Genomic DNA, 55,345 nt, shown 5'->3' with positions numbered 1-55,345 from the left:
CTGGTGGCGATGGCGAGAAGGTCACACCCGTTCCCATACCGAACACGGAAGTTAAGCTTCTCAGCGCCGATGGTAGTTGGAGGATTCCTCCTGTGAGAGTAGGACGTCGCCAGGCAAACGAAGAACAACCCATATGTGGTTGTTCTTTTTTACATATAAAAGGTTGTTAGCTAAAAAGGATGAGTAATCAAGTAATAAATCTATGTTAGACATACACCTAACTCGTAATCCCATCATACAATAGTAATCAATCAAACTTGCGACGAGAATTTTCCGAAAATTAAGCATACAAAGGACGCTTATTGGGCAGAATAATCGTATGGAGGTGGAGTCATTGGGTTCGCTATTAACAGAAAATCAGATAGGGGAAGCATGTGTGATTTGTGAACAAATGAAATTAAAGGGAATACATTTGTATACTTCATTCATTTGCTGCGAATGTGAACAGGACTTAATTCATACAGACACAGATCATCCGAAATATAAGTTTTTTTTAAAACAGTTAAAAAAAGTAAATACACCAGAAATTTTCTCATAAAAGTCCAATATGGGCTTTTTTTATTTTTTGAGAAGGGACCATACTATTCGAACTAATGAATTTTAGCTTTGTATTTGTTAAAATGAATGAGACTATTAAAAGGATGTAATAAATATGGACCAACATAGGACACCTCTATTTGATACTTTAATTCAACATGACAAACAACAACCACTTTCTTTTCATGTACCAGGACATAAGAATGGCGTGCTATTTCCTTCCAAGGCTAATCCATACTATTCTTCTATCTTATCTATAGATGTAACAGAGCTTACGGGGTTAGATGATTTACATGCTCCTGAAGGCGCAATTAGAGAGGCTGAGGAGTTATTAGCGAATATATACAGGACAAGGCATAGCTTTTTTTTAATAAATGGTTCAACCGTTGGAAATTTAACGATGATCCTTTCAACGTTCGAAGAAGGTGACATTGTTTTTGTACAAAGGAATTGCCATAAATCTATTTTAAATGGGTTAAAATTAGCAAAATTGAAGCCAATATTTATTGAACCTGATTTTAATGAGAATTGGAAAGTTGCAACGAGCATTTCCAAAGATTCATTACAAGCCGCTCATCAAGCTTATCCAAAAGGAAAAGGAGTTATCCTCACTTATCCTAATTATTATGGATTCGCCTCTGATATTAAAGAAATCATTGATTATTGTCATTTATATGGTATGGTCGTACTTGTAGATGAAGCTCATGGTGCTCATTTTATTGCAGGAGAACCATTCCCCCCTTCCGCTTTACAGTTAGGGGCAGATATGGTTGTTCAATCGGCACACAAGACGTTACCAGCCATGACGATGGCTGCTTACCTACATATAAATAGTGAAAGGATACCTTTTGATACTGTAAAATCATATTTACAGGTTTTACAGTCAAGTAGCCCCTCCTATCCACTCATGGCTTCCTTGGATATAGCCCGGAGCTATATTGCGACATACGATGAAGAGGATAAAAAATATTTAGAAGAACAGTTGGCTATATTTATTAAAAAATTAAAAGAGATTCCTGTGATAAAGGTTTTACATCATCAATCAAAAGGCGACCCTTTGAAAATTGTTCTACAATCGAATCAAGGTAATAGTGGCTTTGATCTGCAAAGAAGGTTAGAATCAGTAGGAGTTTATTCAGAGTTGGCTGATTCGCATAATGTCCTTCTTGTATTTCCGTTATTAAAAAAGGGGGTAAGTTATCCCGTTTTGGAGGTATCAAGAAGGATTCAGGATGTGCTTAAAGGGGAAATAGGAAATGCCACTTTAAGAAGTGTTCAAATTAAGAGAAGTGAACAAATCTTTTCTAGCTTAGAGATTGAGTATAAAGAGCAGCTGCAATTGCGGCAAATGGTCATCCCTCTTGTAGAATCAATGGGAGAAAATTCAGCAGAAATGATTATTCCTTATCCTCCTGGTATTCCACTATTCATGGAGGGAGAGAAGATTACCTCTGAAAAGCTAGAAATATTACGTCAACTTATTCAACTTGGAGCAAGATTTCATGGTGGAGAATTTTTAGGAGATCAGAAAATAAAAATATATAAGAGATAGATATGAGTTTTTTGGAGGATAATGTATGAATATGGGTGTTTTTATCACCATAGAAGGGCCAGAAGGTGCTGGTAAAACAACAGTTATCTCAATGGTAGCTAAAACTTTAGAAGCACAAGGTTATAAAGTATTATTAACACGTGAACCAGGAGGTATAGAAATAGCAGAAAAAATTAGAAGTGTCATTTTAGATAAAAGTCATACCTCTATGGATCCAAGAACAGAGGCACTACTTTATGCAGCTGCACGACGTCAACATTTGATGGAAAAAGTGGAGCCTGCCTTGCAAAACGGTATGATTGTCCTTTGTGACCGATTTGTTGATAGTTCACTAGCCTATCAAGGTTATGCACGTGGATTAGGAATGGATGAGGTATTTTCCATTAACCAATTTGCGATTGGTGAAAGGATGCCCAATTTGACTATTTACTTTGATATTGATCCAGAAATAGGCTTAGAGAGAATTTCCCAACATCAAAATCGGGAAATTAATCGATTAGATTTAGAGAATTTGGAGTTTCATGAAAAAGTACGTGAAGGGTACCAATTGCTATTGGATAAATTTCCCGAACGCATCAAGAAAGTGGATGCATCTCAATCAGTGGAATCCGTTTATCTTAAGGTAAAGGAATTAATTCTCTCTGAATTAAATTAAAATTTAAAATTTTCAAACTAATTTAACGCTGTATGGACGAAGAGAAACTGTTATAATAAAAGAAAAAAGAAGCGGATATCCATATAGAAGGGGATTGGTTGGATTGAAATTAATTCTAGCAGTCGTACAGGATCAGGATAGCAATAAATTATCAAGTGCCCTTGTTAAAAATAATTTCCGAGCAACGAAGCTTGCTAGTACAGGTGGCTTCTTAAAATCAGGAAACACCACATTCATGATTGGAACAGAAGATATAAGGGTAGATAGATGTTTACAAATTATAAAAGAAAATTGCCAATCTAGAGATCAACTTGTTGCTCCCGTTTCACCAATGGGAGGAAACGCAGATTCATATGTTCCTTACCCAGTTGAAGTGGCAGTTGGAGGAGCAACTGTATTTGTCTTACCAATTGAGCAATTTCATCATTTTTAAAACCAGAAATATGTAAGTGAGTGATAGATTTGGCTAAAAATTGGGACCAATTAGAGGAATTACAACCAATTGTTTTAAAAATGCTTAAAAATAGTTTGCAAAAAGGGCGAGTGGCCCATGCTTATTTGTTTGAGGGGGCTAGAGGGACAGGAAAAAAGGAAGGTGCTCTTCTTTTAACAAAGTCCTTATTTTGCTTATCTCCAATAAAGCAATATAAACCTTGTGAAGAATGCTTAAACTGCAGAAGGATTAATCATGGAAACCATCCAGATGTTCATATAGTAGAACCGGATGGTTTGTCCATTAAAAAAGGACAAATCAAGACCTTGCAAGAAGAGTTTTCTAAAGCTGGCGTTGAATCGAAGCAGAAGGTATATATAATATCCCACGCGGACCGAATGACGGTGAATGCAGCTAACAGCTTGTTGAAATTCCTAGAAGAACCTAATTCTGAAACAATGGCGATACTTTTAACAGAGCAGGTCCAACAAATTATTCCAACTATTTTATCAAGATGCCAAACGCTATCTTTTCAACCACTTTCGAATAAAAATATGATAGATAAGCTTGTCGAACTAAACATTAATGAAGAAAAAGCCCCCATCCTTGCCTCCATGACCAACAATATAGATGAAGCAATTGCCTTATTTGGCGACGATTGGTTTGCACAAGCACAAAAGATAGTGGTAAAATTATATGAGGTGCATAGAAGGAATCCACTTGAAGCTTTATTAGTTTTACAAGAGGAGTGGTTTATGCACTTTAAAGAAAAAGAGCAAATCGATCGTGGGTTAGATTTACTACTTTTGATCTTTAAGGATTTATTATATATACAGGTCGGAAAAAATGAACAAGTTGTCTTTGTTGATGAGCGGACTAGATTAGAACAATTTGCTTTACAGTACTCTTCTTTGGATCTGACGAAGCAAATGTCTGCTATATTAGAAGCAAAGAGAAAACTGCAAGTAAATATGAATCCCCAACTCTTAATGGAGCAACTTGTGTTAAATTTGCAGGAGGGATCTTATTTTGTATGATGTTGTAGGTGTACGCTTTAAAAAAGCAGGTAAGATATACTACTTTGATCCCGGCGAAATTTCTATCCAAAAGGACGAATTTGTTATCGTTGAAACGGTCCGAGGAGTAGAATTCGGTAAAGTTGTCATTGCTCCGAAGCAAGTAGGCGAAAACGATGTAGTTCTACCTTTAAAAAAGGTCTTGAGAATTGCCGATCAAAAGGACCGAATGATTGTAGACGAAAATAAACTTGCTGCCGAGGAAGCTTATCAAGTGTGTAATGATAAAGTCAATGAACATGATCTTGATATGAAGCTAGTGGATGTAGAATATACCTTTGACCGAAATAAAGTCATTTTTTATTTCACTGCAGATGGACGAGTTGATTTCCGTGAACTCGTAAAGGATTTAGCCGCTATATTTAGAACTCGTATTGAGTTGCGCCAAATTGGTGTAAGAGATGAAGCAAAAATGCTAGGTGGTATTGGACCATGTGGCAGGATGCTTTGTTGTTCCACGTTCTTAGGTGATTTTGACCCCGTCTCTATTAAAATGGCAAAAGACCAAAACCTGTCATTAAACCCTACCAAAATTTCAGGTTTATGTGGCCGGTTAATGTGCTGTTTAAAATATGAAAATGATGAATATGAATCAGCGAAAGAACAACTTCCTGATCTAGGTGAAATGATTGAAACGCCTCAAGGCAGAGGTAGAGTGGTAGGTTTAAATATTTTAGAAAGAATTCTACAAGTAGAATTGAAAGACCATGATCGTGTTTTAGAATATACCATCGATGAAATTATTAAAGAGGGCGCTGTTTCATTACAATCCACAGATTAATGAGGTGGAATAAGTGGATAAAAAAGAGATCTTTGACTCTGTAAGTAATATGGAGGCACAAATTGGCCATTTGTACAGTCAGCTTGGTGAGTTGAAACAGCATTTAGCAGAAATACTAGAAGAAAACAACTCTTTAAAGCTGGAGAATGAACATTTAAGACGTCGACTAGATCAAACCGTAGTCCAAGAAGAAAATAGGACTCCTAAAGGACAAAAAAGTCCTTCCCATCAAATGGATTTGGAAGATAAATCAATGGATATTGGAGAAGGATATGATAATCTAGCGAGACTTTACCAAGAGGGATTTCATATTTGTAATCTCCACTTTGGAAGCCCACGAAAAGAAGGCGACTGTCTTTTTTGTTTATCTTTTTTGAATAAAAAATAATGGGAGCTGTTTCATAAGTACCGAGCTTATGAGTCAGCTTTTTTTCTTATAATCCGGAGGAGTAAAAATGGTGATTTTAAAGGATGATGAACGATTGGATTATTTGTTGGCAGAAGAATTACGAATTATCCAGAGTCCATCTGTTTTTGCCTTTTCATTAGATGCTGTATTATTATCTAAATTTGTATATGTACCCATTCAAAAGGGGAAATTAATTGATTTATGTAGTGGGAATGGGGTTATTCCCCTTTTCTTAAGTACCAGAACGAAAGGGAATATTACAGGGGTTGAAATTCAGGAGAGATTATATGATATGGCTTGTAGAAGTATTCATTATAATCAGCTTGAGTCGAGAATTCAGATGATTCATGGGGATATTAAGAATATTTCAAGTCAGCTAGGATTTGGTAAATATGATGTAGTGACATGTAATCCTCCTTACTTTCCTACCCCTTCTCAAGAGGAAATGAATGAAAATGAACATCTAGCGATTGCTAGACATGAAATTTTATGTACATTAGAAGATGCTGTTAAGTCAGCCAGTCAATTAGTACGTACCGGCGGAAAGGTTGCTTTTGTCCATCGTCCAGGGAGATTAATGGATATGGTTTCTTTAATGAGAGCCTATAAGTTAGAGCCCAAAAGAATACAGTTCGTTTATCCGAAGCTTGGAAAAGAAGCCAATACGTTATTAATTGAAGCAACGAAGGATGGTAATCCAGACTTAAAAATCTTACCGCCGCTTTTTGTATATAATGAAGAAAATGAATATACGGATGAGGTAAAAAAGATCTTATATGGAGAATAAAGAACATTTTTTTTATGTTTTAGAATGTAGTGATGGCAGTTATTACGCAGGATATACGAATAATCTAGTCAAACGAATAAAGCTTCATAATGAAGGAAAAGGGGCAAAATATACAAAAGGTAGAGGGCCAGTAAGACTTCTTTATTCAAAACATTTTAATAATAAAAGTGAAGCACTTAAAGCAGAATATCAGTTCAAACAATGGACAAGAAAGAAAAAAGAAATGTTTTTAGTGCAAGAAATGGGTGAATTGTATGTGGCAGCAGAAAAGCTTTGAGCGGGAGCAGGAGAAAGGCATACTATACTTAGTCCCTACACCAATCGGTAATTTAGAAGATATGAGTTTTCGAGCAATCCGAATGTTAAAAGAGGCAGACTGGATTGCAGCAGAAGATACTCGAAATACAAAAAAATTATGTCATTATTTTGAAATAGAAACGCCTATCATCAGTTACCATGAGCATAATAAGCAAGTAAGCGGACAAAAAATTATTGAAAAGTTAAAAGATGGAGCAAAAATTGCCTTAGTTAGTGATGCGGGAATGCCGACCATTTCTGACCCTGGTTATGAATTAGTTGTATCAGCTACGGAAAGTAAATTAACAGTCGTACCGCTCCCCGGAGCGAATGCTGCACTTACAGCTTTAATTGCCTCGGGACTCCCATCACATCCTTTTTACTTTTATGGTTTTTTAGATCGACAAAAGAAAACAAAGCGTAAAGAGCTAGAAGGATTAGTGAATCTTTCCTCCACCCTCATTTTTTATGAATCACCACATCGTTTGAAGGACACGTTGGAGTTAATAGGTGAAGTATTGGGGGAGCGAAGAATAGTTCTTTGCCGAGAACTGACGAAAAAGTTTGAAGAGTTTATTAGAGGAAGCATCTCAGATATTCAAAAGTGGGCATCAGAAGAGGAAATCCGTGGGGAGTTTTGCTTAATAATTGAAGGTTCCCACAGTGAAATAAAAGAGGAAGTCACTTCTTGGTGGCAAGAATTAACCGTGGAAGAGCAAGTGGAACATTATGTGTCGGTAAAAGGCTTGTCCTCTAAAGAAGCGATTAAATTAACAGCTAAAGACAGGGGATTACAAAAAAGAGATGTTTATCAAGCTTATCATATAGAGTAATAAAAATAGCCTCTCGATGGGAGAGGCTATTTTTATTATTTTGCTACAGAAAAAGCGTTTTGGATTTCGCTTAATAGCTGTTCTGCACCATCACGGCTTAAAATTAATTTTCCGCCTGCAAGTGCGATATTATCATCGGAAACTTCACCAGTTACTTGGCAAGTCATGTTTGGTTTATATTTTTTTAAAATGATGCGATCATCATCAACATAAATTTCTAAAGCGTCTTTCTCTGCAATACCAAGAGTACGTCTTAATTCAATCGGAATAACCACACGACCAAGCTCATCGACTTTACGAACAATACCTGTAGATTTCATTTTTAATTATCTCCTCTCAATGTATAACTATCTCTATTTTATTCTTTCGTCATTATTCGACAAATTTTGTGCTGATTTAATAATACCAGCGATTCCCATAAACGTCAATTACCTTGTTTAAAAAAACAGTATAAAAGTTACAAAAATAATATAAATCCAATCATACCAATACTTTCCGGCAATGAATCGATTGTTTTATACCTTAAAATGGGAATAAAAATGGAAATTGAATAATATTATTAGAAAATCTACAAGTGATAATTCGACAAAATTCTACATATTGCTTAAATGAATTCGACAATTATATATACGTTATTGTGATTGATTTTATGGGGGACTTTTGGATACTGACCAATTGTTGCACAATTTAAGAATTTTAGGTATATTTTGTTGATATAAGAGGTAAAGCTGACGTATATTCAATCATGTTTTTATTTAGGAGGAAGCCAAGTGGAGGAAAGTTTGAAAACATTTTATATCACGACTCCCATTTATTATCCAAGCGGAAATTTACATATCGGTCATGCCTATACAACCGTTGCGGGCGATGCCATGGCGCGTTACAAGCGCTTACGCGGATACGATGTCATGTATTTAACAGGCACAGATGAACATGGGCAAAAAATTCAACGAAACGCAGCTGAAAAGGGGGTTACCCCGCAACAATATGTTGATGAAATTGTAGAAGGTATTAAGGAGTTATGGAATAAACTTGATATTTCTTATGATGATTTCATTCGAACGACGGAAGATCGACATAAAAAAATTGTCGAACAGATTTTTGCTCGATTAATGGAACAAGGGGACATTTATTTTGACCACTATGAAGGTTGGTATTGTACACCATGCGAATCTTATTATACAGACCGCCAATTAGTAGATGGGAATTGCCCAGACTGTAATCGCCCTGTTGAAAAGGTGAAGGAAGAATCGTACTTTTTTAGAATGAGTAATTATGCCGAACGATTACTTCAGTTCTATGAAGAAAATCCTGGGTTCATTCAACCTGAGTCCCGTAAAAACGAGATGATCAATAATTTTATTAAGCCGGGTTTAGAAGATTTAGCCGTTTCCCGGACCACTTTTGATTGGGGTGTTAAAGTTCCTGGTGATCCAAAGCATGTCATTTATGTCTGGATTGACGCTTTATCCAATTATATTACTGCTTTAGGATACGGAACGGAAAATGATTCGAAGTATTTAAATTACTGGCCTGCAGATGTACATCTAGTTGGAAAAGAAATTGTTCGTTTTCATACGATTTACTGGCCAATTATGCTAATGGCACTTGATATTCCACTTCCTAAAAAAGTTTTTGCCCATGGTTGGTTATTGATGAAGGAAGGTAAGATGTCAAAATCAAAGGGGAATGTTGTTGACCCTGTTATGCTAATCGACCGTTACGGATTAGATGCCCTTCGTTATTATTTATTACGAGAAGTTCCCTTTGGTTCTGACGGTGTTTTCACGCCAGAAGGGTTTGTGGAGCGAATTAATTTTGATTTAGCTAACGATCTTGGAAATCTATTAAACCGAACGGTTGCCATGATTGATAAGTATTTTAATGGAGAAATTCCTGTTTATAAAGGATCAGTTACGGAGTTTGATGACTTGCTACTTCAAGTTAATAAGGAAACAGTAGAAAAATACGAAGAAGCAATGGAAAAAATGGAGTTCTCCGTGGCTTTATCTAACGTGTGGCAGCTAATTAGTCGTACAAACAAGTATATTGATGAAACACAGCCGTGGGCTTTAGCAAAGGATGAATCGAATCGTGAGCATTTAAGTAGTGTAATGGCTCACTTGGCTGAGTCATTAAGACGGACAGCTGTGTTATTAAAACCGTTTTTAACACGTACTCCTGAAAAAATCTTTTGCCAATTGAATGTAACGGATGAAAAATATCAAACTTGGGATAGTCTTGAAGAATTCGGAATGATTCTTGAAGGTACGAAAGTTGAAAAAGGAGATCCGATTTTCCCAAGATTAGAGTTACAGGAAGAGGTTGAATATATTAAAGGGCAGATGCAAGGTCCCGCTGTAGTAAAAGAAACAGTGGAGGAAAAACCTGAATCCGAAGAAATTACGATTGATGATTTTATGAAAGTTGACTTACGCGTAGCACAGGTTATTCATGCGGAACCCGTGAAAAAGGCAAACAAGCTATTAAAATTACAACTCGATTTAGGTTATGAAAAAAGACAGGTTATTTCAGGAATTGCTGAATTTTATAAGCCAGAGGATTTGATTGGACGAAAAGTCATCTGTGTCACAAACTTAAAGCCTGTGACACTTAGGGGAGAACTTTCTGAAGGAATGATTTTAGCAGGTTCAAAGGACGGCAGTTTATCCCTTGCAACCATTGCTGAATCCCTGCCTTTGGGAGCAAAAGTAAAATAAAGTGAAACTCAATCAGTGGGGGTTTTATCATCCCCACTGATTGTTAGTCCCGTTCTAGTGTCGCTAATTACATCGCTAACTTATTGATAAAGCGACACTATGAACCCGATTGGTTCAACTAAACCTCTGCTGCCGCATCGGTAAGTTTCACTGTATCTCACTAATCGGGCTTTTACGGGCAGTTATCACCCACCTAGGATATCTCATTTACACTCATAAACCTCGAGGTGGGGATCTACTGCCCGTTAATGCGGGATAAATTGTCAAAATGTCTCACAAATTGTTCCACATGAAACATTTTGTGAGACATTTTTTTGTTCATTTAAATGTCCAGTTCCAGCGCCTAGCCCCGACGTACAGGATGTACTAGTGTCGACAATGCGACAGGACGTCGCGCTTTTGTCGACCTCGAGGTCAAATGTTCGACACCAAAAAGTCAAAAGGCGACTTTCCGGGTGTCGAAGCATTTGCTTATCGGGGCTGAACAAGGCGCTTCCACATTTCATAAAAATTAGTCATATTACGGATATATAAGTTTAAAATAAATCGTAAAATATAAATTGAGGGAGACATTTTATGTTATTCGACACACACGCACATCTTAATGCGGATCAATATAATGAGGATTTAACAGAGGTAATAGAAAGGGCACGTGAAGCGGGAGTGTCCAATATTGTGGTTGTTGGATTTGATCAAATAACGATTAAACGAGCTATTGAACTTGCGGAAGAACATGATTTTATTTACGCATGTGTAGGTTGGCATCCTGTAGATGCGATTGATATGACAGAAAATGATTTAAAATGGATTGAAGAGTTAGCAAGTCATCCAAAAGTAGTAGCTCTTGGTGAAATGGGCTTAGACTATCATTGGGATAAATCGCCGCATGATATTCAAAAGGAAGTCTTCCGAAAGCAAATAAGACTTGCAAAAAAGGTCAAACTGCCTATTGTCATTCATAACCGTGATGCCACATCTGATATTGTTGAGATTTTAAGTGAAGAGGGAGCGGCAGAAGTAGGGGGAATCATGCATTGCTTTAGTGGAAGCGTGGAGATTGCAAAGAAATGCCTAGATATGAATTTTTATATTTCCTTAGGTGGGCCTGTAACCTTTAAGAATGCAAAAAAACCGAAGGAAGTTGCTCTTGAGGTTCCACTAGATAAACTACTAATTGAAACAGATTGCCCATATTTAACCCCACATCCTTATCGTGGACAAAGAAATGAACCAAGTTATGTCAAACTTGTTGCCGAACAAATTGCAGAAATTAAAGGTTTAACATTAGAAGAAATTGCCCAAGCAACTTCCGACAATGCGAAAAGATTATTCGGCATAAAATGACAAGGGAATTTGTCGGAATAAAAGGTAGTTTGTCCCAATTTTTTCTGATTCTAAAAAGTTCTACATGTCTCCTTTTCCTCATAGGATAAACGTGTCGATAAGTTTCCCTTCACATTTATGCCACCTATATGCATAATAGGAAATACCTTCTTAAAATGTGTAAGGGTTGACAATGGGCAGCAGAGTTCTATATAATCACTCCGAGAAAAGGAGGCGTTTTTCATCGTCATTCAAAACATGAAAAACCTGTTTTCTAAGTCTTTGGGAAAGAAGAAGTGGGCAGTTATTTCTGCTAGTTTGGTAGTTTTTGCATCTACTTTTGGGGTTCTTATGTATCAGGGAACGAAAGAAACCGTTGCATTAACGCTTGATGGAGAAAAGAAAGTCATTAAAACACATGCAGATACCATCCAAGAAGTATTTGATGATCTAAATATCTCAATTCGCTCAGAAGACTATGTGTTTCCCTCGGGTAACACAAAGGTGAAAGACAATTTAAGGGTTGTTTGGAAACCTGCTAAACAGGTTCAAATGGTAGTAGACAACGAGAAGAAAACGATTTGGACAACAGCTAATACAGTTGAGGAAGTTTTAAAGGAGCAGGGAATTGCTTTAAAAGAAAATGATGAAGTTGATCCTAAACCGGAAAAATCAATCAAGAGCAACATGAACATTACCATTCAGAAAGCTTTCCAGCTAACGCTTAACGATGGTGGCAAAATAGAAAAGGTTTGGACTACTTCGACTACGGTCGCTGACTTTTTAGCAGGGCAGGGTATTACTCTAGGGCAGTTTGATAAGGTTGAACCTAAATCAGACACGTCTGTCAAAGAAAATACAGTCATAAATGTTGTACGTATTGAAAAAGTCACCGATGTAGTGGAAGAACCGATTAGTTATGCTGTTGTAACCAAAAAGGATGCAAAATTACCAAAGGGAAAAGAGAAAATCGTTTCTAATGGACAAAGAGGGTTAGTATCTAAAGAATTTGAAGTAATCCTAAAAAACGGTAAGGTTGTATCAAGAATATTAAAAAGTGAAAAGAAGGTTAGGGATAAAAAAGATAAAGTTGTTGCCGTAGGAACAAAAGTAATGGCTAAACAAGTTTCTCGTGGGGTTGAATCAGGTTTAGAATTCTATGTGAATTCAACTGCTTACACGGCTAATTGTAATGGATGTTCTGGCCATACTGCAACAGGAATTAATCTCCATAATAACCCTAATATTAAAGTGGTTGCTGTTGATCCTAGAGTCATTCCACTTGGCACAAAATTGTATGTAGAAGGGTATGGTTACGCAGTTGCTGCTGATACAGGCTCAGCTGTAAAAGGCCATAAAATTGATGTGTTTTTCTCATCAGTATCTGAAGCATATCGCTGGGGAAGACGTACAGTGAAAATCAAAATTTTAAAGTAGAACAGGATGCAGGGGACTCGTTCCTCTGCATTTTTAATTTCCTTTTAAAATCTCTTTTTGATATATTATATCTATTTAGACGTTTAACATCACCAATAAGTTTCAATTTTTATAAAAAAAGAGAACTTATTTTACTGTTTTTCTATTCGGAGGATTTATGAAAATAAAAGAAATTATTGTTGTCGAAGGAAAAGATGATACAGTTGCTATTAAAAGGGCTTTAGATGCAGATACAATTGAGACAAATGGCTCGGCTATTAATGAACAAACGATTTCAAAAATTAAACTAGCCCAAGAGACGAGAGGGGTCATCGTGTTTACCGACCCTGATTACCCGGGGGAGAAAATTAGACAAACCATATCACAGCGTGTTCCAGGCTGTAAACATGCTTTTTTACCTAAAGGGGAAGCCATTCATAAGTATGGTAAAGGAGTCGGCGTCGAGCATGCTTCATCAGAATCTATAAGGAAAGCTTTACAAGATGCTCAATTAATGCAACATGAAATTCCTGAACAAATAACCAAAGATGAACTTGTTACCGCAGGTTTAATCGGTGGAGCCGGGTCTAAGGAAAAAAGAGAGCGGATAGGGGAAATACTAAAAATAGGTTATACGAATGGGAAGCAATTACATAAACGTTTAATGATGTTTCAAATTAGCAAACAAGATTTCCATCATGCACTATGGATGATCCGTCAGGAGGAGCAAAATGAATAAAGATATCGCCACCCCATTACGTACGAAGGCTATTTTAGAAAAGTATGGGTTTTCATTTAAGAAGAGTCTAGGTCAAAACTTTTTAATTGATACGAATATTTTAAATAGAATTGTTGACCATGCTGAACTATCAAGTGATTCAGGGGCAATTGAAATTGGCCCTGGAATTGGAGCTCTCACCGAACAATTAGCGAAGAGAAGTAAAAAGGTAGTAGCTTTTGAAATTGACCAACGATTATTGCCAATATTAAAAGATACATTATCTCCATATCCAAATGTAAAGGTTATACATCAGGATATTCTAAAAGCGGATGTTAGGTCTGTAATGGAAGAAGAATTTTCTGAAATGAAAGATGTAATGGTCGTTGCTAATTTACCTTATTATGTGACCACACCTATTATCATGAAACTTCTTGAGGACCAATTGCCAATTAGGGGAATTGTGTGTATGCTCCAAAAGGAAGTAGCGGATCGGATTTCTGCCAAACCAGGAACGAAGGAGTACGGTTCATTATCGATTGCTATTCAGTATTATACGGAAGCGGAAACAGTGATGATTGTACCTAAAACCGTATTTGTACCACAACCTAATGTAGACTCAGCCGTGATTCGTTTAACAAAAAGAATGACGCCTGTTGTAGAAGTGAAAGACGAAAATTTCTTTTTTCAAGTAACAAGAGCTAGTTTTGCTCAAAGAAGGAAAACATTATTAAATAACTTAGTAAGCCAGCTTCCGAACGGAAAAGAAAAAAAGGAAACAATTCTCTCTGTCTTGGAAGAGGTTCAAATTGAGCCGACAAGAAGAGGAGAAACACTTTCGATTGAAGAATTTGGACGGCTTAGTGATGGATTATTTGAGTATTTTAAGTAAAGAGAACGGCCTATCAACTTCGTTGGTAGGTCTTTTTTTTGCGTAACAATCTCACAACTTTCTGCATAGGTTATGAAAGAAACGGTATTAATTAGGCTATTCTTGTGTTTAGCTCGTTTGGAGCGTGATCATAAAATGGATATTGTCGGAAGGCTTTCATATCAATGTGATATTATGTTTCGAATTATTGACACTAAGGTGGAAAATGGTGAAAAAATAGCCATCCTTTACGGAGAAGATTTCCGTATCATTGCAGATGCCCCCTTTGATGACTTAGTAATAATTGATCCACAAGAAAGGAAGAAACGGTCAAAGGAATTTCGATCGTTAGAGGAACAGTCACTTCAATTATTCCGTCAGGATGTGACGTTAATAAAAGAGAGACAAGAATATGAAGTGACAAGAGGGTATAGTAAAGAATTAAATTATTTTCAAATACCTGGAAAGGTTCTTCATTTGGATGGAGATCCTACTTATTTGAAGAAGTGCACAGATGTGTATGAAAAAATAGGGATTCCTGTTTTCGGTGTTCATTGCAATGAAAAGGAAATGGCGAGTAAAGTGGGGCAATTAATTGATTATTATCGGCCTGATATTCTTGTTATAACAGGACATGATGCCTATTCTAAGTCAAAAGGTACGATTTCAGATATTAATGCCTATCGCCATTCAAAGGATTTTGTACAGACGGTTAGAGAGGCTAGGAGAAAAGTTCCGCATTTAGACCAATTAGTTATTTTTGCAGGTGCCTGTCAATCCCATTTTGAGTCATTAATCCATGCGGGGGCAAACTTTGCAAGTTCCCCTTCAAGAATAAATATTCACGCACTTGATCCGGTATACATTGTTGCAAAAATAAGTTTTACTCCGTTTATGGAAAGAATCAATGTATGGGATGTATTACGTAATACTTTAACTGGTGAAAAGGGTCTTGGTGGTATAGATACAAGAGGGGTCCTTCGAACAGGTATGCCCTTTAAGATAGAAATATCAGAAACGGAATAATTTAAGGAGTGACACAATTGTGTGCTCCTTTTTTGTGTGCGAATTTTCTATAATTAGCGCTCAAGTATTTGCAATAGTCCTACTTTTTAAAACAGTACATAATTGCTTAATTTAAGGGATACGATAAAATTGTTGAAAAAAGGCAGGAAAAGTAGAAGAAAAACCGTTGACAATTATTTTGTTTGACTGATATAATTTATAGTTTTTATTTGACTAAAATATGTCAACGTGATATACTTAACACAGTGAGGTGGACCGAATGCCAAAAACTTTAGCCGATATCAAAAAGGCTTTGGATTCAAATTTAGGGAAAAAACTTTTGCTTAAGGCGAACGGTGGACGCAGAAAGACAATTGAGCGTTATGGTGTTTTAGCTGAAACATACCCATCTGTATTTGTAATTGAATTAAATCAGGATGAAAATGCATTTGAACGTGTCTCTTATAGCTATGCAGATGTGCTAACAGAAACAGTTCAAATTACCTTCTATGATGATACAACAGAAAATATTGGATTAATTTAATACGATTTATAAGAAAACAGTGGCCATCTTATGTCGCTGTTTTTTTATATTCCATATTTATAATCGAATGATATATGGAATATTATTTCATGTTTAGGCGTTTATGATTTGTGCTTAAACTTCACATACTATACATACCGTGAGTGACGAAAAGGGGGGTTTCGTTTGGGAAGACGAAGAGGGATGATGTCAGAGCATTTTAAAGAAGAGCTTGCTAAGGAACTAGGGTTTTATGATGTCGTCCAAAAAGACGGTTGGGGCGGTATCCGAGCCCGTGATGCTGGGAATATGGTTAAACGTGCTGTAGAACTTGCTCAGCAACAGCTTCTTAAATCAAGACAATAACTCTTTATCTAACGAAAGCTTTATAATTAGTACCCACGGTAAGGATCAAGGGCTCACCCTTGGTCCTTTTTGTATCTAGAGTAAGCGTCCTAGTTCTGATGTAAAGGATGTACTAGTGCGACAATGCGACAGGACGCCTACGCTCTTTTATGACAAAATTTCTAATATGTAAAGAATGAACGTCTTAGTTTGCTCATTTTGTGGTAAAATAGGACAAAATGTGCAGACCGCTCCAAAATCAGTAAAGAGGTGGACGTAGTGAAGCTTTTAGTAAAAGCTCCGGCAAAGATTAACTTATCACTTGATGTATTAAATAAACGACCGGACGGGTATCACGAGGTAGAAATGATCATGACAACGATTGATTTAGCGGATCGAATAGAGTTAACTCTGCTAGAAAAGGATCAGATTGTTATCCATTCGCATAATCGTTTTGTCCCTGACGACCAAAGAAATCTAGCCTTTCAAGCTGCCAGTCTTTTAAAAGATAGATTTCAAATCAAAAAAGGTGTTGCCATAACCATAGATAAAACGATTCCTGTTGCAGCTGGTCTTGCTGGAGGGAGCAGTGATGCAGCAGCTACACTAAGAGGGTTAAACCAATTATGGGAACTTGGATTATCTTTGGATGAACTGGCAACGATCGGAGCAGAAATAGGTTCGGATGTTTCGTTTTGTGTTTATGGGGGAACGGCATTAGCAAGAGGTCGAGGAGAGGAAATTACTGAACTTCCTGCACCACCGACGTGTTGGGTCATTTTGGCAAAGCCGTTTATTGGTGTTTCCACTGCTGATGTTTATCGTAGATTAGACGTTAATAATATTAACCATCCAAACACAAAAGAAATGATTAATAGTATTTATAATGGCGAATATCAAAAGGTTTGTCAAAATATGGGTAATGTATTAGAAAGTGTTACTTTAAATCTTCATCCAGAAGTTGCTCAAATTAAAGAACAGATGAAACGCTTTGGCGCGGATGCTGTTTTAATGAGTGGAAGTGGTCCAACTGTCTTTGGTCTAGTTCGACATGATTCTCGAATGAATCGAATTTATAATGGTTTAAGAGGGTTTTGTGATCAAGTATTTGCTGTCCGATTAATCGGAGAACGACATACTATTGATTAATTGCGTACATTGGTGATATATTTACCTCAAAACATTCGTGTTTAGGGAGGGAACGTTAATGAAGTTTCGTCGAAGTGAACGATTAATCGATATGACTAACTATTTGTTAGATCATCCTCGTCAACTCGTACCACTTACTTATTTTGCGGAAAAGTATAGCTCAGCTAAATCGTCTATTAGTGAGGACCTTGCTATTATTAAAGAAACCTTTGAAAATAGAGGGATTGGTACCTTGCAAACGATAGCTGGTGCAGCCGGAGGGGTAAAGTACTCTGTTAAAATAAGTGAAGAGGAAGCAAGACCATTTGTAACGGAGCTCTGCCAAATGATTGCCAAGCCAGATCGATTACTGCCAGGCGGTTATTTGTATATGACCGACATCCTTGGTGACCCGTCTATCGTTCAAAGAGCTGGAAAAATCATTGCCTCTGCTTATGCCGAAACAAATATCGATGTCGTTATGACGGTTGCAACAAAGGGAATTCCATTAGCTTATGCCGTTGCTAGTCAATTAAATGTCCCAGTAGTCATTGTCCGTAGGGATAATAAAGTGACAGAAGGGTCAACGGTCAGTATTAATTACGTTTCAGGTTCAACAAAAAGAATCCAGACGATGGTTCTATCGAAAAGAAGTCTTTCAGAAGGTTCAAGAGTTTTAATTGTTGATGATTTTATGAAAGCAGGAGGAACAATCAATGGCATGATTAGTATGCTTGAGGAATTTCAAGCCATTGTGACCGGGATTGCTGTGTTGGTGGAATCAGAAGAGATTGAAGAACGTCTCGTTGATAATTACCTCTCATTAGTCCAATTAGCTAATGTGGATGAGAGGGAACGGACAATTAATGTAAAAGAGGGAAATTTTTTTAAGGGAAAATAAAGGGAGGGTACATAATGAAAATTATTCAAACACAAGAAGCACCAGCAGCAATTGGACCATACTCACAAGGAATTGTTGTCAATAATGTCTTCTATAGTTCTGGGCAAATTCCATTAACCCGAGAAGGACAAATGGTCAATGGTGATATTAAAGAACAGACACACCAAGTATTTAAAAATCTTAAGGCTGTTTTAGAAAGTGCGGGAGCATCTTTAGAAACAGTAGTAAAAACAACTGTTTTTATTAAAAATATGGACCAATTTGGAGATGTAAATGAAGTTTACGGACAATACTTCTCTATTCATAAACCAGCACGTTCCACTGTTGAAGTAGCAAGACTTCCAAAGGATGCTCTCATTGAAATTGAGGTTATTGCACTGGTAAAGTAAAATAAAAAGAGGATATTTTCCTGTTTTTATAAAGGTAAGTATAAAATGTTCACTTATTTGCCCTATTCTTCAAAAAAATTTACAATTCAGGCAGGAATATTGGAATTTTTGTAGAATTTAGATAACTAGGTTTTAACTTCGAAGAAAAGGGTGTGAACAAGATGGAAGTAACTGACGTTAGATTACGCCGTGTAAACACAGAAGGCCGTATGAGAGCAATCGCATCAATTACACTAGACAACGAGTTTGTTGTTCATGATATTCGTGTTATTGATGGGAATAACGGTTTATTCGTGGCAATGCCGAGCAAAAGAACTCCTGATGGGGAATTCCGCGATATCGCTCATCCTATTAATTCTGGTACACGTGGCAAAATCCAAGAAGCTGTTTTGGCAGAATACCACCGACTAGGGGAATTAGAAGTGGAATTTGAAGAAGCCGGAGCTTCCTAAGATCATACAGCAAGGGCCTACTTCATAAGTATGGCTCTTTTATTTTTGACTAACCATCCTCTGATTCATTTAGTTTCTCCAATACACCTCAAGTTTTTTATGCCTCTATGAATTAATCATGACATATATTCTAACTTCCTTGAAATAAACCCTTTTTTAGGATATATTTTTATATGGATAAAAAGGTGAATTGGAGGACGATTATGTCTAAACGATATGCCATTATTTTAGCAGCAGGACAGGGGACGAGAATGAAGTCCAAACTATATAAAGTACTTCACCCTGTATGTGGTAAACCAATGGTTCAACATGTAGTAGATCAAATTTCCCATCTTCAAATAGAGCAAATGGTTACCGTTATTGGACACGGTGCTGAAAAGGTAAAGTCGCAATTGGGTATGAATAGTTCCTACGCATTACAAGCGGAGCAATTAGGAACTGCTCATGCGGTCATCCAAGCGAAAGATGCCTTAGAAGATAAAGAAGGAACTACCATTGTCGTTTGTGGAGATACACCTTTAATTAAAGCAGAAACGATGGAAAGCCTGTTCCAACAACATTTACAGCATGGCGCAAAGGCATCAGTTTTAACAGCGAAAGCAGAAGTCCCTACAGGCTATGGTAGGATTATAAGAAATGAATCAGGCCATGTAGAGAAAATTGTGGAACATAAAGATGCTACTGATGATGAACGTCTCATCAATGAAATAAATACAGGAACGTATTGTTTTGATAACCAAGCATTATTTAGCGCTTTAAAAAGTGTTTCAAATGATAATGTGCAAGGTGAGTATTATTTACCTGATGTGATTGAAATATTGAAAAGGCAAGGAGAAAAGGTCATTGCCTTCCAAACAAATGACTTTAATGAAACATTGGGCGTAAACGATCGAATTGCCCTAGCTGAAGCTGAATCCATTATGCGAAAACGCATTAATGAAAGTCACATGCGAAATGGTGTAACGATCATTGATCCACTTCAGACGTATATTGATTCGGATGTTGAAATTGGTCGTGATACGATTATCTATCCTGGGACTACTATTAAGGGACAGACGGTTATTGGTGAAGATTGTCATCTTGGGCCGAATACGGAAATCTATAATTGCCAAATTGGAAATGAAACAGTTATCCGTCAATCGGTTGCACATAGTAGTTTAATTGGTTCGCAAGTAAATATTGGTCCATTTGCTCATATTCGTCCTGAATCCACCATTGCAGATGATGTAAAAATCGGAAACTTTGTTGAAGTGAAGAAATCGCAAATGGGCAAAAGCAGCAAAGCATCTCATCTAAGTTATATTGGGGATGCTGAAGTAGGATCTAATGTGAATTTAGGTTGTGGTTCCATCACTGTAAATTATGATGGCAAAAATAAATTTTTAACAAAAATTGAAGATGACGTTTTCGTCGGTTGTAATTCGAATCTAGTCGCTCCTGTAACAATAGGAAAAGGTGCTTACATTGCTGCCGGTTCCACCATTACAGAAGATGTACCAGGAGAAGCATTATCTATTGCTAGAGCACGACAAGTAAATAAAGAAAACTATGTTCAAAAGTTAAACCTAAAGAAATAAACTTGGAGGTTTCAAATGTCTAACAAGTACTTAGATCCGAAAATGAAACTATTTAGTATGAATTCCAACCGTGCCTTAGCAGAAGAAATTGCAAAGGTGATTGGGGTAGAGCTTGGTAAAAATACGGTTACTCGATTCAGTGATGGAGAAATTCAAATTAATATTGAAGAGAGTATTCGTGGTTGTGATGTTTTCGTCATTCAGTCAACAAGTGGGCCTGTTAATGAGCATTTAATGGAATTGTTAATTATGATTGATGCTCTTAAAAGGGCGTCTGCGAAAACAATCAATATTGTTATGCCTTACTATGGTTATGCACGTCAGGATCGTAAAGCTCGAGCTCGTGAACCAATTACCGCTAAATTGGTTGCGAATCTGCTTGAAACGGCTGGGGCTACCCGGGTCATTACTCTAGATCTGCATGCACCACAAATTCAAGGATTTTTCGATATTCCTATCGATCACTTAATGGGTGTTCCCATTTTATCTGAGTACTTTAAGACAAAAGAATTTAATAAAGACATCGTAATTGTTTCTCCAGACCACGGGGGCGTAACACGTGCTCGTAAAATGGCAGAAAGATTAAAGGCACCAATTGCGATTATTGATAAACGCCGTCCAAAGCCAAATGTGGCTGAAGTGATGAATATTGTCGGTAATATTGACGGGAAAGTGGCAATTCTTATTGATGATATCATTGATACAGCTGGTACCATTACTTTAGCAGCGAATGCTTTAGTTGAAAATGGAGCGGCTGAAGTATATGCATGTTGTACGCATCCAGTTTTATCAGGTCCAGCAATTAGTAGAATTGAAAACTCTAATATTAAAGAACTGGTTGTAACCAATTCGATTGCTCTTTCAGAAGAAAAGAAAATTGGAAAAATTCGTGAGCTATCTGTAGCTCCACTAATCGGGGAAGCGATTATTCGTGTCCACGAAGAACAATCAGTAAGTACATTATTTGACTAAAAATATGATTGATGGCTTGCTTTTACAGCAAGCCTTTCTTCACTTCTTCACTTTTTGACTTTTCTAAATAAAATCTTTTGTGTTTAGACCTTCTTGTTTTGGGGCATTTTTTTATATAGATAAGAAAACTATTATGGACTTCGAAAGTTGTCCAGCTCCAGGCGCCATCGGCTCGAGGTCAAATGTTCTCCACCCAAAAAGTCAAAGAACGACTTTCTGGGTGGAGAAGCATTTGCTTGTCGCCGATAGGCAGGCGCCTTGCGCTTTTCTTAAATATAGGCACTTCAAAATAAGGAAGGGGTTAAAATCATGAGTAGTGTACTTCAAGCAACTGAAAGAAATGAATTCCGTAATTCAGCACTTCGGAAACTAAGATTAGAAGGAAATATTCCAGCCATTGTTTATGGATCGAAGGTCGAAAGTAAACCAGTATATGTAAATGGTTTGGAATTAATAAAAACAATTAAAACAGTCGGCCGTAATGGTGTCATTTCATTAGATATTGGTGGGAATAAACAAGATGTTATTTTGACCGAATACCAGCAGGATTATATTAAAAATGATATTGTTCATGCGGATTTCCTTGCGATCGATAAGTCTTCCAAACTTTCAGTGGAGGTTCGCGTCGTATTAACTGGTGAAGCGGCAGGGGTTAAGGATGGTGGAGTATTGCAGCAATCATTCCACGAGCTATCAATCACATCAACTCCAGACAATATTCCGCAAGCAATCGAGTTAGATATAACCAATCTACAAGTAGGTGAAACAGTTTCGGTGGCCGATATCTTTACACAAGGAAAGTATGAAATTAATCATGAAGATGACCTAGTTATCGCCTCCATCCTTCCTCCTAAGCAAGAAGAAGAGATAAGCACAGGAGAACAACAGGAACCTGGAATTCCAGATAATCAAGAAGGAAGAGAGACAGCGGCTGAAGAATAAGTATATTAAGTAAAATATAAGCCTTATCACAACCCAAGTTGGTAAGGCTTTTTAAGTTAGTTAGATTTGGGGGAGATTTGCATGAAGTTAATCGTAGGGTTGGGGAATCCAGGAAAGCAATATGATCACACAAGACATAATGTTGGGTTTGACGTCATAGACGAGTTGTCCAAGCAACTAAATATTGGGTTAGATCAATTGAAATTTAAAGGTGTTTTTGGAATGGGCTATGTGGGGACGGAAAAAGTCCTTTTACTTAAACCATTAACTTATATGAACCTATCTGGAGAATCGATCAGAGCAGTGATGGACTACTTTGACATTGATACAGAGGATTTGCTTGTTATATATGACGATTTAGACATTCCAGTGGGGAAAATGCGTTTACGCCAAAAGGGTAGCGCAGGTGGACATAATGGAATAAAGTCAACAATCGCACATATAGGAACGCAAGAATTTAATCGCATTCGCATTGGTGTAGATCGTCCCAGGAATGGGATGAGTGTGTCAAATTATGTATTAGGAAGATTTACTTCTGAAGAACAACCGATTATAGAAGAAGTAGTAAAGAGAAGTGCTGATGCATGTAAAAGCTGGATGAATCAGCCATTTCTCCAAGTAATGAATGCGTTCAATTAGACTATACATAGTAGAAGAGCTATATACATACAATATTAGAAATGAATAAGATCCTCCTTTTCAGTAAATAATAGCAATATTGGGATACGAACAGGAGGGACGAAATTGGCTATTCATTATCATTGTCGTCATTGTGGTCAGAAACTAGGGTCATTAAATGATTTATCGATTCATTCCGAACAGCTCGGATTACACAAATTGAATCCAGAGGAACGAAATGATATGATCCAATATCATTCATCGGGTGATATCCATATTCAGGCTATCTGTGAAGATTGCCAAGAGTCATTAGAACGTAATCCTGACTTTCATCAATACGATTATTTGATACATTAACGGCTTTGGAGGAATCCAAAGCATTTTTCCATTTTCATAATAAAGAGTTTGACTTTTTTAGTCCAGCTTCAGCGCCTAGCACCGATGTACAGGACGTACAAGTGTCGACAATGCGACGGGACGTCCGAGTTTTTGTCGACCAAGAGGTCAAAAGCCAATCTGTCATGAAGGTAAAAGACAACCTTCCTGCCAGTTTGTCTTTTGCTTGTCGGGGCTTACAAGAGCGCTTACGCATTATGTTTTTGAGAGGAGGAGCTATTAGATGAGAGGACTAACCACTTTATTTCGGCAACAGGAAGATGTAAAGACGATTATTAATGGAATGCGTGAAGGGTTAAAGGAGCAATTAGTAGCTGGTCTATCTGGTTCAGCACGGACATTGTTTTTAGCATCCATTTACGAAGAAACCAAAAAATCCATTTTAGTAGTCACTCATAACCTACTTCAAGCTCAAAAATTATATGATGATTTAGTCAGTATGATGGGAGAGAAAGAAGTATATTTGTACCCCGCAAATGAATTAATTGCGGCAGAAATGAGCATTGCTAGCCCAGAGTTAAAAGCTCAAAGAATCGAAGCTTTAAATCATTGGAGTTTTAACGAGAATGGTATAGTTATTGCACCGATGGCAGGTTTAAGAAAAATCCTCCCTTCGAAAGCTCAATGGTCAAAATATCAAATCCACCTAAAAATGGGTGAAGATATCGATGTCGAGGCTTTGCTGATCCAATTGGTTAAGATGGGTTACGTCAGAACAGGGATGGTATCAACTCCTGGTGAATTCTGTGTTCGTGGAGGAATTCTAGATATCTACCCCCTAACAGAAGTAAACCCTGTACGTATTGAATTATTTGATACGGAAATTGACTCCATTCGTTTCTTTTCGTTAGAGGACCAACGTTCAATAAATAAAGTAAATGAAATGATTATTGGGCCAGCAACCGAGTTACCTTTAGAGGAAGAGCAGTTTCATTCTATTATTCAAAAAGTAGAAATGGGACTCGCTTCAAGCGTTACAAAAGTGAAAGAAGCTAAATTAAAGAATCTATTAAGTCAAAATATAGGCTATGAATTAGAACAATTAAGAAATAATCAAAAACCAGAACAATTATTTAAATATCTATCGTTTGCATACGAAAAACAAAATAGTTTAGTAGATTATTTGCCGAAAAATGGACTTATTTTTATAGATGAAATTAGTAGAGTTCAGGAAATGAATGATTCTTTGGAAAAAGAAGAGGCGGAGTGGTATACATCTTTACTTAGTGAAGGAATGATGATTCAGGATGTGAAAATATCCCACCAGTTAACAGGGGTGATACAAAAACAAAGCCATCCAATTGTCTACCTATCTTTATTTTTAAGACATGTTCCAAATACGAACCCTCAAAATATTTTAAATGTTTCCTGTAAACAAATGCAAAGCTTTCACGGACAGATGAATGTATTAAAAACAGAAATTGAGCGGTGGAAAAAGGGGAAGTTTTCCATCTTGCTTCTAGGTTCTGATGACGAAAGAGTTAACAAGCTACAAAGAGTAATGGAAGACTATGATATTCAGGCAGCGACAGTGGATGAGGATAAAAAACTTGTTGCTGGAGTTGTCCAAATTGCTAAAGGTGGATTACAAACGGGGTTTGAGTTGCCACTTCAAAAAGTAGTTGTCATTACTGAGGAAGAGCTTTTTAATAAAAAAATTAAAAAGTCCACACGCAGACAAAAGCTTTCGAATGCGGAAAGAATTAAAAGCTATTCGGAACTAAAAGTTGGAGACCATGTAGTTCACGTCAACCATGGAATTGGTAAGTATTTAGGAATTGAAACGTTAACTATTAACGGGATTCATAAAGATTATTTGCACATCCGTTACCAAGGTTCGGATAAGTTGTATGTGCCTGTTGATCAAATTGATTTAGTTCAGAAATATGTGGGCTCAGAAGGAAAAGAACCGAAGATTTATAAATTAGGCGGGAATGACTGGAAACGAGTTAAGAAAAAGGTTCAATCTTCTGTTCAAGATATTGCAGAAGATTTAATCAAGCTATATGCGGAACGGGAAGCGGCTGTGGGTTATGCCTTTTTACCAGATGGTGACATGCAAAGGGAATTTGAGACAGCCTTCCCATATCAAGAAACAGAGGATCAGTTGCGATCGATTCATGAAATTAAGAAAGATATGGAACGAGCACGCCCGATGGACCGCTTATTATGTGGGGATGTAGGATATGGGAAAACGGAAGTAGCTATACGTGCTGCATTTAAAGCAATTGCAGATGGGAAACAAGTGGCTTTATTAGTCCCAACAACCATCCTTGCGCAACAACATTTTGAAACGATGCGCGAAAGATTTCAGGATTATCCAATTAATATTGGCCTATTAAGCAGGTTCCGAACGAAAAAGCAGCAAACGGAGACAATAAAAGGCTTAAAAGAAGGAACAGTCGATGTGGTGATAGGTACTCATCGTTTGTTATCAAAAGATGTTATTTATCGCGATATTGGATTGCTTATTATTGATGAAGAACAACGCTTTGGTGTTACTCACAAGGAAAAAATTAAGCAATTAAAGACGAATATTGATGTGTTAACATTGACCGCAACGCCTATCCCAAGAACCTTACATATGTCAATGTTAGGAGTAAGAGACTTATCGGTCATTGAGACTCCACCAGAAAATCGTTTCCCTGTCCAAACCTATGTGATGGAGTATAATGGAGCGCTTGTCAGAGAGGCAATCGAGCGGGAGTTGGCAAGGGATGGACAAGTTTATTTTCTTTATAATCGCGTCGAGGATATCGAGCGAAAAGCCGAAGAGATTCGGATGCTTGTTCCAGATGCGCGGGTAGCCTATGCACATGGAAAAATGACAGAAAATGAGCTAGAATCGACGATGCTATCCTTTCTATCAGGTGAGTTTGATGTTCTAGTGTCTACAACTATCATCGAAACAGGCGTTGATATTCCGAATGTAAATACATTGATCGTTTTTGATGCAGACCGAATGGGGTTATCCCAGCTGTATCAGCTCCGAGGCCGTGTTGGACGTTCCAACCGTGTGGCCTATTCCTACTTCACTTATCGAAAAGATAAGGTGTTGACTGAAGTAGCTGAAAAGCGACTACAAGCAATTAAGGAATTTACAGAGCTAGGTTCAGGTTTTAAAATTGCGATGCGTGATTTGTCCATTCGAGGTGCAGGAAACTTGTTGGGTGCCCAACAACATGGCTTTATTGATTCGGTTGGATTTGACCTTTATTCGCAAATGCTAAAAGAAGCAATTGATGAGCGAAAAGGTGATATCAATCTAAAGGCCAAAACGAATGTGGAAATTGATTTAGAGATAGATGCTTATATTCCTGACACTTATATTTCAGATGGACATCAAAAGATCGAAATGTATAAACGCTTTAGAGCTATCTCGACATTGGAGGATGTAGAGGAGCTTCAAGATGAGATGGTTGATCGTTTTGGTGAATATCCAGAAGAAGTGGCTTATTTATTCCAAATCGCTGAAATGAAGGTATATGCCATTCTTTCGGGTGTTGAACTTATTAAACAATCGAAGGATGAAGTCATGATTTTAACCTCTGAAAAAGGAAGTGCCGATATTGATGGCGGTCCTATTTTTCAAAAAAGCAATCAGTATCCTAGAGTGGTTGGCCTAGGAATGGACGGGAAAAAGTTAAAAATTACATTGAAAACAAAAGGAATTGAACCTGCTAAATGGCTGCAAATCGCTTTTGAGATGCTAAAAGTTCAATTTGAATCAAAGCTTGAGCATAATAAAAGTGTTTCATAAAAAAAGCATTAGCACCTTGATCATCAGCCAATCACTTCATCTAATCCAAGTATTCTTAATTGGGGAATTTTGCACAATTACGAAAAATTATTTGTATGTGTATAGAACTTTCCATATGAAAGATACTAAGTTCAAACCTGGTGATGATTTCAAAAACAAAAAAGTTTTGAGATCATTTCCAATATCCATCATCAGATGAAAGTGAGGCAACGTTGGATGAAAGCAACTGGAATAGTTCGTCGAATTGATGATTTAGGTCGTGTCGTAATACCGAAGGAGATACGCAGAACTTTGCGTATCCGAGAAGGGGATCCACTAGAAATTTTCGTTGATCGTGATGGAGAAGTCATATTAAAGAAATATTCACCTATCAGTGAATTAAGTGATTTTGCCAAAGAATACGCTGAAGCATTATATGACAGTTTAGGTAACCCAGTATTAATATGTGATCGGGATACCTATATTGCAGTAGCAGGTAGCTCGAAAAAAGATTATTTAAATAAAAATATTGGTGAACTAGTTGAGAAAGCAATGGATGATCGAAACTCTGTATTAATAACTGCGCAAGGAGATATTTCTATTATTGATGGAAATGTAGAATCCGTTTCTTCCTATACAATAGGGCCTATCATCGCCAATGGTGATCCAATCGGTGCAGTAGTCATTTTTGCTAAAGAAGGGGCTCTTGGTGAAGTAGAACAAAAGGCAGTGGAAACAGCTGCTGGTTTTCTAGCAAGACAAATGGAGAATTAAAACATTCTTATATCTTAAAAAAAGGTAGCTTAATTTGCTGCCTTTTTTCTATGCCTGATTAAATGTTATGCTATAATACACTCGAATTTCATTATAGAAAGGAGTTGGGCTTCACGAGAGGATCGAACGAATGGTTTAAAGGAGCATTTATTTTAACGTTAGGGGCGTTAATGACAAAAATTTTAAGTGCGATTTATCGTGTTCCCTTTCAAAATATTGTCGGGGATATCGGTTTTTATATTTATCAGCAAGTGTATCCTTTTTTGGGTTTAGCATTAATCTTATCTACATATGGATTTCCAGTGATTATTTCCAAGCAGTTAATGGAATTTAAGGTGAAGCAACAATCTGAAAAGATTTTTCGATTTTTGACTCTTTCTTTATTTGTTTTAAATGTTTTAGGTATTTTTGCCTTTTTATGTTTATACTATGGCTCTACTTGGCTTGCACTTCAAATGAAGGATCCTAATTTATCCATCCTTTTAAAAGTGATCTCAGTTGTTTTTCTTATTTTCCCGACTATATCGGTTTTAAGAGGATATTTTCAAGGGATGGGAAATATGATTCCTACAGCCGTATCTCAAGTTGGAGAACAGCTTTTTAGAGTAGTTACTATTTTAACGGTTGCGGTTCTAATGACAAAGGAAGGACTTTCCCTTTATGTTGTGGGTGGCGGGGCTTCCTCAGGTTCCATTATTGGTGGTTTAACAGCAATATTCATCTTAATCATATTTTTTCTAAAGGAAGTTAGACAAACATCGAAATCATTTTGTTTATTTGATCATAAGCTTCTTTCCGATTTAGGTAAGGTAACGAAGCTCTTGTTGTTACAAGGCTTTGCCGTTTGTATAAGTGGTATGTTTTTGATTTTTATGCAATTAGCGGATTCGCTCAATATGCTTTCTTTAATGGTAAATGGAAATATTGAACTAGATCTAGCAAAGGAATTAAAAGGAATTTATGATCGTGGTCAACCGTTAATTCAGCTTGGTTCGGTAGTTGCAACCTCTATGTCACTGTCATTAGTGCCTCTTATCTCAAGTGAGCGAGTAAAGGAAAATAAGGAGATATTACTAGAAAAAATCCGCTTTGCTTTGCAAATAAGTTTGGTTATTGGAACAGCCGCAACAGTAGGATTATTAGCCATCGTTCATCCTACGAATGAAATGTTATTTAAAAACCAAGAGGGTTCTACTGTACTTGCTGTATTAACAGTCGTTATTATGGTAAGTTCTGTTACTCTTACAGTGATTTCCATATTACAAGGACTCGAAGTAATGTTTTTTCCTGCTTGGGTTATTTTATTTTCTTTTGGATTGAAATTGGGTTTAAATATCGTCTTTATTCCAAAGTTAGGACCTGTGGGTGCAGCTATAGCGACTAATATCTCTATAGCTGTAGGATTGGTTTTATTATGGTGGAAATTGAAAAGAGTAATGAATAATCCACTCTTATCTAGTTCATTCATCATCAAGGTTGCCATGGCTTCTTTCATAATGTTTCTATTTTTAAAAGCTTATCTATTCGCTACTAATCCTATTTATGGGTTGGTGGAATCTCATCGATTGGTAGCGGCTTTCCAAGCAATGAGTGGCGTTACCATTGGAGGATTTATTTATTTACTGGTGATGATGCGTATGAATATATTCAGGATAGAGGATTTAGCATTATTACCATTTGGGAGTAAATTAATCTATTTACTCCCGAAAGAGAAAGGGAGTCGTAACCATGAAAAATAAAATAGAAATCATTGGTTTAGGTGCAGGGGATCTCAATCAGATCCCACTAGGTGTTTACAAAAAGCTACTTGGACAAAACCGTTTATTTTTAAGAACGAAGGAACATCCAGTCGTAAAGGATTTAGAAAGAGAAGGGGTCGTCTATACATCTTTTGATTATATTTATGAGGAAAATGATCAGTTTGATGTGGTCTATGAAAAAATATGTCAACAGCTATTGATTGAATCAAAAGAAAGTACCATCGTATATGCTGTACCGGGACATCCATTAGTTGCGGAAAAGACCGTACAACTATTATTAGAAAAACACGATAAGGGAGAAGTGGAAGTTGAAATAAGCGGTGGACAAAGCTTCATCGATTCCTTATTTCAGTCTCTAAAAATTGACCCAGTAGAAGGATTTCAACTACTAGATGGGACGGCTTTAAATGGGGAGCAGCTGCAGATTCAGCAGCATATCATTATTTCTCAAGTGTATGATGCCTTTGTAGCTTCAGAGGTCAAGCTTACCTTAATGGAGAAACTGCCAGATGAATACCCTGTTTTCATTGTCACAGCAGCAGGTAGTGCTGATGAAATTCTTAAAAAAGTAAAACTATACGAATTAGATAGAGAAATGACTTTGAACAATTTAACATCGCTCTATGTCCCACCTGTAAAAGAAGACATCCTACTCAGAAAGCAATTTTCTAAATTAAGAGAAATTATTTCAGATCTCAGGGGGCCTAATGGATGTCCATGGGATAAAAAGCAGACACATGAATCACTAAAAAAATATTTAATTGAAGAAACCTTTGAAGTCATAGATGCCATAAATAAAGGAGAAATTGATTTATTAATAGAAGAATTAGGCGATGTGCTTCTTCAAGTTATGCTTCACGCGCAAATCGGTGAGGATGAAGGCTTCTTTTCCATCGACGACGTAATTGAAAATCTAGCGAATAAAATGGTACGCAGACATCCACATGTATTTGGAGATGCAAAAGCTCAAAATGCTGATGAGGTTACTGCGTTATGGGAAGAGATAAAAGGTAAAGAAAAAGAGAACGAAGAACATTCCCTACTTGATGGTGTAGGATTTGAATGGCCAAATTTAATTCGGGCTTATGAGCTTCAGAAAAGGGCAGCAAAGGTTGGCTTTGATTGGGATGATATTCGTCCGGCGTTTGCGAAAGTTTATGAAGAAATAAAAGAATTAGAAGAGGAAATGCTCAAAGATCCAAAGAATCATATTAAATTGGAAGACGAATTTGGTGATATTTTATTCGCGCTTGTTAATGTGTCTAGATTTTTAAAAATACAGCCGGAAGAAGCTTTATTTCATGCTAATGAAAAATTCAAACGTCGCTTTCAATTTATTGAAAAACAAGTGAAGGAAAGTGGGAAGTCGTTCCAACATTACACATTAGATGAATTAGACCAATTTTGGAATGAGGCTAAACAACAAGGATTATAAAAGAAAAGGAGAGATTCAAATGAGACTGGATAAATTTCTAAAAGTATCAAGATTAATTAAACGTAGAACCTTAGCTAAGGAGGTTTCCGATCAAGGGAGAATATCCATTAATGGTATTCAAGCAAAGGCAAGCTCCACGGTAAAAGTAGGTGATGAGTTAACTGTGAAATTTGGAAATAAACAAGTAGTTGTAAAAATTGATCGTATTCAAGATACGAGCAAAAAAGAAGAAGCCGCTGATATGTACACCGTTATTAAAGAAGAACGAGTTGAATTAGAGACGGAGTAGGAAGCTTGTTCTAATTTATCCCACCCCTACATAGACTTGTACAAAAAGGTCTTACTATGTGAGGAATGTGGGGGATTCAAATGAGTCAATATTATGACGCGAATAATCAAAAAAGTACTGTTCCAGAGCATGATGTGATAATGAGAAGCAGGCGGCTGCTCGACATTACGGGTGTAAAGCAAGTAGAAAGCTTCGATAATGAGGAATTTCTATTAGAAACCGTTATGGGGATTCTAGCCATTAGAGGTCAAAACCTGCAAATGAAAAACCTGGATGTGGATAAAGGGATTGTGTCCATTAAAGGAAAAATCTTTGACCTTGTTTATTTAGATGAACACCATGGGGAGAAGGCTAAAGGCTTCTTTAGCAAGTTATTCCGATGACATTATCCACCCAGTTTATTACCATGCTTTCCATGGTAGGTATGGGGGTGCTATTTGGTACCTCCTTGGATACTTATCAAAGGTTTTTAAATCGGCCTAATCGAAAAAGATGGTTTGTCTTCCTCAATGATATATTATTTTGGTTAACTCAAGGTTTATCCATTTTCTACACCTTATTTCTGGTTAATCAGGGGGAAATAAGGTTTTATATATTTCTAGCTTTGCTATGTGGCTTTGCCGCTTATCAAAGTTTATTTAAACGATTGTATTTAAGTTTATTAGAAACGGGCATACAAATCTGTATAGCTACCTATCGATTCGGTAAGAAAACAGTGATTACGCTTTTTTGGAAACCGATTGTATGGCTAGTGGGGCTAACGATTACCATTCTTTTGGCATTAGGACGTGGGTCTTTATCGGTCTTTCGTCTTATTTATAAGCTCTTAAAATTTATTATTTTCATCCTTTCTAGGCCTATTGTCTGGATTTTGCTAATTTTTTGGAAACTTATGCCGAAAAAGATTAAAAAAATCGTCGAGAAGATATATAATAAATGGGCAGGAAATTTTTCCTTTATCAAGAATTATTTTAGTAGTTGGATTCAAAAATGGAAAAAACCAAAAGAGTAAGGAGGTAAAGGATGAGCGCTGTCAGATCACGCAAAATAACCAAACTACAAACCAATTATGCTCTTCAGCAAGAAAGTCTGGAATTAACATCAACGAAAAAGCGCAAACTTCTTTATCGTAGGCTTACCGTATTTTTCTTGATGGCAGGATTGATTTCATTTTTCATGATCTCAACCCACCTATCACAATTAACGGCAATCGAAGAAAAAGAAAAGGTAAAGAAGCAGCTAGAGAAACAGTTATCAGGATTGGAAAAGAAACAACAGATTCTAGAAGAAGAAGTCATTAAACTAAATGATGACGAGTATATTGCAAAATTAGCAAGAAAAGAGTATTTTTTATCTGAAAAAGATGAAATTATCTTTAATTTACCAGAAAAACAAGAAGAAAATTCTTCCCATTAGTTGTAATGTTGACACTTATTTTTTACATTCTGTATAATATATAGTAATATTGATTTTTTATATCTCTAAGGAGGAAGTTTCTTTTTATGTCAATTGAAGTAGGCAGCAAGTTACAAGGGAAAGTAACAGGAATCACTAATTTCGGAGCGTTTGTAGAATTGCCAGAAGGTTCAACAGGTTTAGTTCACATCAGTGAGGTTGCTGACAATTATGTTAAGGATATTAACGAGCATTTAAAAGTTGGCGATCAAGTAGAAGTGAAAGTAATTAATGTTGAGAAAGATGGCAAGATTGGATTATCTATTAAGAAGGCAAAAGATAGACCACAACCAGAAAGATCAGAAAGACCAGACAGACCAGACAGACCAGACAGACCTTCATATGGTGGCGGTGGAGGACGTCCTCGTCAAGGCGGTAGATCAAATGACCGCGGTCAAGGCGGACAAAGGGAAAACTTTGAATCAAAAATGGCTCGCTTCTTAAAGGATAGTGAAGATCGTTTATCCTCCTTAAAACGTGCTACAGAATCAAAACGTGGCGGAAGAGGGGCTAGACGCGGTTAACTTGCTGCTTCTAAAGAATATAATAAAACAGGTCTATTGCAGGCCTGTTTTTTTGTGCAACAAAAAAAGAGTACTGGTTTTCACCAGTACTCTTTTGCTTGTCGCCGATAATCAGGCGCCTTCCGCATTTCTGTATAGCGGCGGAGGGGATCGAACCCCCGACCTTACGGGTATGAACCGTACGCTCTAGCCAGCTGAGCTACACCGCCGTAAATGAGACACAAGAAATATAATACCGTTGGAATGAGTTTATGTCAATATATTTTCGAAGATATTGTCGATTAGCAAGATTGCTTCGTCAAGATCATACAAAAGAAAAGGATTAACAAAAGGGGGAAATTATTGATTTTCCAAGAGGTCGTCCCGTTATCACAAAGTGGAATGTAAGGGAATTTGTTTTCTTTTTGATAATTAACTAGAAATCGGTCGAAAGAAAAATAAAAGCTTGTCTGCCATTTTGACAAACTTTTAATTTTCTGACTTTTATAATTAGGCAACAATATTTGTATGGGGAGTGTATGTAATGGAAAAGGTGGAAAGGAATTTAATCGAACCGATTGGTGATGTTAGTTTTGACCGTTCTACTTTCGCTTTATCGAAAGGTTTAAGAAAGTTCCAGCTCAAGTTGGAAACTTTCTTTATCAAAAAGGGGTATCTGCTCCTATTCATAGGCTTTTTATTAGGACGAGCCTTAATACTCGCGAAGCTTACTCCTTTTAGCCTACCATTCTTCGCTGCTGTTTATTTTATAAGAAGGGACAAAGCCCCGATTGCATTAATAGGGTTGATTGGGGGGGCCGCCACAATATCCATCGTTCAGGCGTCTCATACTTTTTTTACCATTTCTATATTTCTAGTTCTCTTTCGTTTAGTAAAGAAATGGGTAAATAGTGAAATAAAGGCTTTACCGTTTTTTGTCTTTTCCATTTTATTAGTAGGTAAAATAGCTACTAGCTATATATTAACCAAACAAGTAACTTTATATGATGGATTAATGGCAGGTGTGGAGGCAAGTCTTGGTTTTATCCTTACGTTAATCTTCCTCCAGAGCATTCCACTTTTAACCCCAAGCAAGCGAAAGCAAGCATTAAAAACAGAAGAAATTGTCTGCCTAATTATTATGTTAGCCTCTGTGATGACGGGGACCATTGGCTGGAAAATTCAAGATCTGACAGTCGAACATATTTTATCAAGATATTTAGTTCTTGTTTTCTCTTTTGTTGCTGGAGCAACGATGGGCTCAACTGTTGGCGTAGTAACAGGATTGATTTTCAGTCTTGCCAATATTACTAGTTTTTATCATATGAGTTTACTAGCATTTTCCGGTGTGCTAGGTGGGTTGTTAAAAGAGGGTAGGAAAATAGGAGTGTCCCTCGGATTATTTATTGCTACTCTATTAATTGGGATGTATGGCGAAGGAACGGGATCTTTGTCCATTTCTTTACTAGAGACAGCGGCTGCTATTATTCTATTCCTTCTTACTCCACAGCTTTTTACAACGAAAGTAGCGAAATATATACCTGGGACAACTGAATACGCAGCTGAACAACAGCAATATATGAGGAAAATGCGCGATGTAACAGCTCAAAGGGTAGCAAAGTTTTCCTCTGTTTTTGAGGCATTATCAAATAGTTTTTCTAATATTGACGGCAAAGGAGAAGACTTTGATTCGGAAAAGGAATTAGATTATTTCCTTAGCAATGTGACAGAGAAGACATGTCAAACATGCTTTAAGAAAGAACAATGTTGGACAAAGAACTTTAATACAACCTATGAACAAATGAAAGATATTATGTATGAAATGGATGAAAATTTTGGGGTTGTTTCTCCAAAACTAACAAGAAGCTGGGAAAAGCATTGTGCACATTCGAAGAAAGTTTTAGCGACTATGCATCAGGAGCTTACTCTTTACCAGGCAAATCAAAAGCTTAAAAAGCAGGTCCAAGAAAGTAGACGTCTTGTTGCTGACCAATTATTAGGAGTTTCCGAGGTGATGGGGGATTTTGCAAAAGAGATTCAAAGAGAAAGAGAGAATCATCATAAACAAGAAGAACAAATTTTAGAAGCCATACAGGAATTTGGTGTTCATATTGAACAGGTAGAAATCTATAGCTTGGACCAAGGAAATGTTGATATTGATATGACGATTCCATACTGTCAAGGACATGGGGAGTGTGAAAAGTTAATTGCACCGATGTTGTCTGATATTTTAGGAGAGACGATTGTCGTCAAAGCTGAAGAGTGTTCCACTTACCCAAATGGCTTTTGCCATGTTACGTTCCGGTCAGCTAAAGCATATGCCGTTGATACAGGTGTGGCCCATGCAGCTAAGGATGGAGGCTTAGTATCAGGTGATAGCTATTCAATGAATGAAATTGGTTGTGGGAAATATGCCATTGCCATTAGTGATGGAATGGGGAATGGGGAGCGCGCTCATTATGAAAGTCAAGAAACCCTGCAGCTGTTGCAAAAGATTTTACAATCAGGAATCGAAGAAAAAGTAGCCATTAAATCTGTTAATTCTGTTCTATCTTTACGTACAACAGATGAAATATTTTCAACATTAGATCTGGCAATGATTGATTTGCAAAATGCTTCTGCAAAATTTTTGAAAATTGGTTCTACACCTAGCTTTATTAAAAGAGGGGGGAAAGTAAGTAAAATTCAAGCTAGTAATTTGCCAATGGGCATTATCGAAGAGTTCGAAGTGGATGTAGTAAGTGAACAATTAAAGGCTGGTGACTTACTCATTATGATGAGTGATGGCGTGTTTGAAGGGCCAAAGCATGTGGAAAATTTCGATCTTTGGATGAAACGGAAAATTAAAGAGTTGCAGACAAATGATCCACAAGAAGTGGCAGATCTTATTATGGAGGAAGTGATTCGATCCCGCGCTGGTTCGATTGAAGATGATATGACAGTAGTCGTTTCAAAAATTAAGCATAATACACCTAAGTGGGCAACGATACCCATTCAAAAACAGCGAAAAAGAGCATAAGTAATTATTTTACCCATCAAATCGTATTCTATGTATATTTCCTATTTGTCTCGTCGAAAATGGTAATAATTCAACCATGGAGGGGAGATAATTATGAATACAGGAAAAATCAAACAGATATTGCTGATTACGGATGGATGTTCGAATTCAGGCGAAGATCCCATTGCGATGTCAGCTCTAGCTAAAGAGCAAGGAATTACCGTAAATGTGATTGGTGTATTTGATCAAGATACGATTGATGAACAAGGAAAAAGGGAAATAGAAAATATCGCCTTATCAGGTGGAGGTGTGAGCCAAGTTGTCTATACACAGCAACTCTCGCAAACCGTCCAAATGGTGACCAGAAAGGCAATGACACAAACAATCCATGGTGTTGTGAACCGCGAGCTTCAGCAAATATTAGGTACTGCAAAATCAGTGGAAGATTTACCTCCTGATAAAAGAGGGGAAGTAATGGAGGTTGTTGATGAAATAGGAGAAACTGTCGAATTAGACGTGTTGATTCTTGTCGATACAAGTGCAAGTATGAAACATAAGCTGCCGACCGTTAAAGATGCATTATTAGACCTATCCCTTAGTTTAAATGCTCGTTCCGGGGAAAATAGGTTCTCAGTATATGTATTTCCCGGGAAAAGGAATGATGTCGAAAAATTGCTAGATTGGACGCCAAAACTAGAATCGTTAACTAGTATTTTCCCTAAACTGACAACGGGTGGATTAACGCCCACAGGTCCAGCTATTCGAGAAGCTGTCTCGTCCTTTAAGAAAAAACGTTCATTAAGGAGTTTGTTATCTCGTGATGATGAACCATTCTTTGAAGAATCAGTGTAAAGTAGAAATTGGTACCGTCATTATTGGAAAATGGCATCGAAATCAATATACCATTATAAAAGAGCTTGGCTTTGGGGCAAATGGGATTGTTTATTTAGCCAAGCATAAAAATCAGTATGTAGCTTTAAAGTTAAGTGATAACGGTATGTCCATTACCTCAGAGGTTAATGTCTTAAAATCCTTTGCAAAGGTCCAGGGGTCTGCCCTAGGACCTTCTTTACTTGATGTGGATGATTGGGTCAAAAGAACAGGAAATATTTCGTTTTATGTGATGGAATATGTTCATGGATTAAATTTCCTCCGATTCATTGAAGAAAAAGGGAAATCTTGGGTTCCGATTTTAATTCTTCAGCTATTATCAGATTTAGAAAAACTTCATGAAAGCGGTTGGGTATTTGGAGATTTAAAACCAGATAATTTAATTGTAACAGGACCGCCAGCAAAGATAAGATGTATTGACGTAGGTGGGACCACTATTCAAGGGAGAGCAATAAAGGAATTCACGGAATTTTTCGATCGTGGTTATTGGGGGCTTGGATCGAGAAAAGCGGACTCTAAATATGATCTATTTGCCGTCGGAATGATTTTTGTTAATTCAGCTTACCCAAAAAGATTTAATAAAACAACGGGTGGTTTACAGCAACTTTCAAAGATGATTTCAGAAAAAAAGGAACTTTCCAAGTATGAAGGTTTCATTCTTAATGCTTTAAAGGGGCATTTTAATAGTGCCAATGAAATGCGCAATTATTTACTAAATATAATAGGGGATTCCCCTATCACATCTACTAAAACGAAACAAACGCGATCAAGTCGTACTCAAAAACAAAAAATATCACATTCACCACAAACTCGGCAACTGACTAAACAAAAAAAGAAGAACCATAGATGGCTCGAAACACTACTAATTATTTTTATTGTTACGTTATTGTATGTTTTTTATATATTAGAGCAATATGTGTAAGAAAAATGAAACCTTTTGTTTTCTTTAATCGTATATACATTCGCAAAATTTTTTGAGTAAGGAAAGAATAGTGATATCCTTATAGTGGAGAAATTTTAGGTGCTTATTCATTAATAAAGGCTGTTTTCGTAAAATTTGTTGTTTTTTAGTACAATTTAACTATACACTCTGAGTTGATTGTAGCGGAGGGCACTTGATTCCTGCGGGAAATAGAGGGAAATGGGAGACCCCACAGGCGGAACGCCGAGGAGGCTTCTATCCCTCCCCGCGGAAAGCAACGGACAAATTATTATAGTCATAAACAATTTCCTTGTGAAAAGAGCCTAAATAAAATAGTTAGGAAGAAATCTCATGCTCGAACAAAAGGTGGAAGCGTTTATTAACCGACATTCACTATCATTCTTCGGAAAAAGGATGATAGTCGGTGTTTCAGGTGGACCTGATTCTCTTAGCCTACTTCATTATTTATGGCGAAGACAAAAACAATGGAACATATCGATTATAGCTGCACATGTCGATCATATGTTTCGTGGCAGGCAGTCTTATTTGGAAGCAATTTATGTGAAGGAGTACTGCAAAGAATTAAATATTCCTTTTGAATGGGTCCAAATAAATGTTGAAGATTATATTAAATCAGCACATTTAAGTACACAAGTAGGGGCTAGGGAGTGTCGGTATAAATTTTTCGCAGAAATGATGAGTAAATATAGGGCATCCTATTTAGTCCTAGGACATCATGGTGATGACCAAGTTGAAACAATGCTGATGCGAATGACAAGAGGCAGTTCAGGAAAAGCTAGGGCAGGGATTCCTATCAAACGTCCATTTGGTGATGGTGAAATCATTCGTCCGTTTTTGGCTGTAAACAAGGGGGACATTGAAGAGTATTGCCTAAAATACGATTTGAATCCGAGGAGAGATCCTAGTAATTCAAAACCAACGTATAGTCGAAATCGATTTCGATTAAAGGTCGTTCCATTTTTAAAAACAGAAAACCCAATAGTTGATGCCCATTTTCAACGAATGAGTGAGGAACTTTATCAGGATGAAATCTATCTTGAGGAATTAACTTTCGAGAAAATGAATACAGTAATTGAAAGTAGAAATGACAATGAAATAACTATAAGTATTGAAAAATTTCTCGAAATGCCAATGCCTTTACAAAGAAGAGGGATTCAACTAATATTAAACTATCTTTATAAGGTAAGACCTTCGTCCTTATCAGCTTTACATATCGATTTAATTTTTTCATTACTGACTAATCAATCCCCTTCTGGAAAGCTTGATTTCCCAGAAGGTCTTCAAATCATCCGATCCTATCAAAAATGCCATTTCCTTTTCGAACGGATGGTTATTCAACCATATTGTTTTGAATTAGAAGTGCCAAGCCAAATGATTTTGCCTAATGGTGGAATGGTTACGTTAGAATATGTGAAAGAAAAGAATGATCATCAGGGACAGAATCAGCTTTTGTTAAATACACAAAAGACTGTTTTTCCGATTATTGTTCGAACAAGAAAAAACGGTGACCGAATTCAACCTAAAGGTATGAGTGGTACGAAAAAGATAAAAGATATATTTATTGATCAAAAAGTGCCGCAATCAGAACGAGCAGGATGGCCCATTTTTACAGATGGAAGGGGTACTATCCTATGGATACCTGAGTTGAAAAAGTCATATGATGAAGCAAGCGATGAAGTATTGGATTCCTATTTATTAATAACTTATAAAAAAAAGCATTGAATCTTCTAGGGGGCATTTGCAATGATGGAAAAAGATATTGAAAAAATATTGATTTCTGAAGATGAAATTCAGGCAAAGACGAGAGAGCTTGCAAAACAATTAACAGAGGATTATCATGATCGATTTCCTTTAGCAATTGGGGTATTAAAAGGGGCTATGCCTTTTATGGGTGATCTCTTAAAAAGAATGGATACATATTTAGAAATGGATTTTATGGATGTCTCAAGTTATGGTCATTCGACTGTTTCTTCTGGTGAAGTAAAGATCGTTAAGGATTTGGATACTTCAGTAGAAGGAAGAGACATACTAATAATAGAAGACATTATCGACAGTGGGTTAACTTTAAGTTATTTAGCAGAATTATTCCGTTATCGGAAAGCAAAGTCGATCAAAATCGTTACCTTATTGGATAAACCAACAGGACGTAAAGCAGATATTGAGGCTGACTATGTAGGTTTTATTGTTCCAGACGAGTTTGTAGTAGGGTATGGACTTGATTATTGTGAAAAGTATCGTAATCTGCCATACATTGGTGTATTAAAACCAGAGGTATATAGCAAATAACGGATGGATATGAATAATCAAGTTCGATAGGTTAATTTCTTGAATTACCATGATTTTCTATGATACTATTTAGTATAGTTTGTTTGCCGTGGGAGGAGGTAAGGAATGAATCGGATCTTCCGTAATACGATTTTTTATTTATTAATTTTTTTAGTTATTATCGGGGTCGTCAGCTTTTTTAATGGTAATAATGAGCCAACTGAAAAGATGAGCTATGATAAGTTTGTTAGTCACTTAGAAAAGGGTGACGTAAAAAACATTTCTCAGCAGCCTGAACGAGGTGTGTATGAGGTTCGAGGACAGCTAAAAAGCTATAAGGATGAGAAGAAATTTTTCATTACTTATATTACGAATAGCGATCCAATCTTGAATGAGATTCACAAAGCCGCTGCGAGTGGTAAAGTTGAAACATTCGTGGAGCCTGCAAAAGAAACAAGTGGTTGGGTGACATTCTTTACATCGATCATTCCGTTTGTCATTATCTTCATTTTATTCTTCTTCCTTTTAAATCAAGCCCAAGGTGGCGGAAGCCGGGTGATGAATTTTGGGAAAAGTAAAGCTAAGCTTTATAATGATGATAAGAAGAAAGCCCGTTTCAAAGATGTAGCGGGTGCAGACGAAGAGAAACAAGAACTTGTGGAAGTAGTTGAATTTTTAAAGGATCCACGTAAATTTGCTGAATTAGGCGCACGAATTCCTAAAGGTGTTTTATTAGTCGGACCTCCAGGTACAGGTAAAACATTACTTGCTCGTGCTGTTGCAGGTGAAGCGGGTGTTCCGTTCTTCTCTATTAGTGGTTCAGACTTTGTTGAAATGTTTGTCGGAGTCGGAGCTTCACGTGTTCGTGATTTATTTGAAAATGCTAAGAAAAACGCACCATGTATCATTTTCATCGATGAAATTGATGCTGTAGGTCGTCAGCGTGGGGCTGGATTAGGTGGGGGCCATGATGAACGTGAGCAAACACTGAATCAATTATTAGTAGAAATGGATGGTTTTGGTGCGAATGAAGGTATCATCATTATTGCTGCAACAAACCGTGCGGATATATTAGACCCTGCATTATTACGTCCAGGTCGTTTTGACCGTCAAATTACTGTAGATCGACCAGATGTAAAAGGTCGTGAAGCGGTACTAAAAGTACATGCTCGAAATAAGCCGCTTGACAGTTCCGTAAACTTGAAAAGTATCGCTCAAAGAACTCCTGGGTTCTCTGGGGCAGATTTAGAAAATTTATTAAACGAAGCAGCACTTGTTGCCGCACGTCAAAATAAAAAGAAAATTGAAATGGACGATATTGACGAAGCTACGGACCGTGTAATTGCTGGACCAGCGAAGAAGAGTCGTGTCATTTCCCAAAAAGAACGCAAAATTGTTGCCTTCCATGAGGCTGGTCATACGATCATCGGTGTCGTTTTAGACGAGGCAGATATGGTCCATAAAGTGACGATTGTTCCTCGAGGTCAGGCCGGTGGATATGCGGTGATGTTACCGAGAGAAGACCGCTTCCTCATGACGAAACAAGAGCTTCTTGATAAAATTGCGGGTCTTTTAGGTGGTCGCGTTGCTGAAGAGGTTGTCTTTAACGAGGTAAGTACAGGTGCTCATAATGACTTCCAAAGAGCAACGAATATTGCGCGTAAGATGGTTACGGAGTATGGTATGAGCGATAAGCTGGGACCACTTCAATTCGGACAAAGTCAAGGTCAAGTATTCTTAGGTCGTGATATTAATAATGAGCAAAATTATTCTGATACGATCGCGTATGAAATTGACTTAGAGGTTCAACGGATTATTAAAGAGAGCTACGCACGAGCTACGAAGATTATTACTGAAAATCGTAGCAAGCTAGATCTTATTGCTAATACATTATTAGAAGTTGAAACACTTGATGCTGAACAAATTAAAGGCCTTGTTGATAATGGAGTTCTACCTGATCGTGCGCCAACTGGTGAACCATTGGTTCTTGATGAGAAAAAATCAGATGACGTTAAAGTAAACATCCATACGAAGAAAGAAGAAGAACAAGAAACTTCTACTTCACCAACAGAAGAAGATAAATAATTAGTATGAGGGCGCCCTAATAGGCGCTCTTTGTTTTTGAATCCAGCTCCAGCGCCTACCCCGACGTGCAGGAAGAACTAGTGTCGACAATGCGACAGGACGTCGTATTGTTGTCGACCTCGAGGTCAAATGTTCGCCACCAAAAAGTCAAAGAGCGACTTTCTGGGTGGGCAAGCTTTGCTCGGCAAACCAAAGAACGGTTTGCATAAGTGCGACTAGGTCTCTGGCTTCGCTACACTCGCCAATCGACCAGTCTTCTTTATAGGGGCTTACAAGAGCGCTTCTGCCTTTTGTTTTTGCATAGAAGATAAAAAATGTTATGATGTTGACAGTGTGAGAAAAAAAGAAAAAGTGGTGAAAGTATCATGATTTTTGTATTTGATGTGGGAAATACAAATACAGTTCTTGGGGTATATAATGATGATCAGTTAAAGCATCATTGGCGAATTGAAACGAACCGTAACCGAACAGATGATGAATATGGGATGGTTATCAAATCTCTATTTGATCATGTAGGTCTATCGTTTTCACAAATAAAAGGAATTGTTATTTCTTCTGTTGTTCCGCCTATAATGTTTGCCCTTGAAAGAATGTGTGAAAAGTATTTTCAACAAAAACCGATTATTGTCGGTCCTGGTACTAAAACAGGACTTAATATAAAATATGAAAACCCGCGTGAAGTGGGGGCTGATCGAATTGTTAATGCTGTTGCAGCCATTAAAGAGTACGGTAGTCCATTAATTATTGTAGACTTTGGTACAGCCACGACTTTTTGCTATGTAAACGAACAAAAGCAATACATGGGTGGGGCAATTGCACCTGGTGTCAATATTTCAACGGAGGCTTTGTATTCAAAAGCAGCAAAATTGCCTAGAATTGAAATCACTCGTCCTAATGGAGTAATCGGGAAAAATACCGTTTCGGCCATGCAAGCAGGAATTGTATATGGCTATGTGGGACAAGTTGAGGGTATTGTAAAACGAATGAAAGAACAAAGTAAAACAGAGCCCACTGTCATTGCTACCGGTGGATTAGCCCAACTTATTTCCCAAGAATCAAATATATTTGATGTCATTGATCCATTTCTAACATTAAAGGGATTACATCTTATATATAAAAGAAATATGGATCCTATAAAAAATTATTAGGTTTACAACAAGGAAGGAGCATCTGAATGAATGATTATTTAGTAAAAGCCATTGCCTACGGAGGCCAAATCCGAGCCTATGCTGTTAATAGTACAAGTACAGTTGCAGAGGCACAACGTAGACATTACACTTGGCCAACGGCTTCAGCAGCATTAGGCAGATCGATGTCAGCTGGTGTGATGATGGGAGCAATGTTGAAAGGTGATAATAAATTAACAATAAAAATCAATGGTGGTGGACCTTTAGGTGGCATTCTAGTGGATAGTAATGCGAAAGGTGAGGTTCGAGGATATGTGCAGAATCCGCAAACCCATTTTGATTTAAATGAACACGGTAAGCTTGATGTCAGACGTGCGGTTGGAACGGATGGGCTGTTGGTGGTTGTAAAGGATATTGGAATGCGTGATAATTTCACTGGTCAAGTTCCCATTGTTTCAGGAGAGCTTGGTGAAGACTTTACTTATTATTTTGCTACATCTGAGCAAGTACCTTCCTCTGTAGGCGTAGGCGTTCTTGTGAATCCGGATAACACGATTCTAGCTGCAGGTGGCTTTATTATTCAATTAATGCCAGGCACAGAAGAAGAAACCATTACAAAAATTGAGCATAGCCTTCAATCGATTCCACCAGTATCGAAATTGATTGAAAGAGGATTATCACCAGAGGAATTATTATTCGAAATCCTCGGTAAAGAAAATGTAAAAATTTTAGAAAAAATGCCTGTAACGTTTCAATGTACGTGTTCAAAAGAGAGATTTGGCGATGCCATCATAAGTTTAGGTACGGAAGAAATTAAGCAAATGATTGAAGAAGATGGCCAAGCGGAAGCGCACTGCCACTTCTGTAATGAAAAATATCAATTCACGAAAACGGAATTAGAGGAGCTACAAAGAGAAGCTAAGTAGAGCAAATGAGGGGGAGCTATGAAAAATAATCAGCTTTGGATGATCATTGCTGGTCTCTTTCTTATAAACTGTCTTACCGTTGCCTTCTTTTTAAATAAAGATGGATGGGTGAATAAGACAGGGATATTATCGGGAAGTGAAGAAGTAGTCGCGAACATTGGAGAGGAGCGTATTACTCGCCAACATTGGTTAAATGAGATGGAAGAGCGTTATGGACAAATTGTCTTGAAGGATATGATTGACCAAAAGGTAATTGAACAATTAGCGAAAAAATATAAAATAAAAATTTCCGATGAAGCCATTGATCACGAATTAAGACTCATTCAAACTATGTATGGAACGAACGATCAAATGAAAGGTTCAAATGATGAAAAATGGAAGGAACAAATACGTTACAGCTTGCTTCTAGAAGAATTATTAACGAAAGATGCCATTGTAACAGAAGTAGAAATGAAGAATTATTTTAAAGAAAATAAAAACTTATTCGATGTTCCAACCTCCTACCATTTATCTCATATCATTGTTAAAACAAAAAAAGAGGCAACAGACACGTTAAAGGAGCTTGAACAAGGTTCAAGTTTTTCCGCCCTTGCAATGGAACGGTCGATGGAAGAGTTTTCTGCAAACCAAGGTGGAGATATCGGTTTTATAAGTGAAGAAGAGGATCGTTACCCGAACGCCTACTTAAATCAAGCAAAAAAGCTAGAAGAAGGTGAATGGAGTCAGCCACTTGAGGTTGAAAATGGGTACGCTATTATCATGCTTCAAAAAAGACTAGAGGGAAAAAAATATAATTTTAACCAAGTAAAGGGACAAATTCGAAGACAAATTGCTTTAGAGCAAATGGATACACCAGTATCTGCTAGTGCGTTCTGGAACGAGTTAAAAGTAGATTGGTTTTATGGAAAAAAGAATGAATAAATGGCGGATTAAGACCATATACGAGGAGTAGAGTCCCTTTATATGGTCTTTTTTATAGATATTAAACAAGTGTATATTCATTGACAGAATCTTTACAGATTGGTAAATTATTATTAAACCAATGAAATTAGTCGGAAATGTAAAAAAGCACAAACGGTTAGATCAGCCCCAAATGCTTCACCACTCAGAAAGTTGTTCTTTGACTTTTTGAGTGGTGAACATTTGACCTCGAGGTCGACAAAAACGCGACGTCCTGTTACATTGTCGACACTAGTACTTCTTGCACGTTGGGGCAGGAGGCTTGCGCTGGAATATTATAAAAAATTAAGAATGAGGTGGAGAGAATGGTTCGTGTAGCAAATTCGATTGCTGAATTAGTGGGGCAAACGCCAATTGTTAAACTGAATAGACTAGTTGATGAAAATAGTGCAGATGTTTATTTAAAGTTAGAATATATGAACCCAGGTAGCAGTGTAAAAGATCGAATTGCCTTAGCAATGATTGAAGCGGCAGAGGAGAAGGGTGCTCTTAAACAAGGCGACACGATTATCGAACCAACGAGTGGAAACACTGGGATTGGTCTAGCGATGATCGCAGCTGCTAAAGGTTATAAAACAGTTATTGTTATGCCAGAAACAATGAGCTTAGAGCGCCGTAATTTGTTACGTGCTTATGGAGCTGAGCTTGTTTTGACTCCTGGACCTGATGGAATGGGTGGAGCAATCCGTAAGGCAGAGGAATTGGCAAAAGAAAATGGATATTTTATGCCGCAGCAATTTAAAAACGAAGCCAATCCTGAAGTGCATCGACGTACAACAGGAAAAGAGATTGTCGAGCAAATGGGAACGGAATTGGATGCATTTATTTCTGGTATTGGTACGGGTGGAACTGTGACAGGCGCAGGATCTGTTCTACGCGAGACATATCCAGAAATTCAAATTTATGCGGTAGAGCCGACAGATTCACCTGTACTATCAGGTGGCAAGCCTGGTCCGCATAAGATTCAAGGAATTGGAGCGGGTTTTATACCTGATACGCTTGATACAACCATCTATGATCATATTATTCAAGTGAAAAATGAAGAGGCCTTTGAATATGCACGTCTTGCGGCTAGAGAGGAAGGAATTCTTGGTGGGATTTCTTCAGGGGCTGCCATTTTTGCAGCATTACAAGTTGCGAAGGAACTAGGAAAAGGGAAAAAGGTTCTGGCAATTATTCCAAGCAACGGAGAAAGATACTTAAGCACACCACTTTATCAATTTGAAACGGAATAATAGGATGGGGTAAAAGGTCTAAAGCCTTTTGCCTTTTTTTATTGAAAAAAACCCTCAAAAAAATGAAACAATTTCGTTCTTCATGTATGATGAAAAGAGAAAATAATTAGGAGGAACTTTTGTTGACAACCTTTAAACTTAAAACAGCAAAGATCCCTTTTTCGCTTGAATCCTTTTTCGGGCAATACCGCCATATTTCTAAAACCTATACCCATCATGTATTTCTTGAAAGTGGTAGAGGAGGTCACTACAGTATTGCCGCCTTCCAACCTTTTGCAAAATTAGTTGGAAAAAGTGGGAGACTAATCATCGACAATAACAATGAACAGCAAGAGTTTTTGGGAAATCCCCTTCGTTTAATGCGGGATTGGATGAAAGATTTTCAAATAGAGAGTAAGGAAGATATTCCAGACTTTAAAGGTGGAGCCATCGGTTTTATTAGCTATGACTATGCGAGATATATAGAAAAACTACCAGCATGGGCAGAGGATGATTTGCAATTACCGGATATTTGCTTTTTTGCCTACAAAGAATGGTTTATTTATGATCATAAAACTTCTGAATTGTGGCTATTATTTTTACACGAAGAGCATGAAGATATCAATGAGAAAGTGGAACATTGGCTACATAAATGGCAACAATCAGTTAAAGAGGACAGATCGATAAAAAAAATAGATATGGAAGAAGTATTTCATGTATCGATGGATGAACAGCAATTTATTGACGCGGTTGAAAAGGTTCAGAAATATATTTCAGCTGGAGATGTATTTCAAGTAAACTTATCTGTTCGTCAATCAAAAAATCTAGCTGTCGAAGCGATGGACGTTTATGAGCAGCTTCGCCAATTAAACCCGTCACCATATATGGGTTATTTCCATAGCCCGGAATTTCAACTTGTAAGTGCATCCCCTGAATTACTAATTAAAAAGAAGGGGAAAGAAGTAAGTACAAGGCCAATAGCGGGTACGAGATCAAGAGGTAAAGATGAGGCAGAAGATTTACAACTAGCAAACGAGCTCATCGAAAATGAAAAAGAACGGGCAGAACATGTGATGCTCGTTGATTTAGAAAGAAATGACTTAGGTAGAGTGTGTCAGTTCGGTACGGTACAGGTCGATGAATTCATGGTCATTGAAAAATATTCCCATGTAATGCATATTGTTTCGAATGTTAAAGGGGAACTTGCCGCGGATAAAGATGAATATGATTTAATTGATGCTGTTTTTCCTGGTGGAACGATTACAGGAGCACCAAAGGTCCGAACGATGGAAATCATTGAAGAGTTAGAACCTGTCCAACGAGGGATTTATACTGGTTCACTTGGATGGATTGGGTTTGATGGCGATACAGAGTTGAATATTGTTATCCGTACGATGCTTGTGAAAGAAGGGCAAGCACATGTACAAGCAGGAGCAGGGATCGTTATCGATTCCAGTCCTAAAAACGAATACAAAGAGTCTTTAAAAAAGGCACTTGCTCTCTGGAAGGCAAAAGAACAAGCAGAGAACTAAAAAGCAACTTGTGCCAGATTACTAATGAAAGTAGGTGTCCTCTTATGATTTTAATGATTGATAATTATGATTCATTTACATATAACTTAGTGCAATATTTAGGAGAATTAGGTCAAGAATTAGTCGTAAAGAGAAATGACCAAATATCTTTGGAAGAAATAGAAAGGCTGCAGCCAAAGTATTTAATGATTTCTCCTGGCCCGTGCAGTCCGAATGAGGCGGGTATTAGTTTAAAAGCAATCGAACATTTTGCAGGGAAGATTCCAATATTCGGAGTATGCTTAGGTCACCAGTCAATTGCCCAAGTATTTAAAGGGGACGTTGTTCAAGCAGAAAGGCTAATGCACGGAAAAACGTCACCTGTACATCATGATGGAAAGACCATTTATTCCGGTATGAGTCAACCGTTCTCTGCAACAAGATATCATTCACTGATTGTTAAAAGGGAAACGTTTCCCGCGTGTCTTGAGATTTCTGCTTGGACAGAAGAAGGAGAAATTATGGGGTTACGCCATAAAACGCTTCCGATTGAAGGTGTACAATTTCATCCAGAATCGATTATGACAGAGGATGGGAAGAAACTATTAAGCAATTTCCTTTCATTTTATGAGAATTACCAACCTTTGCAAATAAAAGAGAGCCTTAAATAAATGTTTATCTATATGAATGGAAAGATCGTTTCAAAGGAGGAAGCATTTGTATCGGCTTTTGACCACGGTTTTTTGTATGGAGTCGGTTTATTTGAAACCTTTCGAGTTTATGATGGACACCCATTTTTATTGGAAGATCATCTTCAACGATTGAATCAAGGGTTAAATGAACTTTGTATCGAGAGGAATTTTTCGAAAGAAGAAGTGGAGAAGGTCCTGTCGCTCTTGTTGGGGGAAAATGGATATAAGGATGCGTATATTCGTTTAAATGTATCGGCTGGAATCGGTGAGTTGGGATTATCTGCGGAACCTTACCAAGAACCTAATATCATTATGTATTCGAAGCCGCTGCCGAAAGCGGGTAAAGATATTCAAGAAAAAAAGGCCCAGCTTTTAGCGATAAGGCGTAATACCCCTGAAGGAAATTATCGCCTCAAATCACATCATTTTCTTAATAACATATTAGCGAAACGAGAAATAGGAAGTGCGTTGGATATTGAAGGGATTTTCCTTACTGCTAATGGGGAACTGGCTGAAGGTGTTGTTTCTAATCTGTTTTGGATAAAAAAAGGAAAAATATATACACCATCGCTTGAAACTGGAATATTAAATGGGATCACTAGACAGTTTGTGATGAAATTAGGAGAACAGATCGGCTTCGAGGTAGATGAAGGTTTCTATAGACCTGAAGAATTAAATGATGCGGATGAGATTTTTATTACAAATTCAATTCAAGAATTGGTTGGGATCTGTCAATGGAATCATCGTAATTTCCCAGGTAAAGAAGGCGAAGTGACTAGATTATTGCATAACCATTATCGCCACTATTGCTTCAATATGTATAGTAGAAATGACATTGGTTAGGAGACTATTAGTATGATTAAGTGCGGATCTTATCAGCTTGACTATCAACAAAAAACATTAATCATGGGAATTCTTAATGCTACTCCGGACTCATTTTCTGACGGAGGTCGTTTTAATCAAGTGGAGTATGCAGTCGAACATGCACGGAGGTTGGTTGCTGATGGTGCCGATATGATTGATGTCGGTGGGGAATCTACACGACCAGGTTCTGCTCTTGTTTCATTAGAAGAAGAGTTAGAGCGGGTTATACCAGTCATTAAAGCAATTTCTGAAGAGGTAAACGTCCCCATCTCGATTGATACGTACAAGGCAGAAGTGGCAAGACAGGCCATTGAAGCGGGCGCGCATATAATCAATGATGTATGGGGAGGGAAAGCGGATCCGCAAATGGCAGAAGTTGCGGCTAAATTTGAAGTTCCAGTAATCCTCATGCATAACCGAGGCAATCGTGAGTATCAACACTTTTACTTGGATGTGGTAAATGATCTTTTTGAAAGCATAACGATGATGAAAGCTGCTGGAGTGAAAGATGAGAATATCATATTAGATCCTGGTATTGGTTTTGCAAAGAACTTGAATGAAAACATTCAGATGATGAAGGATCTCGATAAACTAGTGTCTATTGGTTATCCTGTTTTACTAGGAACCTCAAGAAAGTCGATGATCGGACAGGTTCTCGATCTCCCTGTTTCAGAAAGAGTGGAAGGAACAGGGGCAACCGTGTGTTATGGCATTCAAAAAGGTTGTCAAATCGTTCGTGTTCATGATGTGAAAGAAATAAGTAGAATGGCCAAAATGATGGACGCCCTACTTGGAAAGGGTGGAAACAATGGATAAAATCAGTGTGAATCAAATGCAATTTTTCGGATATCACGGGGTATTTCCTGAAGAGACAAAACTTGGACAGCGATTTATTGTCGATTTAGATGTTTTTTGCGATTTGCAGGAAGCGGGTATGTCAGACGATTTAAACTACTCCATCAACTATGCTGAGCTTTATACACTGTCAAAGGAAGTTGTAGAGGGGGAACCCTATCAAGTAATCGAAGCGGTGGCTGAAAGTATTGCAAGCAAGGTTCTTGAAACATTCTCTAGAGTTATAGAAGTACGTGTGAAAGTAATCAAGCCGGATCCTCCCATTCCAGGACATTATCAGTCTGTATCTGTTGAAATAACAAGGGGGAGATAGACATGCAAAATCAAGCTTTTATTTCCCTCGGCTCCAACATTGAAGACCGATTACATTATCTTGAAAGTGCTGTAAATGAAATAGGCAATCATGAGCAAATTGAAGTGGTAAAGATATCATCCATATATGAAACGGATCCTGTTGGGTACACAGACCAAGATTTATTTTTAAATATGGTTATATCTGTTGTTACCAAACTAACCCCAGAAGAATTATTATCAGAGTGTCAGAAAATCGAGTGGGAACTAGGAAGAAAAAGGGAAATAAGATGGGGTCCAAGAACAATAGACCTTGACATTCTCTTATATAACCAAGAAAATATGGAAACAGAGAAGCTTGTTATTCCACATCCGCGAATGCATGAGCGTGCCTTTGTATTAGTTCCATTTCTGGAAATAGCTTCTGACTTATATGCTTCGCCGTTTAGTGATATAAATATTAATGAACTTCAAGAAAAAGAGGGTGTTCGATTATGGAAGCGGAAAAGTGGGGAAGACGTATTCGCGCCTATCGAAAACTGAAAGGCTTTACCCAAGAAGGCTTTGCAAAGGAACTCGGAATATCTGTTTCCATTGTAGGAGAAATTGAAAGAGGCACTCGATTGCCGAATAATGAATTGCTAAATAAAATATCTAATCTCTTGAAGATAAGTGTAAGTGAATTAACTCCACCGGATGGTGATCCTGAATAAACAGCAAGAAAGGAGGTAGAAACATGTTGAAAATTGGCGATATTGAAATGAAGAACCCTGTAGTTCTTGCCCCAATGGCAGGTGTATGTAATTCTGCCTTCCGTTTGACAGTGAAAGAATTTGGAGCAGGATTAGTGTGTGCCGAAATGGTTAGTGATAAAGGGATTATTTTTAAAAATGAAAAGACTATGAATATGTTGTATATAGATGAACGTGAAAAGCCGTTGAGCCTGCAAATTTTCGGAGGGGAAAGAGAAACTCTAGTTGAAGCGGCAAAGTTTGTGGATCAAAATACAAATGCTGATATTATTGATATCAACATGGGTTGCCCAGTTCCAAAAATCACAAAATGTGAAGCTGGAGCGAAATGGTTGTTAGATCCTAATAAAATTTATGAAATGGTTTCTGCTGTAGTTGATGCAGTTGAGAAGCCGGTAACGGTAAAAATGCGAATGGGTTGGGATGAAGAGCATATTTATGCGGTTCGAAATGCTCAAGCCGTAGAACGTGCAGGTGGAAAAGCAGTCTCTCTTCACGGGCGAACTCGCGTTCAAATGTATGAAGGGAAAGCGAACTGGGATATTATTCGCGAAGTAAAACAGTCTGTTAATATTCCAATTATCGGAAACGGGGATGTTCAAACTCCACAAGACGCAAAGCGGATGTTAGATGAAACAGATGCGGACGGAGTCATGATTGGACGAGCTGCACTAGGAAATCCTTGGATGATCTACCAAACCGTTAAATATTTGCAAACTGGAGAGCTAATTGCTGAACCGTCAGCAAGAGAGAAAATAGATGTTTGTATTCTTCATTTAGATCGTTTAATCGATTTGAAGAGCGAATATGTGGCGGTTCGGGAAATGCGCAAACATGCCGCTTGGTATTTAAAAGGAGTTCCTGGCAATGGGCGTGTCCGTAATGCTGTAAATGAATGCAACACTAGAGAGCATTTAGTTTCTTTATTGTATAGCTTAGTAGAAGATATAGAAGCGAAAGAACAAGAAACACTAAATGCTGTGTAGATGTTTGACACTCCTTTATTCTTTTTCTATAATATTTTTATTATTAGTTATGGCTGCCAGTAGATTACTGGCAGTTTTTATTCTATTTAAATGAAATTTGATGTCTGTTTGATTAAGATTGTGTAAAATAATAGAATAAGCAACAAGAAGCGGGAGCGCTTAAACAGTATTTGAATAAATCGTTGTCGCAGAATATTTTGCGTGTTACATATTAAATGATAATGGTATTGGAGATGAACGAAATGAGTCATGAAGAATTAAATGACCAGTTAAGAGTTAGAAGAGATAAAATGAACGCGATCCGTGAAAAAGGAATGGATCCGTTCGGAAAGAGATTTGACCGTTCTCATCAATCTCAAGAGCTTGTTCACGAATATGGAGAGTTAGAAAAAGAGGAGATAGAGGAAAGAAATATCTCTGTTACACTTGCTGGCCGAATCATGACAAAGCGTGGAAAAGGGAAAGCGGGATTTGCCCATATTCAAGATTTATCTGGTCAAATTCAAATCTATGTCCGTAAAGATGCAGTAGGCGATGAGCAGTACGATCTGTTTGATTCAGCTGATCTAGGAGATATAGTTGGTATAACAGGTGTATTATTTAAGACGCAAGTAGGCGAACTATCTGTTAAAGCTCAAACATTTGAGTTATTAACAAAATCACTTCGTCCACTCCCTGAAAAGTTCCATGGTTTGAAGGATGTTGAGCAACGCTATCGCCAACGTTATCTAGATCTAATCATGAGTCAAGAAAGTAAGGAAACTTTTATTAGTCGCTCTAGAATTATCCAATCAATGCGTCGTTATTTAGATGCACATGGTTATTTAGAGGTAGAGACGCCAATGATGCATTCGATTGCAGGAGGAGCATCAGCACGTCCGTTTATTACTCATCATAATGCTCTTGATATGCAATTATTTATGAGAATTGCTATTGAGCTACATCTAAAACGTTTAATTGTCGGCGGTTTAGAAAAAGTATATGAAATCGGTCGAGTGTTCCGAAATGAAGGCGTGTCTACAAGACATAACCCGGAATTTACAATGATTGAACTTTATGAAGCGTATGCGGACTACCGTGATATTATGAGCTTAACAGAAAACTTAATTGCACATATTGCACAAGAAGTTTTGGGCACGACTACTGTTCAGTACGGAGAAAATACAATTGACCTGAAACCTGAATGGACAAGGCTTCATATGGTAGATGCAATTAAAGAATACACAGGTGTGGACTTCTGGAAAGAGATGTCAGCGGAAGAAGCTCTCCAATTAGCAAAGGAGCATGGTGTTGAGGTAAAAGATACGATGCTATACGGCCATGTGGTGAATGAATTCTTTGAACAAAAGGTAGAAGAGCACCTTATCCAACCGACCTTTATTTTCGGACACCCAGTTGAAATTTCACCTTTAGCTAAGAAAAATGATGAGGATCCACGTTTCACTGATCGTTTTGAATTGTTTATTGTTGCACGTGAACATGCGAATGCATTTACAGAATTAAATGATCCAATTGACCAACGCGAGCGATTTGAAGCTCAGTTACAAGAGCGTGAACAAGGAAATGACGAAGCACATATGATGGATGACGACTTTGTTGAAGCATTAGAGTATGGAATGCCTCCTACAGGTGGTTTAGGAATTGGTATTGACCGACTAGTTATGTTGCTAACTAATTCTCCTTCTATAAGAGATGTTCTTTTATTCCCGCATATGCGCCACCGTTAATAGATAAAAGGCAAAAACCAATCATAAAGGGTTTTTGCCTTTTTAAAATTATATTGAAAACACTTTTTCAAAAAGCTAGATATATATGAATGAAGAAAACATACGAAAGGGGAACGAAAAAAATATAAATTAAAACCAAAAAAGTTATTGCAATAAAGATATAATGGTGATATTATTAACTTCTGTTGCTGATAGGCAATTGAAACAGAATTAACAAAAAAGAATTTAAAAAAAGTTCTTGACTGTGAAAAATGATTCTGTTAATATTAAAAAGTCGCTTACGAGCGAAAGAAAAAATTGCTCTTTGAAAACTAAACAACCAAACATTAACAAATAAAAAACTTCTATTATAGAAGTAAGCCAGAGTAAACTTTATGAGCTAATCAAACACTTTATTGGAGAGTTTGATCCTGGCTCAGGACGAACGCTGGCGGCGTGCCTAATACATGCAAGTCGAGCGAATCTTTGGGTGCTTGCACCCATTGGTTAGCGGCGGACGGGTGAGTAACACGTGGGCAACCTGCCTGTGAGACTGGGATAACTTCGGGAAACCGGAGCTAATACCGGATAATCCTTTTCCTCACATGAGGGAAAGCTGAAAGATGGCGCAAGCTATCACTTACAGATGGGCCCGCGGCGCATTAGCT

General features: G+C 37.4%; 56 protein-coding genes, 1 tRNA gene and 2 rRNA genes. 57 read left to right on the top strand and 2 right to left on the bottom strand.

What is annotated here, in order from left to right; genetic code table 11:
- From rrf to rsmI, 11 genes are all read left to right on the top strand, one after another.
- A 5S ribosomal RNA gene (rrf, locus tag ACFSO7_RS10195) occupies nucleotides 1–115 on the top strand.
- A gap of 204 nt (nucleotides 116–319) precedes the next feature.
- Nucleotides 320–538: a sigma factor G inhibitor Gin gene (locus ACFSO7_RS10190; RefSeq protein WP_377877191.1), complete on the top strand. Its 219-nt coding sequence runs from the start codon at nucleotides 320–322 to the stop codon at nucleotides 536–538.
- A gap of 114 nt (nucleotides 539–652) precedes the next feature.
- Nucleotides 653–2,089: an aminotransferase class I/II-fold pyridoxal phosphate-dependent enzyme gene (locus ACFSO7_RS10185; RefSeq protein ID WP_377877190.1), complete on the top strand. Its 1,437-nt coding sequence runs from the start codon at nucleotides 653–655 to the stop codon at nucleotides 2,087–2,089.
- A gap of 25 nt (nucleotides 2,090–2,114) precedes the next feature.
- Complete coding sequence (tmk, locus tag ACFSO7_RS10180) at nucleotides 2,115–2,744, top strand: dTMP kinase (RefSeq protein WP_377877189.1); 630 nt, start codon at nucleotides 2,115–2,117, stop codon at nucleotides 2,742–2,744.
- Nucleotides 2,745–2,847: 103 nt separating this feature from the next.
- Nucleotides 2,848–3,177, top strand: a complete 330-nt coding sequence (locus ACFSO7_RS10175; RefSeq protein WP_377877188.1) for a cyclic-di-AMP receptor — start codon at nucleotides 2,848–2,850, stop codon at nucleotides 3,175–3,177.
- A 29-nt stretch (nucleotides 3,178–3,206) separates the two neighbouring features.
- Nucleotides 3,207–4,214, top strand: a complete 1,008-nt coding sequence (gene holB, locus ACFSO7_RS10170; protein ID WP_377877187.1) for a DNA polymerase III subunit delta' — start codon at nucleotides 3,207–3,209, stop codon at nucleotides 4,212–4,214.
- Entirely contained in the window at nucleotides 4,207–5,034 is an 828-nt protein-coding gene (locus ACFSO7_RS10165) for a PSP1 domain-containing protein (RefSeq protein WP_377877186.1), read from the top strand. The genes holB and ACFSO7_RS10165 overlap by 8 nt, the downstream gene beginning before the upstream one ends.
- 13 nt (nucleotides 5,035–5,047) lie before the next feature.
- Nucleotides 5,048–5,422, top strand: a complete 375-nt coding sequence (gene yabA, locus ACFSO7_RS10160; protein ID WP_377877185.1) for a DNA replication initiation control protein YabA — start codon at nucleotides 5,048–5,050, stop codon at nucleotides 5,420–5,422.
- A 67-nt stretch (nucleotides 5,423–5,489) separates the two neighbouring features.
- On the top strand, nucleotides 5,490–6,230 hold the full coding sequence (locus tag ACFSO7_RS10155; protein WP_377877184.1) for a tRNA1(Val) (adenine(37)-N6)-methyltransferase: 741 nt from the start codon (nucleotides 5,490–5,492) through the stop codon (nucleotides 6,228–6,230).
- Nucleotides 6,220–6,507, top strand: coding sequence for a GIY-YIG nuclease family protein (locus tag ACFSO7_RS10150; RefSeq protein ID WP_377877183.1), 288 nt, complete (start codon nucleotides 6,220–6,222; stop codon nucleotides 6,505–6,507). The genes ACFSO7_RS10155 and ACFSO7_RS10150 overlap by 11 nt, the downstream gene beginning before the upstream one ends.
- Complete coding sequence (gene rsmI, locus ACFSO7_RS10145; RefSeq protein ID WP_377877182.1) at nucleotides 6,485–7,360, top strand: 16S rRNA (cytidine(1402)-2'-O)-methyltransferase; 876 nt, start codon at nucleotides 6,485–6,487, stop codon at nucleotides 7,358–7,360. Before ACFSO7_RS10150 ends, rsmI begins: the two co-directional genes overlap by 23 nt.
- Before the next feature lie 35 nt (nucleotides 7,361–7,395).
- Here the strand turns inward: rsmI and ACFSO7_RS10140 are convergent, their stop codons facing one another.
- Nucleotides 7,396–7,680, bottom strand: a complete 285-nt coding sequence (locus ACFSO7_RS10140) for a transition state genes transcriptional regulator AbrB (protein WP_377877181.1) — start codon at nucleotides 7,678–7,680, stop codon at nucleotides 7,396–7,398.
- 450 nt (nucleotides 7,681–8,130) lie between these two features.
- Here ACFSO7_RS10140 and metG point away from each other — a divergent pair, with 450 nt between their 5' ends.
- From metG to ACFSO7_RS10010, 26 genes are all read left to right on the top strand, one after another.
- The gene (metG, locus tag ACFSO7_RS10135) at nucleotides 8,131–10,080 is read left to right on the top strand and encodes a methionine--tRNA ligase (protein WP_377877180.1); all 1,950 of its coding nucleotides are present in this window, start codon (nucleotides 8,131–8,133) and stop codon (nucleotides 10,078–10,080) included.
- A gap of 576 nt (nucleotides 10,081–10,656) precedes the next feature.
- Entirely contained in the window at nucleotides 10,657–11,424 is a 768-nt protein-coding gene (locus ACFSO7_RS10130) for a TatD family hydrolase (protein WP_377877179.1), read from the top strand.
- Between the two features lie 237 nt (nucleotides 11,425–11,661).
- Nucleotides 11,662–12,840, top strand: a complete 1,179-nt coding sequence (locus tag ACFSO7_RS10125) for a ubiquitin-like domain-containing protein (RefSeq protein ID WP_377877178.1) — start codon at nucleotides 11,662–11,664, stop codon at nucleotides 12,838–12,840.
- Between the two features lie 157 nt (nucleotides 12,841–12,997).
- A complete protein-coding gene (gene rnmV / locus ACFSO7_RS10120; protein WP_377877177.1) occupies nucleotides 12,998–13,558 on the top strand; it encodes a ribonuclease M5 in 561 nt (186 codons plus the stop codon).
- Nucleotides 13,551–14,429: a 16S rRNA (adenine(1518)-N(6)/adenine(1519)-N(6))-dimethyltransferase RsmA gene (gene rsmA / locus ACFSO7_RS10115; RefSeq protein WP_377877176.1), complete on the top strand. Its 879-nt coding sequence runs from the start codon at nucleotides 13,551–13,553 to the stop codon at nucleotides 14,427–14,429. Before rnmV ends, rsmA begins: the two co-directional genes overlap by 8 nt.
- A gap of 135 nt (nucleotides 14,430–14,564) precedes the next feature.
- Nucleotides 14,565–15,434, top strand: a complete 870-nt coding sequence (gene yabG / locus ACFSO7_RS10110) for a sporulation peptidase YabG (RefSeq protein WP_377877175.1) — start codon at nucleotides 14,565–14,567, stop codon at nucleotides 15,432–15,434.
- 259 nt (nucleotides 15,435–15,693) lie between these two features.
- Nucleotides 15,694–15,957 carry a biofilm formation stimulator Veg gene (gene veg / locus ACFSO7_RS10105; protein WP_377877174.1) on the top strand — a complete coding sequence of 88 codons (264 nt, stop codon included), beginning with the start codon at nucleotides 15,694–15,696 and terminating at the stop codon, nucleotides 15,955–15,957.
- A 165-nt stretch (nucleotides 15,958–16,122) separates the two neighbouring features.
- Nucleotides 16,123–16,302 carry a small, acid-soluble spore protein, alpha/beta type gene (locus tag ACFSO7_RS10100; protein ID WP_377877173.1) on the top strand — a complete coding sequence of 60 codons (180 nt, stop codon included), beginning with the start codon at nucleotides 16,123–16,125 and terminating at the stop codon, nucleotides 16,300–16,302.
- Between the two features lie 258 nt (nucleotides 16,303–16,560).
- The gene (gene ispE, locus ACFSO7_RS10095) at nucleotides 16,561–17,430 is read left to right on the top strand and encodes a 4-(cytidine 5'-diphospho)-2-C-methyl-D-erythritol kinase (protein ID WP_377877172.1); all 870 of its coding nucleotides are present in this window, start codon (nucleotides 16,561–16,563) and stop codon (nucleotides 17,428–17,430) included.
- Nucleotides 17,431–17,488: 58 nt separating this feature from the next.
- Nucleotides 17,489–18,310 carry a pur operon repressor gene (gene purR, locus ACFSO7_RS10090; protein ID WP_377877171.1) on the top strand — a complete coding sequence of 274 codons (822 nt, stop codon included), beginning with the start codon at nucleotides 17,489–17,491 and terminating at the stop codon, nucleotides 18,308–18,310.
- Nucleotides 18,311–18,324: 14 nt separating this feature from the next.
- Nucleotides 18,325–18,699, top strand: coding sequence for a 2-iminobutanoate/2-iminopropanoate deaminase (gene ridA / locus ACFSO7_RS10085; RefSeq protein WP_377877170.1), 375 nt, complete (start codon nucleotides 18,325–18,327; stop codon nucleotides 18,697–18,699).
- A gap of 161 nt (nucleotides 18,700–18,860) precedes the next feature.
- Entirely contained in the window at nucleotides 18,861–19,151 is a 291-nt protein-coding gene (spoVG, locus tag ACFSO7_RS10080) for a septation regulator SpoVG (protein WP_042453823.1), read from the top strand.
- A 203-nt stretch (nucleotides 19,152–19,354) separates the two neighbouring features.
- Nucleotides 19,355–20,728, top strand: a complete 1,374-nt coding sequence (glmU, locus tag ACFSO7_RS10075; RefSeq protein ID WP_377877169.1) for a bifunctional UDP-N-acetylglucosamine diphosphorylase/glucosamine-1-phosphate N-acetyltransferase GlmU — start codon at nucleotides 19,355–19,357, stop codon at nucleotides 20,726–20,728.
- 15 nt (nucleotides 20,729–20,743) lie between these two features.
- Nucleotides 20,744–21,700 (top strand): ribose-phosphate diphosphokinase, encoded by a 957-nt coding sequence (locus ACFSO7_RS10070; RefSeq protein ID WP_377877168.1) that lies wholly within the window; start codon nucleotides 20,744–20,746, stop codon nucleotides 21,698–21,700.
- Between the two features lie 309 nt (nucleotides 21,701–22,009).
- Entirely contained in the window at nucleotides 22,010–22,642 is a 633-nt protein-coding gene (locus ACFSO7_RS10065) for a 50S ribosomal protein L25/general stress protein Ctc (RefSeq protein WP_377877167.1), read from the top strand.
- 81 nt (nucleotides 22,643–22,723) lie between these two features.
- Nucleotides 22,724–23,281: an aminoacyl-tRNA hydrolase gene (gene pth / locus ACFSO7_RS10060; protein WP_377877166.1), complete on the top strand. Its 558-nt coding sequence runs from the start codon at nucleotides 22,724–22,726 to the stop codon at nucleotides 23,279–23,281.
- Between the two features lie 105 nt (nucleotides 23,282–23,386).
- On the top strand, nucleotides 23,387–23,617 hold the full coding sequence (fin, locus tag ACFSO7_RS10055; RefSeq protein ID WP_377877165.1) for an anti-sigma-F factor Fin: 231 nt from the start codon (nucleotides 23,387–23,389) through the stop codon (nucleotides 23,615–23,617).
- A gap of 262 nt (nucleotides 23,618–23,879) precedes the next feature.
- Nucleotides 23,880–27,416, top strand: a complete 3,537-nt coding sequence (gene mfd, locus ACFSO7_RS10050) for a transcription-repair coupling factor (protein ID WP_377877164.1) — start codon at nucleotides 23,880–23,882, stop codon at nucleotides 27,414–27,416.
- A gap of 216 nt (nucleotides 27,417–27,632) precedes the next feature.
- Nucleotides 27,633–28,169 (top strand): stage V sporulation protein T, encoded by a 537-nt coding sequence (gene spoVT / locus ACFSO7_RS10045; RefSeq protein ID WP_377877163.1) that lies wholly within the window; start codon nucleotides 27,633–27,635, stop codon nucleotides 28,167–28,169.
- Between the two features lie 62 nt (nucleotides 28,170–28,231).
- A complete protein-coding gene (locus ACFSO7_RS10040) occupies nucleotides 28,232–29,908 on the top strand; it encodes a putative polysaccharide biosynthesis protein (RefSeq protein ID WP_377877162.1) in 1,677 nt (558 codons plus the stop codon).
- Nucleotides 29,898–31,364, top strand: coding sequence for a bifunctional methyltransferase/pyrophosphohydrolase YabN (gene yabN / locus ACFSO7_RS10035; protein ID WP_377877161.1), 1,467 nt, complete (start codon nucleotides 29,898–29,900; stop codon nucleotides 31,362–31,364). Before ACFSO7_RS10040 ends, yabN begins: the two co-directional genes overlap by 11 nt.
- Before the next feature lie 19 nt (nucleotides 31,365–31,383).
- The gene (locus ACFSO7_RS10030; RefSeq protein ID WP_377877160.1) at nucleotides 31,384–31,653 is read left to right on the top strand and encodes an RNA-binding S4 domain-containing protein; all 270 of its coding nucleotides are present in this window, start codon (nucleotides 31,384–31,386) and stop codon (nucleotides 31,651–31,653) included.
- Nucleotides 31,654–31,733: 80 nt separating this feature from the next.
- The gene (gene yabP, locus ACFSO7_RS10025; protein ID WP_377877159.1) at nucleotides 31,734–32,036 is read left to right on the top strand and encodes a sporulation protein YabP; all 303 of its coding nucleotides are present in this window, start codon (nucleotides 31,734–31,736) and stop codon (nucleotides 32,034–32,036) included.
- On the top strand, nucleotides 32,033–32,665 hold the full coding sequence (gene yabQ, locus ACFSO7_RS10020; RefSeq protein WP_377877158.1) for a spore cortex biosynthesis protein YabQ: 633 nt from the start codon (nucleotides 32,033–32,035) through the stop codon (nucleotides 32,663–32,665). Before yabP ends, yabQ begins: the two co-directional genes overlap by 4 nt.
- Before the next feature lie 11 nt (nucleotides 32,666–32,676).
- Entirely contained in the window at nucleotides 32,677–33,069 is a 393-nt protein-coding gene (locus ACFSO7_RS10015; protein ID WP_377877157.1) for an FtsB family cell division protein, read from the top strand.
- Between the two features lie 86 nt (nucleotides 33,070–33,155).
- Nucleotides 33,156–33,632, top strand: a complete 477-nt coding sequence (locus tag ACFSO7_RS10010) for a S1 domain-containing RNA-binding protein (protein ID WP_377877156.1) — start codon at nucleotides 33,156–33,158, stop codon at nucleotides 33,630–33,632.
- Nucleotides 33,633–33,767: 135 nt separating this feature from the next.
- Here the strand turns inward: ACFSO7_RS10010 and ACFSO7_RS10005 are convergent.
- Nucleotides 33,768–33,841, bottom strand: a tRNA-Met gene (locus ACFSO7_RS10005).
- Between the two features lie 314 nt (nucleotides 33,842–34,155).
- On the opposite strand from ACFSO7_RS10005, the gene spoIIE reads away from it, so the two are divergent.
- The 20 genes from spoIIE to ACFSO7_RS09905 all read left to right on the top strand — a co-directional run.
- Nucleotides 34,156–36,630, top strand: a complete 2,475-nt coding sequence (spoIIE, locus tag ACFSO7_RS10000; protein WP_377877155.1) for a stage II sporulation protein E — start codon at nucleotides 34,156–34,158, stop codon at nucleotides 36,628–36,630.
- A 93-nt stretch (nucleotides 36,631–36,723) separates the two neighbouring features.
- A complete protein-coding gene (locus ACFSO7_RS09995) occupies nucleotides 36,724–37,461 on the top strand; it encodes a VWA domain-containing protein (RefSeq protein ID WP_377877154.1) in 738 nt (245 codons plus the stop codon).
- Entirely contained in the window at nucleotides 37,430–38,422 is a 993-nt protein-coding gene (locus tag ACFSO7_RS09990) for a protein kinase domain-containing protein (protein ID WP_377877193.1), read from the top strand. The genes ACFSO7_RS09995 and ACFSO7_RS09990 overlap by 32 nt, the downstream gene beginning before the upstream one ends.
- 351 nt (nucleotides 38,423–38,773) lie before the next feature.
- Nucleotides 38,774–40,165: a tRNA lysidine(34) synthetase TilS gene (tilS, locus tag ACFSO7_RS09985; protein ID WP_377877153.1), complete on the top strand. Its 1,392-nt coding sequence runs from the start codon at nucleotides 38,774–38,776 to the stop codon at nucleotides 40,163–40,165.
- A gap of 21 nt (nucleotides 40,166–40,186) precedes the next feature.
- Nucleotides 40,187–40,729: a hypoxanthine phosphoribosyltransferase gene (gene hpt / locus ACFSO7_RS09980; RefSeq protein ID WP_377877152.1), complete on the top strand. Its 543-nt coding sequence runs from the start codon at nucleotides 40,187–40,189 to the stop codon at nucleotides 40,727–40,729.
- A 105-nt stretch (nucleotides 40,730–40,834) separates the two neighbouring features.
- Complete coding sequence (gene ftsH / locus ACFSO7_RS09975) at nucleotides 40,835–42,793, top strand: ATP-dependent zinc metalloprotease FtsH (protein ID WP_377877151.1); 1,959 nt, start codon at nucleotides 40,835–40,837, stop codon at nucleotides 42,791–42,793.
- Between the two features lie 365 nt (nucleotides 42,794–43,158).
- A complete protein-coding gene (locus ACFSO7_RS09970) occupies nucleotides 43,159–43,941 on the top strand; it encodes a type III pantothenate kinase (protein WP_377877150.1) in 783 nt (260 codons plus the stop codon).
- A gap of 26 nt (nucleotides 43,942–43,967) precedes the next feature.
- The gene (gene hslO, locus ACFSO7_RS09965) at nucleotides 43,968–44,846 is read left to right on the top strand and encodes an Hsp33 family molecular chaperone HslO (protein ID WP_377877149.1); all 879 of its coding nucleotides are present in this window, start codon (nucleotides 43,968–43,970) and stop codon (nucleotides 44,844–44,846) included.
- An 18-nt stretch (nucleotides 44,847–44,864) separates the two neighbouring features.
- Nucleotides 44,865–45,767 (top strand): peptidyl-prolyl cis-trans isomerase, encoded by a 903-nt coding sequence (locus tag ACFSO7_RS09960; RefSeq protein WP_377877148.1) that lies wholly within the window; start codon nucleotides 44,865–44,867, stop codon nucleotides 45,765–45,767.
- A 344-nt stretch (nucleotides 45,768–46,111) separates the two neighbouring features.
- Nucleotides 46,112–47,041, top strand: coding sequence for a cysteine synthase A (cysK, locus tag ACFSO7_RS09955; RefSeq protein WP_377877147.1), 930 nt, complete (start codon nucleotides 46,112–46,114; stop codon nucleotides 47,039–47,041).
- A 122-nt stretch (nucleotides 47,042–47,163) separates the two neighbouring features.
- Complete coding sequence (gene pabB, locus ACFSO7_RS09950) at nucleotides 47,164–48,552, top strand: aminodeoxychorismate synthase, component I (RefSeq protein ID WP_377877146.1); 1,389 nt, start codon at nucleotides 47,164–47,166, stop codon at nucleotides 48,550–48,552.
- A gap of 44 nt (nucleotides 48,553–48,596) precedes the next feature.
- Nucleotides 48,597–49,202: an aminodeoxychorismate/anthranilate synthase component II gene (gene pabA / locus ACFSO7_RS09945; RefSeq protein WP_377877145.1), complete on the top strand. Its 606-nt coding sequence runs from the start codon at nucleotides 48,597–48,599 to the stop codon at nucleotides 49,200–49,202.
- Nucleotides 49,203–50,066: an aminodeoxychorismate lyase gene (pabC, locus tag ACFSO7_RS09940; protein ID WP_377877144.1), complete on the top strand. Its 864-nt coding sequence runs from the start codon at nucleotides 49,203–49,205 to the stop codon at nucleotides 50,064–50,066. It abuts the gene before it with no gap.
- 12 nt (nucleotides 50,067–50,078) lie between these two features.
- Entirely contained in the window at nucleotides 50,079–50,903 is an 825-nt protein-coding gene (folP, locus tag ACFSO7_RS09935) for a dihydropteroate synthase (protein WP_377877143.1), read from the top strand.
- Nucleotides 50,896–51,255 (top strand): dihydroneopterin aldolase, encoded by a 360-nt coding sequence (gene folB, locus ACFSO7_RS09930; RefSeq protein ID WP_377877142.1) that lies wholly within the window; start codon nucleotides 50,896–50,898, stop codon nucleotides 51,253–51,255. Before folP ends, folB begins: the two co-directional genes overlap by 8 nt.
- A 2-nt stretch (nucleotides 51,256–51,257) precedes the next feature.
- Entirely contained in the window at nucleotides 51,258–51,776 is a 519-nt protein-coding gene (folK, locus tag ACFSO7_RS09925) for a 2-amino-4-hydroxy-6-hydroxymethyldihydropteridine diphosphokinase (RefSeq protein ID WP_377877141.1), read from the top strand.
- Nucleotides 51,728–51,946: a helix-turn-helix domain-containing protein gene (locus ACFSO7_RS09920; protein WP_377877140.1), complete on the top strand. Its 219-nt coding sequence runs from the start codon at nucleotides 51,728–51,730 to the stop codon at nucleotides 51,944–51,946. The genes folK and ACFSO7_RS09920 overlap by 49 nt, the downstream gene beginning before the upstream one ends.
- A 23-nt stretch (nucleotides 51,947–51,969) precedes the next feature.
- Nucleotides 51,970–52,971: a tRNA dihydrouridine synthase DusB gene (gene dusB / locus ACFSO7_RS09915; protein WP_377877139.1), complete on the top strand. Its 1,002-nt coding sequence runs from the start codon at nucleotides 51,970–51,972 to the stop codon at nucleotides 52,969–52,971.
- A gap of 233 nt (nucleotides 52,972–53,204) precedes the next feature.
- Nucleotides 53,205–54,698 (top strand): lysine--tRNA ligase, encoded by a 1,494-nt coding sequence (gene lysS / locus ACFSO7_RS09910; protein WP_377877192.1) that lies wholly within the window; start codon nucleotides 53,205–53,207, stop codon nucleotides 54,696–54,698.
- Nucleotides 54,699–55,090: 392 nt separating this feature from the next.
- Nucleotides 55,091–55,345 (top strand): 16S ribosomal RNA (locus ACFSO7_RS09905); the annotation flags it as partial.

The organism is Bacillus sp. CGMCC 1.16607 (genome assembly GCF_042683745.1).
Taxonomy (GTDB): domain Bacteria; phylum Bacillota; class Bacilli; order Bacillales; family Cytobacillaceae; genus Pseudoneobacillus.
Note: the sequence above shows the minus strand (reverse complement) of the source record. Positions and strands in the feature narration are given on the sequence as shown.

Bases quoted from the DNA above. Each gene is read 5' to 3' on its own strand.
- cysK (WP_377877147.1), top strand. From the start codon at position 46,112: ATGGTTCGTGTAGCAAATTCGATTGCTGAATTAGTGGGGCAAACGCCA.
- spoVG (WP_042453823.1), top strand. From the start codon at position 18,861: ATGGAAGTAACTGACGTTAGATTACGCCGTGTAAACACAGAAGGCCGT.
- ACFSO7_RS09970 (WP_377877150.1), top strand. From the start codon at position 43,159: ATGATTTTTGTATTTGATGTGGGAAATACAAATACAGTTCTTGGGGTA.
- purR (WP_377877171.1), top strand. From the start codon at position 17,489: ATGAAGTTTCGTCGAAGTGAACGATTAATCGATATGACTAACTATTTG.
- ridA (WP_377877170.1), top strand. From the start codon at position 18,325: ATGAAAATTATTCAAACACAAGAAGCACCAGCAGCAATTGGACCATAC.
- hslO (WP_377877149.1), top strand. From the start codon at position 43,968: ATGAATGATTATTTAGTAAAAGCCATTGCCTACGGAGGCCAAATCCGA.
- folP (WP_377877143.1), top strand. From the start codon at position 50,079: ATGATTAAGTGCGGATCTTATCAGCTTGACTATCAACAAAAAACATTA.
- lysS (WP_377877192.1), top strand. From the start codon at position 53,205: ATGAACGAAATGAGTCATGAAGAATTAAATGACCAGTTAAGAGTTAGA.
- rsmI (WP_377877182.1), top strand. From the start codon at position 6,485: ATGTGGCAGCAGAAAAGCTTTGAGCGGGAGCAGGAGAAAGGCATACTA.
- glmU (WP_377877169.1), top strand. From the start codon at position 19,355: ATGTCTAAACGATATGCCATTATTTTAGCAGCAGGACAGGGGACGAGA.
- yabG (WP_377877175.1), top strand. From the start codon at position 14,565: ATGGATATTGTCGGAAGGCTTTCATATCAATGTGATATTATGTTTCGA.
- ACFSO7_RS09920 (WP_377877140.1), top strand. From the start codon at position 51,728: ATGGAAGCGGAAAAGTGGGGAAGACGTATTCGCGCCTATCGAAAACTG.
- ACFSO7_RS09960 (WP_377877148.1), top strand. From the start codon at position 44,865: ATGAAAAATAATCAGCTTTGGATGATCATTGCTGGTCTCTTTCTTATA.
- spoVT (WP_377877163.1), top strand. From the start codon at position 27,633: ATGAAAGCAACTGGAATAGTTCGTCGAATTGATGATTTAGGTCGTGTC.
- ACFSO7_RS10015 (WP_377877157.1), top strand. From the start codon at position 32,677: ATGAGCGCTGTCAGATCACGCAAAATAACCAAACTACAAACCAATTAT.
- ACFSO7_RS09995 (WP_377877154.1), top strand. From the start codon at position 36,724: ATGAATACAGGAAAAATCAAACAGATATTGCTGATTACGGATGGATGT.
- yabN (WP_377877161.1), top strand. From the start codon at position 29,898: ATGAAAAATAAAATAGAAATCATTGGTTTAGGTGCAGGGGATCTCAAT.
- ACFSO7_RS10185 (WP_377877190.1), top strand. From the start codon at position 653: ATGGACCAACATAGGACACCTCTATTTGATACTTTAATTCAACATGAC.
- tilS (WP_377877153.1), top strand. From the start codon at position 38,774: ATGCTCGAACAAAAGGTGGAAGCGTTTATTAACCGACATTCACTATCA.
- yabP (WP_377877159.1), top strand. From the start codon at position 31,734: ATGAGTCAATATTATGACGCGAATAATCAAAAAAGTACTGTTCCAGAG.
- ACFSO7_RS10140 (WP_377877181.1), bottom strand. From the start codon at position 7,680: ATGAAATCTACAGGTATTGTTCGTAAAGTCGATGAGCTTGGTCGTGTG.
- hpt (WP_377877152.1), top strand. From the start codon at position 40,187: ATGATGGAAAAAGATATTGAAAAAATATTGATTTCTGAAGATGAAATT.
- yabQ (WP_377877158.1), top strand. From the start codon at position 32,033: ATGACATTATCCACCCAGTTTATTACCATGCTTTCCATGGTAGGTATG.
- ACFSO7_RS09990 (WP_377877193.1), top strand. From the start codon at position 37,430: ATGATGAACCATTCTTTGAAGAATCAGTGTAAAGTAGAAATTGGTACC.
- veg (WP_377877174.1), top strand. From the start codon at position 15,694: ATGCCAAAAACTTTAGCCGATATCAAAAAGGCTTTGGATTCAAATTTA.
- ACFSO7_RS10190 (WP_377877191.1), top strand. From the start codon at position 320: ATGGAGGTGGAGTCATTGGGTTCGCTATTAACAGAAAATCAGATAGGG.
- folB (WP_377877142.1), top strand. From the start codon at position 50,896: ATGGATAAAATCAGTGTGAATCAAATGCAATTTTTCGGATATCACGGG.
- rnmV (WP_377877177.1), top strand. From the start codon at position 12,998: ATGAAAATAAAAGAAATTATTGTTGTCGAAGGAAAAGATGATACAGTT.
- ftsH (WP_377877151.1), top strand. From the start codon at position 40,835: ATGAATCGGATCTTCCGTAATACGATTTTTTATTTATTAATTTTTTTA.
- ACFSO7_RS10125 (WP_377877178.1), top strand. From the start codon at position 11,662: ATGAAAAACCTGTTTTCTAAGTCTTTGGGAAAGAAGAAGTGGGCAGTT.
- dusB (WP_377877139.1), top strand. From the start codon at position 51,970: ATGTTGAAAATTGGCGATATTGAAATGAAGAACCCTGTAGTTCTTGCC.
- pabC (WP_377877144.1), top strand. From the start codon at position 49,203: ATGTTTATCTATATGAATGGAAAGATCGTTTCAAAGGAGGAAGCATTT.
- ACFSO7_RS10030 (WP_377877160.1), top strand. From the start codon at position 31,384: ATGAGACTGGATAAATTTCTAAAAGTATCAAGATTAATTAAACGTAGA.
- ACFSO7_RS10130 (WP_377877179.1), top strand. From the start codon at position 10,657: ATGTTATTCGACACACACGCACATCTTAATGCGGATCAATATAATGAG.
- folK (WP_377877141.1), top strand. From the start codon at position 51,258: ATGCAAAATCAAGCTTTTATTTCCCTCGGCTCCAACATTGAAGACCGA.
- pth (WP_377877166.1), top strand. From the start codon at position 22,724: ATGAAGTTAATCGTAGGGTTGGGGAATCCAGGAAAGCAATATGATCAC.
- spoIIE (WP_377877155.1), top strand. From the start codon at position 34,156: ATGGAAAAGGTGGAAAGGAATTTAATCGAACCGATTGGTGATGTTAGT.
- ACFSO7_RS10070 (WP_377877168.1), top strand. From the start codon at position 20,744: ATGTCTAACAAGTACTTAGATCCGAAAATGAAACTATTTAGTATGAAT.
- ACFSO7_RS10010 (WP_377877156.1), top strand. From the start codon at position 33,156: ATGTCAATTGAAGTAGGCAGCAAGTTACAAGGGAAAGTAACAGGAATC.
- rsmA (WP_377877176.1), top strand. From the start codon at position 13,551: ATGAATAAAGATATCGCCACCCCATTACGTACGAAGGCTATTTTAGAA.
- ACFSO7_RS10155 (WP_377877184.1), top strand. From the start codon at position 5,490: ATGGTGATTTTAAAGGATGATGAACGATTGGATTATTTGTTGGCAGAA.
- tmk (WP_377877189.1), top strand. From the start codon at position 2,115: ATGAATATGGGTGTTTTTATCACCATAGAAGGGCCAGAAGGTGCTGGT.
- mfd (WP_377877164.1), top strand. From the start codon at position 23,880: ATGAGAGGACTAACCACTTTATTTCGGCAACAGGAAGATGTAAAGACG.
- ACFSO7_RS10040 (WP_377877162.1), top strand. From the start codon at position 28,232: ATGTTATGCTATAATACACTCGAATTTCATTATAGAAAGGAGTTGGGC.
- ACFSO7_RS10065 (WP_377877167.1), top strand. From the start codon at position 22,010: ATGAGTAGTGTACTTCAAGCAACTGAAAGAAATGAATTCCGTAATTCA.
- pabA (WP_377877145.1), top strand. From the start codon at position 48,597: ATGATTTTAATGATTGATAATTATGATTCATTTACATATAACTTAGTG.
- ACFSO7_RS10150 (WP_377877183.1), top strand. From the start codon at position 6,220: ATGGAGAATAAAGAACATTTTTTTTATGTTTTAGAATGTAGTGATGGC.